Source organism: Rhizobium sp. CFBP 8752 (assembly GCF_014842035.1).
In the GTDB taxonomy this organism is placed as follows: Bacteria; Pseudomonadota; Alphaproteobacteria; order Rhizobiales; family Rhizobiaceae; genus Neorhizobium; species Neorhizobium soli.
In genome coordinates, this window is record NZ_JACYUZ010000003.1 from 227,781 (window position 1) to 283,421 (window position 55,641).

57 protein-coding genes and 1 pseudogene (2 of these 58 running past the window's edge) are annotated in these 55,641 nt (G+C 61.2%); 41 read left to right on the top strand and 17 right to left on the bottom strand.

Annotated features, from left to right (window positions below; genetic code table 11):
* From lptC to IFT59_RS17080, 7 genes are all read left to right on the top strand, one after another.
* On the top strand, positions 1–542 hold the 3' portion of the coding sequence (lptC, locus tag IFT59_RS17050; protein ID WP_062578831.1) for an LPS export ABC transporter periplasmic protein LptC. The gene continues 136 nt to the left of window position 1, outside the view; only the last 542 of its 678 coding nucleotides appear in the window; its start codon lies beyond the left edge, outside the window; its stop codon occupies positions 540–542.
* A gap of 12 nt (positions 543–554) precedes the next feature.
* Positions 555–1,103: an LptA/OstA family protein gene (locus tag IFT59_RS17055; protein ID WP_062454026.1), complete on the top strand. Its 549-nt coding sequence runs from the start codon at positions 555–557 to the stop codon at positions 1,101–1,103.
* A gap of 18 nt (positions 1,104–1,121) precedes the next feature.
* A complete protein-coding gene (gene lptB / locus IFT59_RS17060) occupies positions 1,122–1,922 on the top strand; it encodes an LPS export ABC transporter ATP-binding protein (protein WP_371816128.1) in 801 nt (266 codons plus the stop codon).
* A 167-nt stretch (positions 1,923–2,089) separates the two neighbouring features.
* Positions 2,090–3,673 (top strand): RNA polymerase factor sigma-54, encoded by a 1,584-nt coding sequence (gene rpoN / locus IFT59_RS17065; protein ID WP_192087614.1) that lies wholly within the window; start codon positions 2,090–2,092, stop codon positions 3,671–3,673.
* A gap of 228 nt (positions 3,674–3,901) precedes the next feature.
* On the top strand, positions 3,902–4,474 hold the full coding sequence (gene hpf, locus IFT59_RS17070) for a ribosome hibernation-promoting factor, HPF/YfiA family (RefSeq protein ID WP_062454028.1): 573 nt from the start codon (positions 3,902–3,904) through the stop codon (positions 4,472–4,474).
* 61 nt (positions 4,475–4,535) lie between these two features.
* Positions 4,536–5,000: a PTS IIA-like nitrogen regulatory protein PtsN gene (gene ptsN, locus IFT59_RS17075; protein ID WP_062454029.1), complete on the top strand. Its 465-nt coding sequence runs from the start codon at positions 4,536–4,538 to the stop codon at positions 4,998–5,000.
* Between the two features lie 139 nt (positions 5,001–5,139).
* Complete coding sequence (locus IFT59_RS17080; RefSeq protein WP_062454030.1) at positions 5,140–5,376, top strand: hypothetical protein; 237 nt, start codon at positions 5,140–5,142, stop codon at positions 5,374–5,376.
* Positions 5,377–5,448: 72 nt separating this feature from the next.
* Here the strand turns inward: IFT59_RS17080 and grpE are convergent, their stop codons facing one another.
* The gene (grpE, locus tag IFT59_RS17085) at positions 5,449–6,087 is read right to left on the bottom strand and encodes a nucleotide exchange factor GrpE (protein ID WP_062454031.1); all 639 of its coding nucleotides are present in this window, start codon (positions 6,085–6,087) and stop codon (positions 5,449–5,451) included.
* An 89-nt stretch (positions 6,088–6,176) separates the two neighbouring features.
* Positions 6,177–7,256, bottom strand: a complete 1,080-nt coding sequence (gene hrcA, locus IFT59_RS17090; protein ID WP_062454032.1) for a heat-inducible transcriptional repressor HrcA — start codon at positions 7,254–7,256, stop codon at positions 6,177–6,179.
* A gap of 133 nt (positions 7,257–7,389) precedes the next feature.
* Between hrcA and rph the strand changes: the two genes are divergently transcribed.
* The 4 genes from rph (at position 7,390) to hemW (ending at position 10,490) form a co-directional block, all read left to right on the top strand.
* Positions 7,390–8,109 carry a ribonuclease PH gene (gene rph, locus IFT59_RS17095; RefSeq protein ID WP_092663772.1) on the top strand — a complete coding sequence of 240 codons (720 nt, stop codon included), beginning with the start codon at positions 7,390–7,392 and terminating at the stop codon, positions 8,107–8,109.
* A 123-nt stretch (positions 8,110–8,232) separates the two neighbouring features.
* Complete coding sequence (locus IFT59_RS17100) at positions 8,233–8,637, top strand: VOC family protein (protein ID WP_192087615.1); 405 nt, start codon at positions 8,233–8,235, stop codon at positions 8,635–8,637.
* Between the two features lie 8 nt (positions 8,638–8,645).
* The gene (gene rdgB, locus IFT59_RS17105; protein WP_062578821.1) at positions 8,646–9,290 is read left to right on the top strand and encodes an RdgB/HAM1 family non-canonical purine NTP pyrophosphatase; all 645 of its coding nucleotides are present in this window, start codon (positions 8,646–8,648) and stop codon (positions 9,288–9,290) included.
* Positions 9,291–9,326: 36 nt separating this feature from the next.
* On the top strand, positions 9,327–10,490 hold the full coding sequence (hemW, locus tag IFT59_RS17110; RefSeq protein ID WP_062454924.1) for a radical SAM family heme chaperone HemW: 1,164 nt from the start codon (positions 9,327–9,329) through the stop codon (positions 10,488–10,490).
* Here the strand turns inward: hemW and IFT59_RS17115 are convergent, their stop codons facing one another.
* From IFT59_RS17115 to mutM, 5 genes are all read right to left on the bottom strand, one after another.
* Positions 10,491–11,087 carry a class I SAM-dependent methyltransferase gene (locus tag IFT59_RS17115; protein WP_446737842.1) on the bottom strand — a complete coding sequence of 199 codons (597 nt, stop codon included), beginning with the start codon at positions 11,085–11,087 and terminating at the stop codon, positions 10,491–10,493.
* A 2-nt stretch (positions 11,088–11,089) separates the two neighbouring features.
* Positions 11,090–11,707, bottom strand: a complete 618-nt coding sequence (locus IFT59_RS17120) for a LysE family translocator (protein WP_113167010.1) — start codon at positions 11,705–11,707, stop codon at positions 11,090–11,092.
* Between the two features lie 125 nt (positions 11,708–11,832).
* On the bottom strand, positions 11,833–13,401 hold the full coding sequence (gene dnaA / locus IFT59_RS17125; protein ID WP_062454037.1) for a chromosomal replication initiator protein DnaA: 1,569 nt from the start codon (positions 13,399–13,401) through the stop codon (positions 11,833–11,835).
* An 847-nt stretch (positions 13,402–14,248) separates the two neighbouring features.
* On the bottom strand, positions 14,249–14,515 hold the full coding sequence (gene rpsT / locus IFT59_RS17130) for a 30S ribosomal protein S20 (protein ID WP_062454038.1): 267 nt from the start codon (positions 14,513–14,515) through the stop codon (positions 14,249–14,251).
* Between the two features lie 280 nt (positions 14,516–14,795).
* Positions 14,796–15,674 (bottom strand): bifunctional DNA-formamidopyrimidine glycosylase/DNA-(apurinic or apyrimidinic site) lyase, encoded by an 879-nt coding sequence (mutM, locus tag IFT59_RS17135; protein WP_113109382.1) that lies wholly within the window; start codon positions 15,672–15,674, stop codon positions 14,796–14,798.
* Between the two features lie 127 nt (positions 15,675–15,801).
* Here mutM and ubiE point away from each other — a divergent pair, with 127 nt between their 5' ends.
* From ubiE to IFT59_RS17160, 5 genes are all read left to right on the top strand, one after another.
* Entirely contained in the window at positions 15,802–16,578 is a 777-nt protein-coding gene (gene ubiE, locus IFT59_RS17140; RefSeq protein WP_062454932.1) for a bifunctional demethylmenaquinone methyltransferase/2-methoxy-6-polyprenyl-1,4-benzoquinol methylase UbiE, read from the top strand.
* A gap of 4 nt (positions 16,579–16,582) precedes the next feature.
* Positions 16,583–18,145, top strand: coding sequence for a 2-polyprenylphenol 6-hydroxylase (ubiB, locus tag IFT59_RS17145; RefSeq protein WP_192087617.1), 1,563 nt, complete (start codon positions 16,583–16,585; stop codon positions 18,143–18,145).
* A gap of 87 nt (positions 18,146–18,232) precedes the next feature.
* Positions 18,233–19,819 (top strand): aromatic amino acid lyase, encoded by a 1,587-nt coding sequence (locus IFT59_RS17150; RefSeq protein WP_192087618.1) that lies wholly within the window; start codon positions 18,233–18,235, stop codon positions 19,817–19,819.
* Between the two features lie 93 nt (positions 19,820–19,912).
* Entirely contained in the window at positions 19,913–21,280 is a 1,368-nt protein-coding gene (locus tag IFT59_RS17155) for a hypothetical protein (RefSeq protein ID WP_174195503.1), read from the top strand.
* Positions 21,267–22,052: an ATP-dependent Clp protease proteolytic subunit gene (locus tag IFT59_RS17160; RefSeq protein WP_192087619.1), complete on the top strand. Its 786-nt coding sequence runs from the start codon at positions 21,267–21,269 to the stop codon at positions 22,050–22,052. The genes IFT59_RS17155 and IFT59_RS17160 overlap by 14 nt, the downstream gene beginning before the upstream one ends.
* Here IFT59_RS17160 and IFT59_RS17165 read toward each other — a convergent pair.
* Positions 22,049–23,317: an MFS transporter gene (locus IFT59_RS17165; RefSeq protein WP_192087620.1), complete on the bottom strand. Its 1,269-nt coding sequence runs from the start codon at positions 23,315–23,317 to the stop codon at positions 22,049–22,051. The two genes, IFT59_RS17160 and IFT59_RS17165, sit on opposite strands and share 4 nt — an antisense overlap.
* A gap of 97 nt (positions 23,318–23,414) precedes the next feature.
* Between IFT59_RS17165 and IFT59_RS17170 the strand changes: the two genes are divergently transcribed.
* On the top strand, positions 23,415–24,287 hold the full coding sequence (locus tag IFT59_RS17170) for a LysR family transcriptional regulator (RefSeq protein WP_062578806.1): 873 nt from the start codon (positions 23,415–23,417) through the stop codon (positions 24,285–24,287).
* 9 nt (positions 24,288–24,296) lie between these two features.
* On the opposite strand, the pseudogene IFT59_RS17175 reads toward IFT59_RS17170, so the two are convergent.
* Positions 24,297–24,659, bottom strand: a pseudogene (locus IFT59_RS17175) (glyoxalase superfamily protein); the annotation flags it as partial.
* 146 nt (positions 24,660–24,805) lie between these two features.
* Between IFT59_RS17175 and coaBC the strand changes: the two are divergent.
* The gene (gene coaBC, locus IFT59_RS17180; RefSeq protein ID WP_062454046.1) at positions 24,806–26,011 is read left to right on the top strand and encodes a bifunctional phosphopantothenoylcysteine decarboxylase/phosphopantothenate--cysteine ligase CoaBC; all 1,206 of its coding nucleotides are present in this window, start codon (positions 24,806–24,808) and stop codon (positions 26,009–26,011) included.
* A gap of 3 nt (positions 26,012–26,014) precedes the next feature.
* Here the strand turns inward: coaBC and IFT59_RS17185 are convergent, their stop codons facing one another.
* Positions 26,015–26,833: a class II glutamine amidotransferase gene (locus IFT59_RS17185; RefSeq protein ID WP_062578804.1), complete on the bottom strand. Its 819-nt coding sequence runs from the start codon at positions 26,831–26,833 to the stop codon at positions 26,015–26,017.
* Positions 26,834–27,025: 192 nt separating this feature from the next.
* On the opposite strand from IFT59_RS17185, the gene otsB reads away from it, so the two are divergent.
* The 4 genes from otsB (at position 27,026) to IFT59_RS17205 (ending at position 30,963) form a co-directional block, all read left to right on the top strand.
* Positions 27,026–27,823: a trehalose-phosphatase gene (otsB, locus tag IFT59_RS17190; protein ID WP_062578801.1), complete on the top strand. Its 798-nt coding sequence runs from the start codon at positions 27,026–27,028 to the stop codon at positions 27,821–27,823.
* Between the two features lie 35 nt (positions 27,824–27,858).
* The gene (gene otsA, locus IFT59_RS17195) at positions 27,859–29,238 is read left to right on the top strand and encodes an alpha,alpha-trehalose-phosphate synthase (UDP-forming) (protein WP_062454049.1); all 1,380 of its coding nucleotides are present in this window, start codon (positions 27,859–27,861) and stop codon (positions 29,236–29,238) included.
* Positions 29,239–29,390: 152 nt separating this feature from the next.
* Entirely contained in the window at positions 29,391–30,329 is a 939-nt protein-coding gene (locus IFT59_RS17200; RefSeq protein WP_192078135.1) for a threonine/serine dehydratase, read from the top strand.
* Between the two features lie 49 nt (positions 30,330–30,378).
* Positions 30,379–30,963: an IMPACT family protein gene (locus IFT59_RS17205; protein ID WP_192078134.1), complete on the top strand. Its 585-nt coding sequence runs from the start codon at positions 30,379–30,381 to the stop codon at positions 30,961–30,963.
* Between the two features lie 2 nt (positions 30,964–30,965).
* Here the strand turns inward: IFT59_RS17205 and IFT59_RS17210 are convergent, their stop codons facing one another.
* Positions 30,966–32,546 (bottom strand): peptide chain release factor 3, encoded by a 1,581-nt coding sequence (locus tag IFT59_RS17210; RefSeq protein ID WP_192087621.1) that lies wholly within the window; start codon positions 32,544–32,546, stop codon positions 30,966–30,968.
* A gap of 90 nt (positions 32,547–32,636) precedes the next feature.
* Here IFT59_RS17210 and dut point away from each other — a divergent pair, with 90 nt between their 5' ends.
* Positions 32,637–33,107 carry a dUTP diphosphatase gene (gene dut / locus IFT59_RS17215; RefSeq protein WP_192087622.1) on the top strand — a complete coding sequence of 157 codons (471 nt, stop codon included), beginning with the start codon at positions 32,637–32,639 and terminating at the stop codon, positions 33,105–33,107.
* A 33-nt stretch (positions 33,108–33,140) separates the two neighbouring features.
* Here the strand turns inward: dut and IFT59_RS17220 are convergent, their stop codons facing one another.
* From IFT59_RS17220 to rsmI, 4 genes are all read right to left on the bottom strand, one after another.
* Complete coding sequence (locus tag IFT59_RS17220) at positions 33,141–34,673, bottom strand: YifB family Mg chelatase-like AAA ATPase (RefSeq protein WP_192087623.1); 1,533 nt, start codon at positions 34,671–34,673, stop codon at positions 33,141–33,143.
* 173 nt (positions 34,674–34,846) lie between these two features.
* Positions 34,847–35,797, bottom strand: a complete 951-nt coding sequence (gene gshB, locus IFT59_RS17225) for a glutathione synthase (RefSeq protein WP_192087624.1) — start codon at positions 35,795–35,797, stop codon at positions 34,847–34,849.
* A gap of 112 nt (positions 35,798–35,909) precedes the next feature.
* The gene (locus IFT59_RS17230; protein ID WP_062454055.1) at positions 35,910–36,281 is read right to left on the bottom strand and encodes a YraN family protein; all 372 of its coding nucleotides are present in this window, start codon (positions 36,279–36,281) and stop codon (positions 35,910–35,912) included.
* A 9-nt stretch (positions 36,282–36,290) separates the two neighbouring features.
* On the bottom strand, positions 36,291–37,232 hold the full coding sequence (rsmI, locus tag IFT59_RS17235; RefSeq protein ID WP_192087625.1) for a 16S rRNA (cytidine(1402)-2'-O)-methyltransferase: 942 nt from the start codon (positions 37,230–37,232) through the stop codon (positions 36,291–36,293).
* Between the two features lie 262 nt (positions 37,233–37,494).
* On the opposite strand from rsmI, the gene dnaN reads away from it, so the two are divergent.
* From dnaN to pyrF, 4 genes are all read left to right on the top strand, one after another.
* A complete protein-coding gene (gene dnaN / locus IFT59_RS17240) occupies positions 37,495–38,613 on the top strand; it encodes a DNA polymerase III subunit beta (RefSeq protein ID WP_062454057.1) in 1,119 nt (372 codons plus the stop codon).
* A gap of 123 nt (positions 38,614–38,736) precedes the next feature.
* The gene (gene pmtA, locus IFT59_RS17245; RefSeq protein WP_062454058.1) at positions 38,737–39,330 is read left to right on the top strand and encodes a phospholipid N-methyltransferase PmtA; all 594 of its coding nucleotides are present in this window, start codon (positions 38,737–38,739) and stop codon (positions 39,328–39,330) included.
* Positions 39,331–39,349: 19 nt separating this feature from the next.
* Positions 39,350–39,937: a histidine phosphatase family protein gene (locus tag IFT59_RS17250; protein WP_062454059.1), complete on the top strand. Its 588-nt coding sequence runs from the start codon at positions 39,350–39,352 to the stop codon at positions 39,935–39,937.
* Positions 39,938–39,942: 5 nt separating this feature from the next.
* A complete protein-coding gene (gene pyrF, locus IFT59_RS17255; protein WP_192087626.1) occupies positions 39,943–40,635 on the top strand; it encodes an orotidine-5'-phosphate decarboxylase in 693 nt (230 codons plus the stop codon).
* 24 nt (positions 40,636–40,659) lie between these two features.
* On the opposite strand, the gene IFT59_RS17260 is transcribed toward pyrF, so the two are convergent.
* The gene (locus IFT59_RS17260; RefSeq protein WP_249407638.1) at positions 40,660–41,730 is read right to left on the bottom strand and encodes a NosD domain-containing protein; all 1,071 of its coding nucleotides are present in this window, start codon (positions 41,728–41,730) and stop codon (positions 40,660–40,662) included.
* Positions 41,731–41,787: 57 nt separating this feature from the next.
* Between IFT59_RS17260 and IFT59_RS17265 the strand changes: the two genes are divergently transcribed.
* The 3 genes from IFT59_RS17265 (at position 41,788) to IFT59_RS17275 (ending at position 43,537) form a co-directional block, all read left to right on the top strand.
* Positions 41,788–42,075, top strand: coding sequence for a DUF1330 domain-containing protein (locus tag IFT59_RS17265; protein ID WP_092663808.1), 288 nt, complete (start codon positions 41,788–41,790; stop codon positions 42,073–42,075).
* A gap of 113 nt (positions 42,076–42,188) precedes the next feature.
* Positions 42,189–43,169, top strand: a complete 981-nt coding sequence (locus IFT59_RS17270; protein ID WP_062454063.1) for a complex I NDUFA9 subunit family protein — start codon at positions 42,189–42,191, stop codon at positions 43,167–43,169.
* A 215-nt stretch (positions 43,170–43,384) separates the two neighbouring features.
* Positions 43,385–43,537: a hypothetical protein gene (locus IFT59_RS17275; protein WP_092663810.1), complete on the top strand. Its 153-nt coding sequence runs from the start codon at positions 43,385–43,387 to the stop codon at positions 43,535–43,537.
* A gap of 70 nt (positions 43,538–43,607) precedes the next feature.
* Here IFT59_RS17275 and IFT59_RS17280 read toward each other — a convergent pair whose 3' ends face one another.
* Positions 43,608–44,414, bottom strand: a complete 807-nt coding sequence (locus IFT59_RS17280; RefSeq protein ID WP_092663812.1) for an undecaprenyl-diphosphate phosphatase — start codon at positions 44,412–44,414, stop codon at positions 43,608–43,610.
* Between the two features lie 162 nt (positions 44,415–44,576).
* Here IFT59_RS17280 and IFT59_RS17285 point away from each other — a divergent pair, with 162 nt between their 5' ends.
* The 11 genes from IFT59_RS17285 to IFT59_RS17335 form a co-directional block, all read left to right on the top strand.
* Complete coding sequence (locus IFT59_RS17285; protein WP_062454065.1) at positions 44,577–45,269, top strand: glutathione S-transferase family protein; 693 nt, start codon at positions 44,577–44,579, stop codon at positions 45,267–45,269.
* Positions 45,262–46,440 carry a tRNA epoxyqueuosine(34) reductase QueG gene (gene queG / locus IFT59_RS17290; RefSeq protein ID WP_192087765.1) on the top strand — a complete coding sequence of 393 codons (1,179 nt, stop codon included), beginning with the start codon at positions 45,262–45,264 and terminating at the stop codon, positions 46,438–46,440. The genes IFT59_RS17285 and queG overlap by 8 nt, the downstream gene beginning before the upstream one ends.
* Positions 46,440–47,312, top strand: coding sequence for an SDR family oxidoreductase (locus IFT59_RS17295; RefSeq protein WP_062578773.1), 873 nt, complete (start codon positions 46,440–46,442; stop codon positions 47,310–47,312). Before queG ends, IFT59_RS17295 begins: the two co-directional genes overlap by 1 nt.
* A gap of 381 nt (positions 47,313–47,693) precedes the next feature.
* Entirely contained in the window at positions 47,694–48,110 is a 417-nt protein-coding gene (locus IFT59_RS17300) for a septal ring lytic transglycosylase RlpA family protein (protein ID WP_062454067.1), read from the top strand.
* A gap of 99 nt (positions 48,111–48,209) precedes the next feature.
* Positions 48,210–49,499, top strand: a complete 1,290-nt coding sequence (locus IFT59_RS17305; RefSeq protein WP_113109365.1) for an RsmB/NOP family class I SAM-dependent RNA methyltransferase — start codon at positions 48,210–48,212, stop codon at positions 49,497–49,499.
* Between the two features lie 126 nt (positions 49,500–49,625).
* A complete protein-coding gene (locus IFT59_RS17310; protein WP_192087627.1) occupies positions 49,626–50,897 on the top strand; it encodes an imelysin family protein in 1,272 nt (423 codons plus the stop codon).
* A 28-nt stretch (positions 50,898–50,925) separates the two neighbouring features.
* Positions 50,926–52,593 (top strand): di-heme oxidoreductase family protein, encoded by a 1,668-nt coding sequence (locus IFT59_RS17315; RefSeq protein WP_192087628.1) that lies wholly within the window; start codon positions 50,926–50,928, stop codon positions 52,591–52,593.
* Complete coding sequence (locus IFT59_RS17320) at positions 52,593–53,699, top strand: imelysin family protein (RefSeq protein WP_192087629.1); 1,107 nt, start codon at positions 52,593–52,595, stop codon at positions 53,697–53,699. Before IFT59_RS17315 ends, IFT59_RS17320 begins: the two co-directional genes overlap by 1 nt.
* A gap of 3 nt (positions 53,700–53,702) precedes the next feature.
* Complete coding sequence (locus tag IFT59_RS17325; protein WP_192087630.1) at positions 53,703–54,788, top strand: DUF1513 domain-containing protein; 1,086 nt, start codon at positions 53,703–53,705, stop codon at positions 54,786–54,788.
* Between the two features lie 37 nt (positions 54,789–54,825).
* Positions 54,826–55,278 (top strand): TspO/MBR family protein, encoded by a 453-nt coding sequence (locus tag IFT59_RS17330; protein WP_192087631.1) that lies wholly within the window; start codon positions 54,826–54,828, stop codon positions 55,276–55,278.
* A gap of 70 nt (positions 55,279–55,348) precedes the next feature.
* A protein-coding gene (locus IFT59_RS17335) for a PaaI family thioesterase (RefSeq protein ID WP_192087632.1) crosses the window boundary here: on the top strand, positions 55,349–55,641 show its 5' portion. Its footprint extends 157 nt past the window's final position; 293 of the gene's 450 nt are visible here — the first part of the coding sequence; the start codon lies at positions 55,349–55,351; its stop codon lies off the right edge, out of view.

Here is a 55,641-nt window from a genome sequence, read left to right on the forward strand (position 1 = left end):
CAGCCATCATCTCCGCCGCCTTTATCGGGGTGGCGATCGTGCGCGCCTATCTGCCGGAAAACCTGTCGATCGAAAGCGCGCGCATCGAAAATGGCAAGATCGTCATGGAACGGCCCGCGATTTCCGGCCGCAACAGCGACGGCATCAGCTATTCGATGATTGCCAACCGCGCATTGCAGGATATCCAGAACCCGAACATGATCAGCCTCGAAAACGTCAAGGCGGCCGTGCCGATCAATGACGAGGTCGTTGCGCGTGTCACGGCCGCCGGAGCCGACTTCGATCGTGGCGCCGACAAGCTGGATCTTACCAAACCATTCGACGTTAATTTGTCCAACGGGATTACTGCGCGCTTCCAATCCGCCCGCCTCGATATACCGGGTGGATTGATGGATACGCCGGACCCGGTCAAAATCTCCATGGACGCGGGTTCCATTGTTGCGAACTCCCTGAAGATAACGGATAAGGGACACACAATCACCCTGATCGGCAAGGTTCAGGTCGACCTCGACCCTGCCCGCATCCGCAACCAAGGCAAATAGGGCACGGCCGCAATGACGAATCGACTCTTTCGTATCTCTTCCGCCGTGATGGCCACCGGACTCGTGTTCGGCCTTGCCTTCAGCGCGACCGCCCAGACCACCAGCAGCAAGATGGAAGGCTTGAAGCTTTCCAACGATGCGCCGATCCAGATCCAGAGCGACCAGCTGGAAATCAAGGATCAGGAAAAACGTGCCTTCTTCACCGGCAATGTGCAGGTGGTGCAGGGTACGACCACGATGAAGGCCGGCAAGATGACCGTGCTTTACAAAGGTGAAGGCGCTTCGGTGACCTCCGGCAGCACCGACATCGACAAGATCTTTCTCGACGACACCGTTTTCCTCACCTCGGGCACTCAGCAGGCGACCGCCGAAAAGGGCGAGTTCGACATGACCTCGCAGACCTTCGTGCTTTCCGGCAAGCAAGTCGTGCTTTCCGAAGGCGCCAACGTGTTTCGCGGCTGCAAGCTGACCGTGCAGATGGCGACCGGACAGGCGAAGCTCGATTCCTGCGGTGGCCGCGTGGAAATCATGCTCGACCCGAAGTCGCGACCTAAGCAATAGAAATCCAAGCCCTTGAAAATACCTTTCCTCTCCAACCGGTCTGCCGACCGGTCGCCCGTGACCGAACCTTTCATTGCACGCGACAAGGCGCGCTATGAGGGTACGCTGGTGGCGCATGGTCTTTCCAAGACCTATGACACGCGGCGCGTGGTGAATGGCGTATCGCTGGTCGTGCGCAAGGGCGAGGCTGTCGGCCTGCTCGGACCGAACGGCGCCGGCAAGACGACGTGTTTCTACATGATCACCGGGCTTGTGCCTGTCGATGAGGGCATGATTGCCATCAATGGCAACGAGGTGACGCATATGCCGATGTATCGGCGCGCGCGTCTCGGCGTCGGCTACCTGCCCCAGGAAGCCTCGATCTTTCGCGGACTGTCCGTCGAAGACAACATTCGCGCCGTTCTGGAAGTGCACGAACCGAACCGCGACAAGCGCGAAGCGAAGCTCGACGAGTTGCTGGAAGAATTCCACATCAGCCAGTTGCGCAAGTCCGCGGCTGTCGCGTTGTCGGGTGGCGAACGGCGTCGCCTCGAGATCGCCCGCGCGCTGGCGACCGACCCTGCCTTCATGCTGTTGGACGAGCCGTTTGCCGGTGTCGACCCGATTTCCGTTTCCGACATCCAGAACCTGGTTCGCCACTTGACGGCGCGCGGTATCGGGGTACTGATAACGGATCACAACGTCCGCGAAACGCTTGGTCTCATCGATCGCGCCTACATTATTCACGCAGGCGAAGTCCTGACGCATGGCAGGGCCGACGATATCGTCAACAATCCGGATGTTCGTCGTCTTTACCTTGGCGACAAGTTCAGCCTCTGAGGCCAGAAAGAATCTACTTTCCCGCTTCGTGCCGCTTGACCAAATCTATCAAAAAAGCAATTCTTGTGCCAGTTGAAGGATGGCACCGATAATCTCGGTGTCTTCCTCTCGACTATCGTGCGATGACCGCATGATTTTAAGGAGATCACGGGAGTTTCGGGTCCGCCATGGGGTTATCTGCCAGTCTTTTTCTGCGACAGAGCCAATCGCTGGTGATGACACCGCAGCTGATGCAGTCCATTCAGCTGCTGCAGATGACGCATTTTGAACTCAACCAGTTCATCGCCCAGGAAGTCGAGAAAAATCCGCTGCTCGAAATAGCGGCAGGCGACGGCGATGGTGATGCGGATTTAGGCGCGCTTGATCCCCGCGATCTGGAATTTTCCGGTTCGCGCGAGGATGACGGACAGTTCGAAGGCCAATCGGCGGCGCAAGCCGATGTCGGCTCCCTCGACTGGTATGAGAGCGCAACCCGCGACGGCACGGCCAAGCTTGGCGATCACCTCGATGCCAGCCTTGAAAACGTGTTTCCCGACGACGCACCGGCACAGCGGCCGGACGCGCCCGAACTTCTCGGCCAGTGGAAATCGATGCCCGGCGGCGATGCCGGCGAGGACTACGACCTCGACGATTTCGTTGCGGGTCAGGTGACCCTGCGCGATCATCTCGGACAACAGCTGCCTTTCGTGGTGACCACCCCGGGCGACCGGTTGATCGCCCAGGACCTGCTCGACCAGTTGGACGATGCCGGCTATTTCCAGGGCGACATCGAAGAGGTCGCGGCCCGTATCGGCAAGGCGCCGGAGGCGGTAGAGGCCGTTCTCATTCAGCTGCAAACCTTCGATCCACCCGGGGTATTTTGCCGTAGCCTGAGCGAATGCCTGGCGATCCAGCTGCGCCAGAACGACCGGCTGGACCCGGCCATGGCAGCGCTGATCGATCACCTCGATCTTCTCGCCAAGCGTGACTTTGCGTCTCTGCGCAAGATCTGCGGCGTGGACGACGAAGATCTGATCGACATGATGGCTGAAATCCGCAAGCTCAACCCGAAGCCGGGTGCAGGCTTCGAGGGCGGGTTCTCGCAGTCTATCTCACCTGATGTCGTGGTCCGGCCATCGCTTGATGGTGGATGGAACGTCGAACTCAATCCCGATACCCTGCCGCGCGTTCTGGTCAACCAGACCTATTTCAACACGGTCTCCAAACACTGCCCGAAGAACGGCGAAGATCACAATTTTCTGTCGGACTGCATGCAGACGGCGAACTGGCTCGCCCGCAGCCTCGACCAGCGCGCCAAGACGATCATGAAAGTGGCAAGCGAGATCGTACGCCAGCAGGATGCCTTCCTGCTGCACGGCGTCGATCACCTGCGACCGCTCAACCTGAAGACGGTGGCAGAGGCCATCAAGATGCACGAATCCACCGTCAGCCGCGTCACCTCCAACAAGTATGTGCTGACGCCACGCGGCCTGTTCGAACTGAAATACTTCTTCACAGTGTCGATCGGCTCGGCGGAAGAAGGTGGAGACACCCATTCGGCCGAATCGGTGCGGCATCGCATCCGGTTGTTGATTTCTCAGGAGCTGCCGAGTGCCGTCCTGTCGGATGACGACATTGTCATCAGCCTCAAACAGGGCGGTGTCGAACTTGCGCGCCGGACGGTGGCGAAATATCGCGAGGCGATGAACATTCCGTCATCGGTGCAACGCAGGCGGGAAAAGCGCGCCATCGCGAGACTGGCAGCGTTCTAGCCTCACATATCGAGGGCAGTCATAGGCGACCCGGTATTCGCCACACGTGCCGCACAGATTGACATTCCGTTAATGGCAGTTTAGAGACCCGCCGCACCCTGACCGGGCGACACGGGATCTAAACCAATTCCCAAACCAATTTGGCCCTGCCATTCGTGAACCGCTTGGATCAAGAGGCCGGTTGGCGTAGACTGGAACATGCAAGTCACGACAATAAGGAGTAACTCCATGAGTGTGCGTGTATCCGGTAAACATATGGAAATCGGCGACTCGTTTCGACAGAAGATCGAGGACCACATCGGCGGTGCAGTGACCAAATACTTCGACGGGGGGTATTCGGGTCAGGTGATCGTCGAGAAGTCCGGCTCGCGTTTTTCGGCAGATTGCAAGGTGCATCTCGATACCGGGATCGTCCTGCATGCGGCCGGAGAAGCGAATGATCCACAGGCAAGTTTCGATGCTGCAGCGGAGCGGATCGAAAAACGCCTTCGTCGCTACAAGCGTCGACTGAAGGACCATCACGCCGGCAATCACGCGAACGGTTTTTCCGAAGTGGCTTACACGGTCATGGACCGTGTACCGGATGAAGAAGACGACGTGCCGGACGATTTCGCACCGACCATCGTTGCGGAAAGCACGAAGCAGTTGATGACGATGTCCGTTGCGACCGCCGTGATGGCGCTCGACATGACGGACGAACCGGTCCTGTTGTTCCGCAGCCCTGGAAAGGAGCTGAACATCGTGTACCGGCGCAATGACGGAAATATCGGTTGGATCGATTCCACCGGTATGAAGAACTAAAAACTCTCGGGAGAGCGCCTTTGGCGCTCTCTTCGCCCTTCGCGGCAAAAGGATGATAAGAATGGCTTTGGCGGATTTGCTGCAGCAAGATGCGATTGTTCCTGCCCTTAAAGTGACCTCCAAGAAGCAGCTTCTTCAGGAACTTGCTGTGAAAGCGGCCAAGCTGACGGGTGTTCCCGAGCGGGAGATCTTCGACGTCATCCTGCAACGGGAGCGGCTGGGGTCGACGGGCGTTGGCCACGGCATTGCCATCCCACATGGCAAGCTCAGCAGCATATCGTCCATCAAGGGCGTGTTCGCCCGCCTGGAATCGCCGATCGACTTCGAAGCGCTTGATGACGAGCCGGTCGATCTTGTCTTCCTGCTGCTCGCACCAGAGGGCGCCGGGGCCGACCACCTGAAGGCGCTTTCGCGTATTGCCCGCGTATTGCGCGATCAAGATCTCGTTGCCAAGCTTCGCAAGACCGATTCCGCGTCGGCAATCTACGCCTTTCTGAATGCAGAACAGGCAAACCACGCCGCCTGAAGCGGCTCTATACTCCTTTTCTATAGAGTAAAGCCGCCCGTTCGCCCTCGAATGGAGCGGCTAATCTTGTTTTCGAGCCCTCTTTAGAATTGCCTTTTGTCAAATACGCCACATGTCTTTCCCGTTGAAGGAGATAGACATGAATGACGACATACGTGCCAGGATCGCTGCGAATGACAGACTGCTCAAGGCGGTCATCATCCTGCTGGCGATCAAGGATCCCCATCTTCTCGATGAGCTCGATGCAATCTTCAAAATTGCCGATGGTCAGGAGGGACTGATCGGCGATGCGGACAAGAAGACCCGAGCCCATCTCAATTCGGAACTGGCCCTGATCCGTTCCCTGGCGCATGTTTCGCTGGATACGACGCACTGATCCTTACCCGCGGTCGCCAAACGCAAATGGGCGCCCGAGGCGCCCATTTTTCTTGGAAAGGCTCTAAGGAGCTCAGTCTTTCTTGTCTTCAGCCGCCGCTGCTTCAACCTTCGGGCCGCCCTTGGCGACGCCGACCATGGCCGGGCGCAAGACGCGTTCGCCAATGATGAAGCCGGCCTGGACGACCTGCATGACAGTGTTGTTGGGTACGTCCGCATTCGGGATCTCGAACATGGCCTGATGGAAGTTCGGATCGAACTTCTCGCCTTCGGCATCGATCTTCTTGACGCCATGCCGCTCGAGTGTCGACAGCATGCCACGCTCGGTCATTTCGACGCCTTCAAGCAGGCTCGTCAGCGTCGCATCGGCTCCGGCACGCTTGTCTGCCGGGACAGTGTCGAGCGCGCGGCGCAGATTGTCCGAGACGGCCAGCATGTCGCGGGCAAAGCCCGAGACGGCGTAGGACTTGGCATCCTTTACTTCACGCTCGGTGCGTCGGCGAAGGTTGTCCATTTCAGCGGCAAGCCGCATGAAGCGATCGCGCAGATCGGAATTTTCAGCCTTGAGCACATCGATCGGATCGGGCTCCTGCGCGAAGAAGGCTTCCCCTGCGCTCTGATCGGCGGCGTCTTCGAGAGCGGACGCCACGGCTTCCGCCGTGTTTTCGACAGCAGCTGCGTCAGGTCCGTTCTTCTTGGTTTCGTCGGTCATGACGGTCTCCGGTGCGTATTGGAATCTGGAAGGGTGGTTGCGCCCGATATCGAGGTTCGGGGCGAAAAAATCAAGGGCTTGGGAACATCCTAGCGGGATAGCCTTGCAAGCAGCTGCGCCGTGTAATCCACCATGGGCACGATGCGCGAGTAATTCAGCCGGGTTGGGCCGATCACGCCGACCGCGCCGACGATGCGTTCCTCGCCGTCACGATAGGGCGCAACGATGAGCGAGGAGCCGGACAGGGAGAACAGTTTGTTTTCCGAACCGATAAAGATCCGCACGCCCGGTCCCTTTTCGGCAAGGTCGAGGATCTCGATCAGGCTGTCCTTCTTTTCGAGATCGTCAAACAGCAGACGCAGCCGATCGAGATCGCTGACGTCAGCCAGACCTTCGAGAAGGTTTGCCCGGCCGCGCACGATGAGCTGGCCCGGCTTTCCATCTTCCTGATCACCCGACCAGAAGGCGAGGCCTCGCTCCACCAGATCATGCGACAGCGTGTGAAGCTCGCTTGCGACCTGTTCCTTCAGCATTTTCATCTGGCCGCGGAATTCCGGCAGCGTCTGGCCGGCGAGATGCGCGTTGAGGAAATTTGCGGCCTCGCCGAGCTGCGACGAGGTCACGCCTGCGGGCAGGTCGATAATCCGGTTCTCCACCTGATTATGATCGCCAACAAGGACGGCCAGCGCCTTGGTGGGCTCCAGGCGGATGAACTCGACATGTTTGAGGACCGGATCGTTCTTGGCGGTGATGACGATGCCGGCGCCGCGCGAGACGCCAGACAGCATAAGGCTCGCATCGGCCATCAGGTTTTCGAGCGTCTGATCGCGATCGGGCGGACGGATCTGCCGGTCGATGCTGGCGCGGTCTTCTTCCGAGAGATTGCCGACCTGCATGAAGGCATCGACAAAGAACCGCAGCCCTGTCTGGGTCGGCATGCGGCCTGCACTGATATGCGGCGAGTAGATGAGGCCGAGCTCTTCCAGATCGCTCATGACATTGCGCACGGAGGCTGGCGACAGCGACATGGGCAGAAGTCGCGACAGATTGCGCGAACCGACCGGCTCGCCGGATTCCAGATAGCTTTCCACGATGCGGCGAAAGATTTCCCGCGAACGATCATCAAGCACGGAGCCGTTGTCGCGACCCGTCAGTCCCGGAAATACCATTGGCCCCTTTACCATCCTGCTGATCTCATCTCCCAGATATAGTCGCTCACTTGCGCATCCGCAAAAGGGAAATTCTTTGCAAATGCCGGCTCCGAGCCTTAGAAGGCGGAAACAATAATCCAGGGAGTGACGGATGCGGCCTTCAGGCAGACAGACAAATCAGATGCGCAAGATTTCGTTCGAGCGCAATTTCTCCAAGCATGCCGAGGGCTCCTGTCTCGTCAAGTTCGGCGATACCCATGTTCTGTGCACCGCAAGCCTTGAAGAAAAGACGCCGCCGTGGCTGCGCAATTCCGGCAAGGGCTGGGTCACCGCCGAATACGGAATGCTGCCGCGCGCCACCGGCGACCGGATGAAGCGCGAGGCTGCGACCGGCAAGCAGGGCGGCCGCACCCAGGAAATCCAGCGCCTGATCGGCCGTTCGCTGCGTGCCGTGGTCGATCTTTCCGCGCTTGGCGAAAAGCAGATCACCATCGACTGCGACGTGATCCAGGCCGATGGCGGCACCCGTACGGCGGCCATCACCGGCGGCTGGCTGGCGCTGTATGATTGCCTGAAATGGATGGATACCCGCTCGATGATCAAACTCGACAAGGTTCTGAAAGACCATGTCGCGGCGATCTCGTGCGGCATCTTTGCAAGCCAGCCGGTCATCGATCTCGACTATCTCGAAGATTCGGCCGCCGAGACAGACGCGAATTTCGTCATGACGGGTAGCGGCGGCATCGTCGAGATTCAGGGCACGGCCGAGGGTGCTCCCTTCAGCCAGGAGGAATTCCTCAACCTGCTGTCGCTGGCACAGGACGGCACCCGGGAACTGGTAGCTCTGCAGAAGCAGGCGATCGGCGGCTGATTTCAACGCTGGCTGATCCAAGAGTTGCGAGGGGCAGTCTTCCTTTCCAGAGAGACTACCTCTCGATCGAACCTCCTCCCCCGCCTTCATGGCGGGGCAGCATCAGACAAGGGAGCCACTGTTTTGATCGACGGCATTCTCGAAACAGCGCTCTATGTCGATGATCTCGATGCGGCGGAAGCCTTTTACGGTGAACTGCTCGGGCTTGAGCGGGTGCTGCGGGCCGGCGATCGCCACGTGTTTTACCGATGCGGACCCGGCATCCTGTTGATCTTCAATCGCGCCGAGACGCTGAAGTCGCCGCCTGATGATGCGCTGCCGGTTCCGCCGCATGGCACGACAGGACCGGGGCATGTGTGCTTTCGTATGGACGGCCCGGCGATTGACAGAATGGTCGAAAAGCTCAACAAGGCGGGCATCGTGATTGAAAGCGATTTTCGCTGGCCAACCGGCGCCCGATCCCTCTATTTCCGCGACCCGGCCGGCAACAGTCTGGAATGCGCAGAGCCGAGGCTCTGGAATCTATAGGAACCTTCATGCGCAAGCTTGAGACGAAAACGATCGTCGTTGCCAGCCACAATGCCGGCAAGATCCGTGAGATTGCCGAATTGATCGGTCCGTTCGGCTTTTCGGCAAAGTCCGCAGCCGAACTGAAGTTCGAGGAACCGGACGAGACCGGCACGACATTCGAGGAAAATGCGGCGATCAAGGCGCTTGCGTCTGCCAAGGCGTCCGGCCTGCCCGCCCTTTCCGACGATAGCGGCATCGTCATCGATGCGCTGGACGGTGCTCCCGGTGTCTATACCGCCAACTGGGCCGAGCGCGAGGATGGCAGCCGTGATTTCGCGATGGCGATGCAGAAGGTGGAAGACGCGCTGCAGGAAAAGGGTGCGACCACGCCCGACAAGCGCAGCTGCCGTTTTGTGAGCGTTCTCTGCCTTGCCTGGCCGGATGGCCACACCGAACTCTTCCGCGGCGATGTCGAGGGCGTTGTCGCCTGGCCGCCGCGGGGTGATGCCGGGTTCGGTTACGACCCGATCTTCCAGCCGGAAGGCCATAAGACCACGTTTGGTGAAATGACCAGCGAGGAAAAGCACGGCTGGAAGCCCGGCGATGAAGATGCGCTTTCGCACCGGGCGCGTGCCTTCAAGCTGTTCGTTGAAACCTGCCTGGAGGCCTGATCCCCATTGAACGCCGTCGCTCCCCTTTTTCCCGGCATGCTGCTACCCGACACGGGTGAGCCGGGCTTCGGCGTTTACGTGCACTGGCCGTTTTGCGCGGCCAAATGCCCCTATTGCGATTTCAACAGCCATGTCCGCCACCAGCCCGTGGATCAGCTCCGCTACACCGCCGCGTTTCTGAAAGAGATGGAAACGATGCGGAAGATGAGCGGGCCGAAGACGGTCACGAGCATTTTTCTGGGCGGCGGCACGCCTTCGCTGATGGATCCTTCAACCGTCGGGGCGATCCTCAATGGGATCGCGCAGCACTGGCATGTGCCTGACGGCATCGAGATCACCATGGAGGCGAACCCTTCAAGCGTCGAGGCGGAACGCTTCCGCGGCTACCGGGCTGCCGGCATCAACCGGGTCTCGATGGGCGTGCAGGCGCTCAATGATACGGATCTCAAATTCCTCGGCCGACTGCATGACGTGGCAGACGCGCTGAAGGCGATCAAGCTGGCACGCGAGATCTTTCCGCGCATGTCGTTCGACCTGATCTACGCCCGTCCCAAGCAGACGGTGGAGGCCTGGGAAGCGGAGCTGAAGCAGGCCATTTCCTATGCCGTCGATCACCTTTCCCTCTATCAGCTGACGATCGAGGAAGGCACGCCGTTCTACGGCCTGCACAAGGCCGGCAAGCTGATCGTTCCAGATGATGAGCAGTCGGCGCTGCTCTACGAGGCGACGCAGGAGATCACGGCCGCGCATGGCATGCCGGCCTACGAGGTTTCCAACCACGCCAAGCCGGGTGCTGAAAGCCGGCACAACCTGACCTACTGGCGCTATGGCGACTATGCCGGCATCGGCCCTGGTGCGCATGGTCGCCTGACGCGGGGACGCGACAAGATCGCCACCGCCACCGAGCGACGTCCGGAAACCTGGCTGGACCAGGTCGAGACACAAGGCCACGGCATGGTCGACCAGGAACTGCTAGGCTTCGACGAGCAGGCGGACGAGTTGCTTCTGATGGGACTGCGCCTGACCGAAGGCGTCGACCTGGCGCGCTGGCAGGAGCTTTCCGGCCGCGATCCGGACCCGGTCCGCGAAGAGCGGCTTCTGGAACACGGCTTTATCGAGCGGCTGGGAAATTCCAGGCTGCGCTGCACGCCGTCCGGCATGCTGATCCTCGATGCTGTCGTTGCCGACCTCGCCTGCTGACTAGGCCTTTACCGCCGTCACATGCAGCCATTCGGTCGGCCGGTCATCATAGCCGCTGCCGTCGTTCGTGCTTATCTCGAGCGATGACCACGTGACGGTCCTGTAGGCCTGTTCGAGCCAGGGCCGCGACGGGTTGTTGTAATAGCGACCTATCGCATCCGTCATCTCTTCGCCGCCAGTCTTATAGCTTGCGTAGAAAATGCCGCCAGGGCGCAGCGCCCGATGGATGCGGGCAAGGATATCGGCAAGATCGTTTATCGGCGTGTGGAGAAGGCAGGCATTGGCCCAGACGCCGTCATAGGCCGCCACGCTGGCGATATCCCCGAAGCGCAGTACCGCAACCGTGCGCCCCAGACGGCGCGAGGCTTGCTCTGCCATTTCCGCAACGCCATCCGTCGGGGTGACGTCAAAGCCGCGTTCAATCATGAAACCGCTGTCGCGGCCATTGCCGCAGCCAAGTTCCAGAACTCGGGCACCCGGAGAGAGGCGGGAGAGAAATGCTTCCAGCCGGATCTCGTTCGCCTTTTCCCGATAACCGGCATAGGCCTTCGCATTGTCGGCGTAGAAGCGGAGGGTCTGATCGTGTTCCGCCATCACTCTTACTTCTGTGACAGGAGAAGCTTGGTGCCGAAGCCGACGAAGACGGTGGCAACGCCGAGGTCGATCTTCTGCTTGGCCTTGAGATAGGCGCTCGCTACCCGCGGATGGGTGATCAGGCCGACCAGAAACGTATAGTAACAGGCCGAAACCGCGACCATGACAGCGATTGCCGCTAGCCCGTAGAGAAACGGCGTGCCCGCCGGCATGGTAGCGGCAAACAGCGAGGCAACGAAGAGAGCCGATTTCGGGTTGGCGAGGTTGGTCGCAAGCCCCAGTCGGTAAGCCTTCCTCAGCGGTATCTCGCGTTCTGTGGGGGCAAATTCGGGTGTTGTCCGGGCCTTCCGGACATCCATGAAGACGCGCAGGCCAAGCCATACGAGATAAAGACCGCCGACGATCTTCAGCGCGACATAGGCGAAGGGAGCTGCCTGAAACAGGGCATTGATCCCGAGCCAGCCCGCAAAGCCCCACAGGCATGTTCCGGTAATCGTTCCCATGGCTGCCGTAATGGCAACCTTGCGCGGTGCTGTGAGGCAATAGCGGATCACCAGCAGCGTATTTGGCCCGGGGGTAATGCAGGCGACAGCCCAGATGGTCGCCACGGATAAAAGAAACACGACACGCTCCTCGCACACCAGAAAGATTGGTGTGCGCCAGAAGCCAAATCCCGTCAACGCCCGGACAAACAAAAACCGGCTCTCATCCGATGGGTAAGAGCCGGCTTCGGTCGGTCAGTCGATGATCACAGATTGTTTTCGTTGATCAGGCGCTTCAGAAGCTCGACCTCGTGGCTGAGCTTGCTGTCGCCCGAGATCAGGTCCTCGATCTTGCGAACCGCATGCAGCACGGTCGTATGGTCGCGGCCACCAAACCGACGGCCGATTTCCGGGAAGGAGCGCGGCGTCATGGTTTTCGAGAGGTACATGGCGACCTGGCGCGGCTTGACGATGACGCGGGTGCGGCGGTTGGAGACCAGTTCCTGCCGCGAGACGTTGTAATGGCGTGCCACGACGCGCTGGATATCCTCGATCCGGACGCGCCTTGCTTCCCCGGCGCCGACCAGATGGGCGAGAAGCTCGTCGACGCGCTCGATCGAGAGGTTCGGCTCAAACGAGCGACGGAACAGCAGCTGGTTGAACGCGCCTTCCAGTTCGCGACCGGTGCTGACGACGCTGCGTGCGACGTGATCGAGAATTTCGTGCGGGATATCGAGCGATGGATCATCCTGCTGGGCAGCCGCGAGACGACCTTTGAGCATTTCCATGCGCATATCGTAATCCGGCGTCTCGACCTCGATGGCCACGCCGCCCTGCAGACGCGAGCGAACCCGCGGATCGAGCGATTCCAGTTCCCAAGGCGCGCGGTCGGCAGCAACCACGACCTGCTTGGCGCTGTCGAGCAGCATGTTGAGCAGATGGCAGAATTCGTTCTGGATCATCTTGCCCTGCAGGAACTGCATGTCGTCGATGATCAACAGATCGATATGGCGCAGGCTGTCCTTGAGCGTCAGGGCATCATTGTCGCGGATCGCGGTTGCGAAACGCCACATGAAATATTCGGCGGTGAGATAGACCACGCGCGGCATGCGGGGGCTGCCGACGGCGGCGTTGGCGATGGCCTGCAGAAGGTGGGTCTTGCCGAGACCGACACCGGAATGAATAAACAGCGGGTTGAAACGCACGGCACCGGCACCGGCTTCCGCAATCGTCTTGGCAGCGGCAAGCGCCACGCGGTTCGAGGCGCCTTCAACGAACGTGTCGAACGTATAACGGCTGTCGAGTGGCGAACCGAACAACGGGCCGGGCTGCGAGGACTGGCGAACCGGGGTGGACGCGGCAGTCGGGAACGTGGCGATCTTGCCGATCTCACGCGGTGCAGATGGGCGTTGCGACGCGACAGGTGCCGGAGCATCCGAGCCAATGACGCCGTCCTGGACATCCGATACCGGCTTTGCAGCGCGGGTTGCCGTGCGGACCAGGATCTCCACCTTGAGGATCTCGGCATCTTCCGCCTGGAAGATCGACGTGATCAGATCGAGATAACGGTTGTTGATCCAAGACTTCAGAAACGTCGTGGGCACCGTGAGCCTGACGACACTCTTCGAGACGGTGTGAAGCTTAAGTCTTGCAAACCAGCTTGCGTAAACATCCTGGCCGACCTGTGCTTTAAGACGCACACTGAACCGCTCGAAAAGAGCATCATGCTTCATAACTGGTGTTTCCCCTGCCGCCTGTGCGCAAACGGAATCAAACGCCTGTCGTGCATTGCCCCCGTTGCCGGTTGCACGAGCCGATACGTTATTCATTTGCATTATTCGCCGCCTTTTCCATAGGAGCCCGGCGGTTCTGTTTCCCGCCAGGACACATTCTTTTTAACTACGTCCGACAGCCCGTCTCCGCGAGGAAACGATGACTGCCCTTCCCCATCGATCAAAGTTCCAGGCCAACCGCCCGGACCATCAAAGATCGATCCGGATCACCTCGTCTGATCCAGACCTGCGGGAGCCAACCCGCAACTCAGCGCACGCTCCATCCTCGTTATGAAGAGCCGCTGACTTCCCACTGCCTTCTTCCGACTCCCCAGTCGGCCCCGTCACGCATAAGTTCAGCTGTTGCCGGAAAAGCCAATTTCCGGCTTGCAACCATCGGTTAAATAAGGAAACGAGAAAAACATCTCGCCGCAAGCTGCTTAAAGTCCCCGGGCCGCTCGGTGTCGGGCGGTTGTCGGCAGGCTCTAGGAGTGATCTCCATGCCTCTCGCTAAAAGCCATTTAGGCAGGATCAAATGGCAAGATCAATGATGAATTTTACGCAAAATCCGAGCGCGACCGTTGACTCTCCGGGTGCGATTTGAATGGCCGGAGGGTTGCGGAGAAGAATCCCAGTTGAATCAATGGGATTCAAAATCCATCTATTTCTGATGGTACGATTCAGAGAAAAAATAAAAAAAACCTTGACTCAAAAAGCAGGCGGCGGGTTGGCGGAATTGCCGCCAGACTTGGGCAGACCTCTCATAAGCCTTTGTAATTCATCGGGAAAATCTGTCACGCACCTGACACGTAACCGTTACTGAGCCGGTTAACGAAGTACAAAGGGCCGAGAATCACAAAAAGCCCGGTCGACCGACCAGGCTTTTGATGCATGCACGCTAAAGGTGATATTAGGCGGAGAGTGCCTTGACGCGAGCTGCCAGGCGCGAGACCTTGCGGGACGCCGTGTTGCTGTGAAGGACGCCCTTTGTTGCAGCGCGTGCGATTTCCGGCTGAGCTGCCTTCAGAGCAGCAGCAGCGACGGATACGTCACCCGTTGCGATCGCTTCTTCAACCTTGCGGATAAAGCCACGAACGCGCGAGCGGCGGGACTTGTTGACTGCGGTACGGCTAGCGATCTTGCGGGTCGCTTTTTTCGCCGAAGTTGTATTGGCCATATCATGCCTCTCTACGAATTCGAACCAAAACTCCGCCGTTGCCGCGTAGGTCCTGCGACCATCAATCCAGCAATTCGGGAGCAATAGAGGAAGCCGTCGATCAGGCTTTCCCAACTGTGGGCGGGCATATAACCGGTATAGCGCGCCTCGTCAACGCGGATTCGCATGAAGGGTGCCGCTGAATTTGCCGTTTGGCGAAGTCCCGCGTCCTTTTCGCGACCATAACCCCTCCCACTCTCCTTATAGGGATGCGTGTTCAAACATCGCCTGCAACGGCTGATCACTTCTGGCAGCGCGGGCAGTAGAAGGTGGAGCGGCCGGCTTGGGTGATACGAGCAACGGTGCCGCCGCAGCCCGGCGTGCGGCAGGGCTTATCCTCCTGGTCATAGACAGAGAAGGAATGCTGGAAATAGCCAAGCGAGCCGTCCGTCTGGATATGGTCGCGCAGAGACGAGCCGCCGGCTGCAATCGCATCGGCAATGACAGCGCGGATCGCTTCCGTCAGCAGCACCAGCTCCTTCTTCGGCCGGCCCGTGGGCGTGACGATGCTGCCCGCTGCCCTCTTCGGCGACAGGTGCGCGCGCCACAGCGCTTCGCAGACATAGATATTGCCGAGACCGGCGATCACGGTCTGATCGAGCAGCGTGCTCTTCAATGGCTGCGCCTTGCCGGAAAACCGCTTGCCGAGATACTCCGCATCGAGCGCGTTGCCGGTCGGCTCCGGACCGAGTTGCGCAAATGCCGGGTAGAGATCGAGCTCGCTGCGCTTTGCCAGATGCAGGAAGCCGAAACGGCGCGGATCATTATAGATGACCTTTAATGTCTCGTTGCCACGCTCCAGATGAAAGACGACGTGGTCATGCTTCTCGTCCTTGGAGCGCGGATGATGAAATGTGCCAAGCGCCTCTTCCTCGACCCTGAACGAGCCGGACATGCCGAGATGGGCAATGATGGTGAGATCGTCTTCGAGGTCGATCAGCAGGTATTTGGCGCGTCTTCCCAGCGCGATGATCTGCCGGCCTTCGACTGCGGCGACAAGATTTTCCGGGAACGGAAAGCGTAGATCGGTGCGGTTCAGCTGCAGCCTTGCAAGCTTTGCTCCCTCCATGGCCGGAGAAAGGCCGCGACGAACGGTTTCGACCTCTGGCAATTCGGGCATGGTCTACCTAACTTCCTGTTTCAACGATGCCGCCGGTGCTCTATAGACCGGGCGGTAATCCACCACATAGCGTCCGGAAAACGGTTTCGCTATGGTCCGCCTGGATAGAGACACCGAGGAGCTGCCCATGACCGAAGCCCGCACCCGCGCCGAAGGCGGAATGGAAACCTCCTACGGCTTCCGCCAAGTGGCCGACGGGGAAAAGCAGGGCCTCGTCAACGACGTCTTCCACAAGGTTGCCAAGCGCTATGATGTGATGAACGACGTCATGTCGGCGGGCATGCACCGGGTGTGGAAGGACGCGATGATTACCGCGCTCAATCCGCGCAAGGATGCGAGCTACCGGACGCTGGATGTGGCGGGCGGCACCGGCGACGTCGCATTCCGCATCGTCGAGGCATCGGGCCTGAAAGCCCATACGACGGTTCTCGATATCAATGGCTCGATGCTGGCCGTGGGTGCCGAGCGGGCGCAAAAGAAGAAGCTGTCCGGCAATCTCGATTTCATCGAGGCGAATGCAGAATCCCTGCCCTTCGAGGACAATTCCTTCGACGCCTATACGGTCGCCTTCGGGATCCGCAACGTGCCGCGCATCGACGTGGCGCTGTCTGAAGCGTTTCGCGTGCTGAAGCGTGGCGGACGGTTGCTGGTTCTGGAATTTTCGGAAGTCGAACTTCCGCTGCTCGACAAGTTTTACGACGAATGGTCGTTCCGGGCGATCCCGCGCTTCGGCAAAATGATCACCGGTGATTCCGAGCCCTACCAGTATCTGGTGGAATCGATCCGCAAATTCCCCAACCAGGAAAATTTCGCAGCGATGATCCGGACTGCCGGTTTTTCGCGCGTGAGCTACACCAATTATACCGGCGGGATAGCCGCGCTGCATTCCGGCTGGAAGCTCTGAGCGCATGAGCACGATCGGCGCTTATTTCCGGCTCGCCCGTGTCGGCTGGGTTCTTGTCCGCGAAGGCGTGGTTTCGGCCCTGCCGACACAGGACCTGCCGCCGGCCGTCGGCATTCTGAAATCCATGCTCGAGCCGCTCACCCGTTTCAGGGCGAAGAAGCAGCCCCGCAGCGAAAGGCTGACCCGCGCCGTGGGAAGGCTTGGTCCTTCCTATGTGAAGATCGGCCAATTTCTCGCCACCCGCCCGGATGTCGTCGGCGTCGACTGGGCCGTCGATCTTGCCATGCTGCAGGACCGGATGGCCTTCTTCCCCACGGATGCTGCCAAAACCGCCGTCGAGACCTCGCTTGGCCGCCCGATCAGTGATCTCTACACATCTTTCGAAGAGCCGATTGCGGCCGCCTCGATCGCGCAGGTGCACCCGGCCGAAGTGAACGGCAAAAAGATGGCCGTGAAAGTGGTGCGCCCCGGTGTGCGCCAGCGTTTCGCAAACGACATCGAAGGCATGTATGTGGTTGCCCGCATGCAGGAACGCCTGATGCCCTCCAGTCGAAGACTTCGCCCGATCGAGGTGACGAAGACGCTGGAACAGACCACCAAGATGGAAATGGACCTGCGCCTCGAGGCTGCAGCCCTTTCCGAGATCGCCGAAAACACGAGGGACGATCCCGGTTTCCGCGTGCCCGAGGTGGACTGGGAACGGACCGGCCGCGACGTCATCACCATGGAGTGGATCGACGGCGCCAAGATGAACGACGTCCCGGCGCTGAGGGCTGCCGGCCACGATCTGGAAAAGCTCGCAGAAGTGCTGATCCAGTCCTTCCTGCGTCACACGCTTCGCGACGGCTTCTTCCATGCCGACATGCATCCCGGCAACCTCTTCGTCGAGCGGGACGGTACGATCGTCGCCGTCGACATGGGGATCACCGGACGGCTGGGCAAAAAGGAACGACGCTTCCTCGCCGAAATCCTCTACGGCTTTATTACCCGCGACTATATGCGTGTCGCCGAGGTGCATTTCGAAGCGGGCTATGTGCCTGCGCATCACGACGTTGCAGCCTTCGCGCAGGCGATCCGGGCGATCGGCGAGCCGATCCACGGTCAGCCCGCCGAAACCATCTCCATGGCCCGGCTGCTGGCGCTGCTGTTCGAAGTGACCGACCTGTTCGAGATGCAGACCCAGCCGCAGTTGATCCTCTTGCAGAAGACCATGGTCGTCGTCGAAGGCGTTTCGCGTATCCTCGACCCGCGTTTCAACATGTGGAAGGCCGCAGAGCCGGTCGTCGGCCAGTGGATCCGCGACAATCTTGGCCCCAAGCGCATCGCATCCGACCTTAAGGACGGGATAAAGGCAGGGCTGAAGCTCGCCGAAGCCTTGCCGGAGATTGCCGCCAAGACGGAAACCCTGCACCGGGAACTCGTTCACATGAGCGAACACGGCCTGCGTTTCGATCCCGAAACGGCAGACGCGATCGGCAAGGCGGAAGCCCGGCACAGCCGCTCCGGCCGCTGGGCACTGTGGATCATCGCGATCTCGCTCGTCGTCATCGCCTTCGCCGTCGTCTGAAAAGGCGCGTTGCGACATCAGATGTCCAGGTTCTGGGATATACCTTGGACGACAGGATGAATTAGTGTGCGGGCAAAAAGGAATGCCATGTCCGCCGCACCCAAAAACCCAGACCGCATCACAATCGAACTCACCGGCCAGCCGATCGGCTTTGCCGAGCTGATCAAGATCGGCCGTGGCGAAGTAACCGTGACAGCCAGTGCCGAAGGGCTTGCCCGTGTCGCTGCGGCGCGGTTGGTGCTGGAAAGCACGATTGCCGAGGGCACGCCCGTCTATGGCGCGACGACCGGCGTTGGTGCGATGAAGGACGTCGCGTGGTCGACGGAAGAGCTGGACGCTTTCAATATCGGGCTCGTCCGGGCCCATCACTTCGGCACCGGCGAACCGTTTCCGATCTGCGTCGTGCGCAATGCGATGGCGTTGCGCGTCAACACGGCGCTGACGGGCTATGTGGGTTGCTCGACCGAACTGGTTCAGGCCTATCTCGATCTGCTGCAGGCCGACGTCATTCCGGTCGTGCGGCGCACCGGCTCGATCGGCTGCGCCGATATCGGTCTGATGGGGCAGATCGGTGCTGTCCTGACCGGCGTCGGCGAGGCAATGTTCGAGGGACGCCGCCTGCCCGCAGCGGAAGCCTTTGCGGCGGCAGGCATCGCGCCGATGAAAATGGCGCCGCGCGACAGCCTTGCCTCGCTCAGCGTCAATTCCGTCAGCTTTGCGGCCGCCGCCGACGCGACGCGCACGGCCGCCTGCGCCATCCGAACGCTGCTTGCCACAGGCATGGCCGCTTCCGGTGCGATGGGCGGATCCCGCGACCCGTGGATTGCCGTCACCCATGTGGGCACGCCACGCGAGGCGATGATCGGCAAATGGCTGTGCAACGCGTCCGAAGGCTGGGACTGGCCGAAGGCAACGCAAATCCAGGACCCGTTGAGCCTGCGTATGATCGCGCAGGTGTTCGGCACGGTGTTTGAAAGCGTGCTGACCGCCGGCCACAAGATCCTCGCGGCAACGGGCCGCTCCGACGACAACCCCGTGATCGTCGACGGCCGGGTTCTGACATCAGGCGGTTCACTGCCGCTCGACGTTACGGTGCTCCTGGAATCGGCGTCGCTGACGATGGCGCATGCGGCGCGCAACGCCTTCAACCGCTGCGTTCTTCTTGGAAACGGCCAGCGCCGCGATCTGCCGGTCAATCTGGTTCCGCATGGTGTGATTGCGACGGGCTTCGGGCCGATCATCAAGCTGGCCGGCGAGATCTTTTCGCGCGTGCTGTCGATGACCAACCCGGTTTCGGCGCAGTCGCTGGTGGTGGCCGGCGGCATGGAGGACGAGGCAGCGTTTCTGCCGCTGGTGATCGAGCGGTTCGAGCGACAGGTGCAGGCCCTGCAGAGACTGGCGGCGCTTGAAGCGCTGCTGGCAGCGCAGGCGATGGATATCCACGGCGACGAGCCGGGCGGTGCGGTCAAGCTGATCTACGATGCCGTACGCCGCCACGCAGCCTTCTACACGGTCGATCGGCCGCTTTCGGCGGAGGTTGAGGCGATCGAGGCGGAACTCGCGTCCGAGGCCTTCCTGACAGAGCTGATCGCCATCTCGCCGATCCATGCGATCGACGGTTTCTTTGCGCTTGGTGGCTTCGGCATGCAGGGCGTACAACCCACGCAAGCGTGAGCGTAATGCGCCTTTATTCCGCCGGGTTCTTCAGACTTTCTTGAAGGAATATAGTCCTTTCGCGTGCCCCAGGTGGCCATTTGGAGTTTGCCCATGGCGCTTGGCGCTTCCCGACGGCTGCAGGACGGCGTCGTTGCCGTCGAAACGATGACGCGATTTGCGCTGGCAGTGCTGGCGCTGGCATCGGGCGTCTATACCTATCTCGGTGCCCGCACCATTCTCGACGGGTCGCCGACGGCGGTGTTCTTTGCCGCGATCATCTATTCCGTGTCGGTGTCGGTCGGCATCTATGCCTTCTGGTCCTACATGGCGCGGTTCTATCCGCATATCACATCGCGGACCGGGCGCACGGCAATGCTGGCAGTGATGGCCGCAGGTGCCGTGATGATCATGGCGATGTCGAGCTGGCTGAACGCTGCGGCACTTGCCGGTTCGTCCGCCGTCGAACAGCACCTTTCCGAAACCGTGGAAGCCTATACGGCCGATCTCGACCGCGCGCACCAGAACGCGATCGCCGCGCAGAGCCTGCTGCCGGATATCCAGCGCGCCGGTGAGCGGTTCTCGCAGCTTGCCGGTGTCGAGCGCCAGTCCGGCTCGCTGACCGGCACCACCGGCTCCGGCAGCGTGGTGCAGTTGCTCACCCAGATGTCGGCCCAGATGAAATCGCTGGAAGGCAATATCAACGGGTCGCGCGAACAGGTGGCCGATCTTTTCGAACAGGGCCAGAAGCGGCTTGAGGCGATGCGCGGGCTGGTCTCGGCGCCGGGCGATATCGGACCTCGCGCCGACCAGTTCTCAACCGAAGCCGTGGCGCTGACGGGGGTCGTGTCCTCGCTCTCGCAGACCTCGATCGCGCCGTCGATCCGTCGTGCGGCAGACGATCTGGCGATCGGCTTTATTGCGCCGGTGCCGGATGGCGCCGCGCCCGACCTCGTCAACCGCCAGAACCAAGTAATGGAGACGGTGAAGGCTTCGGTGAGCGCGCAATCCAAGGCGCTGGCCAAGGCTGCCGACGAGATCCTGTCGCGTCCGACTGTCGGAGAACGGCGCTTCGTGCCGCTTTCGCCGGCCGGCGCCGTTCTGGAATATGCCGGCGACTTTATTCCCGCCTGGGCCGGCGCGATCTCCATCGACCTTCTGCCGGGTGTGATGGTGTTCATCCTGGCCGTCGTGCATGGCGCGATCCGGAGACAGGAGGACCCGCTTCCGTTTGCCGAGCGCATTACCGCTGCCGAGCTTTTGCAGGCGCTCGAAGTCCAGCGCGCCGTCAGCGCCAGCGGCATGAGCGTGGAACAGGCGACCGCTGCCATGGAAAAGCCCGTGACATCCGAGGAGGACGCCCGATTGGCCGAGCGGAAGGCGGACGAGGTGAAGGCCGAAGAGGCAAAGGCCGACGAGAATACCAATATCACCAGTCTCGATCCGAAAACGCGCCGGGACCGCAGCCATGAGGATCGGTGAGGCAATCCGCCGGCTCGACGACGGTGTCATCCTGCGCGGCGTGTTTTATTTGATGCTCGGCATTTCCGGCATTTTCCTCGTGACCGACATTCGCGAGATCGCGACTGCAAAGCCCGAGAGCCCGGGTTACGATCCGATGCGCGAGACGGATCCCGTGCTGCCACCAGCGCTGACCGAGGGGCGACCGGCAGCGCCGCCCGTCGAGCCTTCAAGCCCGGCGGACGTGCTGCGCAAGGCGATGACCTTCAACCTGACGACGGGTGGCATTCTGAAGGCTGAAGGAGCGATCGAGCCGGGTGCCGCCGAGCGCTTTGCGACCGAGATCGAAGCCCGCGGCGAATATGTGAAGACGGTGTCGCTCAACTCCCCCGGCGGCTCGGTGGGCGACGCAATCGCCATGTCGAAGCTGATCCGCGAGAAGAAGCTGGCCACGCTTGTGGTGACCAAGGGGCTCTGTGCTTCCTCCTGCCCGATCGTGTTTGCCGGTGGTGTCACGCGGGTGGCCCAAAAGGATGCGGTGATCGGCGTGCACCAGGTGTTCAACGGCGGCCGCAACAGGCCGAGCGCCGACGAGGCGATGTCCGGCGCACAGGCGACGACCGCACGCGTGACGCGACATCTGGAGGAGATGGGGATCGGCTCCGGCCTCTGGCTGCGCGCACTGGAGACCCCGCCGGACCGGCTGTACTATCTGACGCCGAAGGAAATGACGGATTTCAAACTGACGACGTCGCCGGCTCCCGCCGTCAACGCGTCCGCCAAGAAGAGCTAGCTTCGCTGCGTGATACTGCGCGACAGCAGTGCTGCCGCGAGCGCGAGCGCCAGCATCGTGCCGGTAAAGGCCGATACGGCCCACCAGCCATCGGCGCTCCAGAAGTGGCCGCCCACCGAGCCGGCGACGCTCGAGCCCAGATAATATCCCAGAAGATAGAGCGAGGAGGCGTGTCCCTTGGTGCCTTTCGCCATCCGGCCGACCAAAGCACTTGCCACAGAATGGGCGATGAAGAAGCCGGAGGTGAGCAGGACGATGCCGAGAATGATCAGCGGCAGCGGCGTGGCGAGTGTGATGACGACACCAGCAAAAGCCAGGACGATGCCCGTGAGCATGACGGCGAAATGGCCGAAGCGATCCCCAAGAATACCCGCGGCCCAGGACGCGACGATACCGAACAGATAGACCGTGAAGATGAGGCCGAGCTCCGTCTGATCGAGACTGTAGGGTGCGTCCACCAGCCGGAAGCCGATGTAATTGTAGATGGTGACGAATGCACCCATCAGCAGGAAACCGATGGCGAACAGGAGTGCCAGGGCCGGATGGTTCAGGTGACCGAGCCAGGCATCGACATGATAGCGCAGGCTGGATTTGCGCGGCACGAAGTTGCGCGATGGCGGCAGGAGAACGAGAAAGCCGATGGCGGCGACGATGCCGAGCGCGCCCATGCCGACAAGCGCCAGACGCCAGGAGAAATATTCCGCCAGAACCCCGGTGACGACACGCCCAGCCATGCCGCCAAAGGCGTTGCCGGCGATATAGAGACCCATCGCGGCGCCGAGACCTTTCGGATCGACTTCCTCCGACAGATAGGCCATCGCGACCGCCGGAACGCCTCCGAGCAACAGGCCTTCCAGCGCACGAATGATCAGAAGCAGGTTCCAGTTGGGCATGGCGGCGCAGGCGATGGTGCAGATCGAGGCGCCGAGCAGGGACACGAACATCAGGCTGCGGCGGCCGAACCGCTCCGAAACGGCGGCGGCGCAAAAGATGGCGACCGCCAGAAAGCCCGTCGAGAGCGACAGGGACAGCGAGCTTGCAGCCGGACTGACGCCGAAATCACGCGCGAAGATCGGCATCAGCGGCTGGACGCAGTAGAGCAGTGCAAAGGTCGAAAAGCCGGACATGAAGAAGGCCAGACTTGCCCTCCGATAGGCCGGCGTGCCGCGGACGAGATAGAGCTTCTCCCCCTCCCCCTCTTCTGCAAGAGCTTGACCGTTCAATGCCGCGGACAAATCGGCGTTCAGGGATGCGGAGGCGGGCATGGGGTATTCGACCTTTCAGGTCTATCAAAGGTAGCCAGTCGGTTCCCATTAATCCAATATATGGCGCAGGCGTTCTCGATAGGTTTTACAGATACCGATGGAACTGAGGCATATCCGCTATTTCCTCGCTGTCGCCGAGGAGCAGAATTTCACGCGGGCTGCGGCACGGCTTGGTATTGGCCAGCCACCGCTCAGCCAGCAGATCCGCGATCTGGAAACCGAGATCGGGGCAGCGCTTTTTCACCGGGTGCCGCATGGTGCCGAACTGACTGCGGCCGGCGCAGCGTTTCTGCCCGAAGCGCGGGCCTCGCTTGCGGCCGCAGAGGCTGCGAAACTTTCTGCCCGGCGTGCCGCGCGCGGCGAGACAGGAAAGCTGGCGCTGGGATTTACCGCGTCTGCCGCCTTCAACCCGGTCGTGACGGGCGCTATCCGGCGTTTCCGGAGCGAGTGGCCGGGCGTTGCGCTGTCGCTGGCGGAAATGAACAGCAACTGGCTGATCGAGAAACTGGAACGCGGCGAGATCGACGCCGCCTTTATCCGTCCAGGGTTGGAAGACCCGAAGGCGGTGCGGCTGAAACGTCTGGCGGACGAGCCGATGCTGATCGCACTGCCGGCGAACCATGAGCTGGCGACCTTACGGACCGTGCCGATCGCAGCGCTTGCAGGAGAGCCCTTCGTGCTGTTTCCGCGCACGGTGGGTCTCAGCCTGTTCGACGATATCCTCAGCGCCTGCCGCGATGCGGGGTTCGAGCTCAACGTCACGCAGGAAGCGCCGCAGATCCCGTCCGTGGTCAATCTGGTTGCCGCAGGGCTGGGCGTCTCGATCGTCCCGGGCTCCATCACGAAGATCGCCATCGAGGGCGTCGTGTACCGGCCGATCGAGGGGCCGGGACCGGTGGCGCGACTGGGGATCGCCGTCATGAAGGCACAGCGTTCCCCGATCGCGCTCAACCTGTTCGAACTGGTCTAGGCTGACCGGTTAGCCCTTGATCTCGCGTTCGCAGAAGGTGATGCGGTTGCTGAACGGATCCGTCACCGAAACCTCCAGACCCCAGGGCGCCTGGTGCAGCCCCGGCCGCATATGGGCGTAGTCCTTGGCATTGAGTTCCCTGTGGAGCGCTGCAGCACCGGTGATGGGGACAAACACGCGGGCACCCGGCGAGGCATCGCCCGCATGTTCGGACAGATGCATCAGCATGCCGCTGCGCGATATCTGGCAATAGAGCGGTGCGTCGGGAGCGAACCGATGCTCCCAGTCGACGGTGAAGCTTAAGAACCCGCAATAGAACTCCATCGCCTTGCCGACGTCGAAAATGCGGAAGATCGGGATGGCCGGCTGGATCAGGGTCTGGCTTGAGGCAGGTTCGACCGACTTGAAATCATTCATTGCGACCGCCGTTCATCGGAGTTTCACCACTCTTGCTGCAGGACGATTGCATGTTCAAGAACAAAACCCTAGCTTCCGGTCACTTCGAAAGCGGGCGGGCTATGGAACTCAAAGACAAGCGTATCCTTCTCATCATCTCCGGCGGGATCGCGGCTTACAAGAGCCTCGACCTGATCCGGCGGCTGCGCGAACGCGGCGCCTCGGTGCGGCCGGTCATGACCAGGGCTGCCCAGGAGTTCGTGACGCCGCTTGCCGTCGGGGCATTGTCGGGCGGGCATGTCTATACGGAGATTTTTTCGCGCGAGGACGAGCAGGATGTCGGCCATATCCGGCTGGCGCGCGACGCGGACCTCGTGATCGTCGCACCCGCAAGTGCCGACCTGATGGCAAAGATGGCCCACGGAATGGCGGACGACCTGGCAAGCGCCGTGCTTCTGGCGACCGATCTGCCCGTGCTGGTGGCGCCTGCCATGAACCCGAAAATGTGGGCGGCTCCTCCGACGAAACGCAATGCCGAGACACTGAAGGCTGATGGCATCCATGTGATCGGGCCGATGGTTGGCGAGATGGCTGAGAGCAACGAGGCCGGCGCCGGCCGGATGGCAGAACCGTTGCAAATCGCTGCCGCGGCGATTGCGCTGCTTGATGCTTCGCCGAAACCGCTGGCCGGCAAGACCGCCATCGTGACCTCCGGCCCCACCCATGAGCCGATCGATCCGGTGCGCTACATCGCCAACCGCTCATCCGGCCGTCAGGGCCATGCGATTGCTGCGGCGCTGGCGAAACTCGGTGCCGATGTGACACTCGTTTCAGGCCCGGTGACAATCCCCGATCCCGATGGCGTCACGACGCTGCATGTGGAAACGGCGGCCGAGATGCTCGAGGCCGTGACAAGCCGTCTCCCCGCCGATATCGCCGTCATGGTGGCGGCCGTCGCCGACTGGCGGGTCGCTTCCTCCGCCGACCAGAAGATCAAGAAAATGCCGGGCGAAGCACCGGCTCCGCTGATGCTGACCGAAAACCCCGACATCCTCAAGACCGTTGGGCATCACGACAAGCGCCCCAGACTTGTCGTCGGTTTCGCCGCCGAGACGCAGAATGTGGACGAAAACGGGCGATCGAAGCTTCAGCGCAAGGGTGCAGACCTGATTGTTGCAAACGACGTCTCGCCTGAGACCGGCGTCATGGGCGGCATGCGCAATCAGGTGAAGATCATCAGCGAGACCGCGATCGATGCGTGGCCCGATCTCGGCAAGGACGAGGTTGCGATGCGGCTCGCCGAGCTGATAGCGGCCCGGCTCGCATGAGGATCACGCGGCCTTCGACAGCGCCTGCGGCTGGAAGAGCAGTGCCTGCATGCCATCCGGGCAGACCTTGACGGCGCTGCCGTCTGGAATTTCTACCCAGGTATCGGCCTCGTCGTTCAAAGGTTCCGACACCAGGCAGTAACCGGTCTTTGATCCATCCGCATCCGACCCCTTGCCCGTCATCGGTGCGGCGTAGAGGGTCGGTGGCTTGTGATCCGTGGCATAGCGCACCGCATAAAGCTGGCGGCCGTTGGAAAAGCATGCGGTGAAGCGCACGAGTGCCGTGCCGAGCCGTTCCATCGAGATGTCTTCGACGGCGGCGATCGCCTTTTCCATCGCACCCAAGGGATCGGTATCCATGCCGAATTGCAGCGCCAGCAGGAAGAGAAGCTCGGAATCGGTCGATCCGGTCCGGGCCGAGAACAGTTCGTCCGATAACAGGCTTTCGAGCGGCCGGCGGATCGCTTCGAAGCTCGTGACCTGGCCATTGTGCATGAAGGACCAGTGGCCATGCACGAAGGGGTGACAGTTGTCGCGCCGTGTTGCGCCCGTCGTTGCGGCGCGGACATGGGCAAGAAACAGTGGTGAGCGAATCTGCCGTGCGATACTGCGCAGATTGCAGTCGGACCAGGCCGGAAGGATGTCCCTGTAGCGGCCGGGCTCTGGCCTGTCGCCATACCAGGCGATGCCGAAACCATCGCCATTGGTGGCGGTCTTTGCGCGTGTGGCACAGTGGGATTGCTCGATCAGGGAATGGGCGGGCGAAGAGACCAGTTCTTCCAGATAAAGCGGTTCGCCCCGATAAGCTGCCCAACGACACATTTGTCTTTCTGCTCCACTCTGTCTGCTTGCAACGCACACAACCGCCGAAAATCAAGCGTCTCGAAATAGGGTTAATGAAACATGAATTACCGGCCGAGATGACAGTTTTGTGGCCCCTTCCCCATCACGTTTTGCAACGCAATGTTGCCTCAGCCTGTTGTCGCGGCGGCTTCAAAGCCTAAATGAAGCTGCATGGTTGATGATACAAAATCGAGCGCGGACGCGCATGCCGGCACATCTGACGGCACCGACATTCTGCACGAAGTGCTGAACCAGCCCGCCAAATGGGCGGTTTTCTTCGATATCGACGGCACGCTGATCGACATCGCGGATACGCCTGATGGTATCGTCGTGCCTGACGATCTGGCCGAGAATCTGACCCGGCTTTCCGCGAAACTGAGCGGTGCCATGGCGCTGGTGACGGGTCGGGCTCTGCCCTACGCCGATCAGCTGTTCAAGCCGCATATCTTTCCGATTGCCGGCCTGCACGGGGCGGAAAGACGATCGATGTCGGGAGCGATCGAGCGGGTAACGCCAGGTCCTGATTTCGAGGCGCTGAAAGCAAGCCTTGCCGAGGAAGCAGCAGCCTGGCCGGGCGTTCTTGTCGAGGACAAGGGTCTCGCCGTGGCTGCCCACTACCGACAGGCGCCGACATTCCAGGGGCAAGTCGAGGCGGCGATGGAACGCTATCGCGAGCGGGCAGGATCCGACTTCACTCTGCAGCGAGGGAAGATGGTGGTGGAAATCCGCCCTGCCCGCGCCAGCAAGGGCGATGCGCTACGGGCTTTTCTCAGCGAAGAGCCATTTGCCGGCCGGTTGCCGATCGCGATCGGTGACGATGTAACTGATGAAGCGATGTTCAGGGTTGCCAACAAGCTGGGCGGCCACTCGATCCGGATTTCCGATATCGCGGCCGACACCGTCGCGTCGGCAACATTGGGATCGGCGGCCGAACTGCGCGCGCTGATCGCCAAGCTTGCCGCCGCCTGAACTGATTTGAGAATGCATTTTCGAAAGGAAATATCGTGAGCCGTCTAGTGGTCGTATCGAACCGCGTCACCGTTCCGGACAAGACCGGTGCGGCACCTGCCGGCGGCCTTGCCGTGGCCCTGCAGGCAGCCCTTGAGGAACGCGGCGGCATCTGGATGGGTTGGTCTGGCAATTCCAGCGGCAACGAGGAACCCGGCCCGCTTGAGATGCAGGAGCATGGCGCGATCACCTATGCGCTGACCGATCTCACCGACACCGACGTCGAGGAATATTACCACGGCTTTGCCAACCGGGTGCTCTGGCCGATCTGCCACTACCGGATGGACTTGGCCGAATACGGTCGCAAGGAAATGGCCGGCTATTTCCGGGTGAACCGCTTCTTTGCGCAGAAGCTTGCGCCGCTTCTGAAGGAAGACGACATCATCTGGGTGCATGACTACCACCTGATCCCGCTGGCAGCCGAACTTCGCCAGATGGGCTTCAAGAACAAGATCGGCTTCTTCCTGCATATCCCGTGGCCGCCGGCAGATGTTCTGTTCACCATGCCGGTTCACGAGCAGATCATGCGCGGCCTTTCACAGTATGACCTCGTCGGTTTCCAGACGGATTTCGATCTCGACAATTTCGGCGGCGGGCTGGTGCGCGAAGGGATCGGCGAGCGGATCGACGGCGGCAAGAAGTTTTCGACCTTCGGGCGCACCTTCAAGGGCGGCGCTTATTCGATTTCGATCGAGACCGAGATCTTTTCCAAATTCGCGATCAAGGCCGAAAAGAACGCGATGGTGCGCAAGGCCCGCCAGAGCGTCGAGGGCAAGGATCTTATCATCGGCGTCGACCGCCTGGATTATTCAAAGGGCATCACGCAGCGTATCGACGCCTTCGAGCAGTTTGTCGCCACCAACCCGGATCACCACAACAAGGTGACCTATCTGCAGATCACGCCGAAATCGCGCTCCGAAGTGCCGGAGTACGAGCAGATGCAGCGCATGGTCGCCGAACAGGCTGGCCGCGTGAACGGGGCGATCGGCACAGTGGACTGGGTGCCAATCCGCTACATCAACAGATCGGTACCGCGCCCGGTTCTTGCCGGGCTCTACCGGCTGGCGAAGATCGGCCTCGTGACGCCGCTGCGCGACGGGATGAACCTTGTCGCCAAGGAATATGTGGCGGCGCAGGATCCGGAAGATCCGGGCGTGCTGGTGCTGTCCCGCTTTGCCGGAGCGGCCCGCGAGCTGCGCGGCGCGCTTCTGGTCAATCCATACGACATCGAGGGAACGGCGCATGCCATCGCCCGCGGGCTCAGCATGCCGCTCGACGAGCGCAAGCAGCGCTGGCAGATGATGATGGACCACCTGCTGACCTACGACATCAATCGCTGGTGCGACGACTTCCTCAAGGACCTCATCGAGGACTGAGTATCCGCTGGAGCCGCCCCGCAATGACGGGCGGCTTCAACTCCCTTGAGTGAGGCGGATTGACCGGCCGCCGTCGATGCGCTGAATAGATCCCATTGCCTTTTCATCATTTCGCGACCTGCGGATTGATGCCAATTCATTTCGAGGTCTCCATGCCGGTCGCAGTCACAGCCGAACATATTGCAGAAGCCGAAACCCTGATCCGTCCGCATATCCGCCGCACGCCGACGATGCGGGTGGACATGCAGGACTTTGGGGCCGAACCATGCCAAGTCGATCTCAAGCTCGAGCAGTTGCAGCATTCCGGTTCGTTCAAGGTCCGCGGCGCCTTTACCAATCTTCTTGGCCGCGAGGTGCAGGCAGCAGGCGTGGTTGCGGCGTCCGGCGGCAATCACGGAGCAGCGGTTGCCTATGCGGCCCACAAGCTCGGTGTGCCCGCGCATATCTTTGTGCCAAGCGTCGCCTCCAAGGCGAAGATAGATCTCATCCGCTCCTACGGGGCAGAGCTCGTGATCGGCGGCGACCGCTATGCGGATGCGCTCGCTGCCAGCGAGGCTTATGTCGCGCAGTCCGGGGCGATGGCCGTGCATGCCTTCGACCAGGCGGAAACGCTGGCGGGACAAGGTACGCTCGGCAAGGAAATCGAGGAAGACCTGCCGCATATCACGACGTTGCTGGTGGCCGTCGGCGGCGGCGGACTGATCGGCGGTATCGCATCCTGGATGCGCGGCCGGGTGAAGATCGTCGCCGTGGAATCCGACCGCGCGCCGACGCTTTACGAAGCCTTCAAGGCCGGCCGGCCCGTGGATGCACCGGCCGGCGGTATCGCGGCCGACTCGCTTGCGCCACGGCAGGTGGGGCAGCTCATGTTTCCGGTGGCCCAGGCATTCATCGAGCCGCCGGTCCTGGTGACCGACGAGGACATTCTGAACGCGCAGAAGGTGCTCTGGTCTGGCGCGCGGCTGGTGACCGAGCCGGGTGGTGCGGCGGCGTTTGCGGCTGTCTTGTCCGGCAAATACCGTCCACATCCGGGTGAGCGCGTCTGCGTGCTGGTCTGCGGATCGAACACGACGGCCGTCGATTTCGGTTGAGCGTGCGCCACACTTCCCTTCGGGATGCGGCAGCGATAATGCTGAGACCATGTTTCAGCTAGAACAGCCGGCCACATTCGAGCAGGTCATCAAGAAAAGCCGCTTTCTGGCGATCGCGCTTCCCGTGGTAAGCGAGGGGGAAGCGAAAGACGCCATTGCTGGGCATAGCGTTGCCGATGCCACTCACAACTGCTGGGCCTGGCGGATTGGATCAGCCTATCGCTTTTCCGATGACGGCGAGCCGAGCGGTACGGCGGGCAAGCCGATCCTTGCCGCCATGGACGGCCAGTCGCTGGACAAGGCTGTCGTCATCGTGACCCGCTGGTTTGGCGGCATTCTGCTCGGTAGCGGTGGTCTGGTGCGCGCCTATGGCGGCACGGCTGCCGCCTGCCTGAGAGCGGGCCCGCTCATCGAATTCAAGCCGTCGGTGCAGGGTGGCGTCAGCATCGAGTTTTCCGACCTCGCAAGAACTAAGGCCAAGCTGCAGTCGATCGAGGATGTGAAGATCACCGAGGAAGTGTTCACGGATACGGGTGCCGAGCTGCGGATCCAGATACCGGAAGCCGAGCAGAACATCATTTCAAGGCTGATCTCCGACCTTACCAGCGGCAGGTCGGAGCTATCGCTGGATTGAAATCACGCCGCCTTGGCGACGTGATATTCCTTGATGGCCACCATCTTGATGGCGGGGAAGCGTTCGGACTCGTAGCGCAGCGAAAACGAGTCCTGCGCCAGGAAGACCGGATCGCCATCGAGGTCGCGGGCGATATCGCCGCGCTTGACGGTCAGGAACTTGTCGAGCTCGGCTGGCTGATCCGACGAGATCCAGCGGCAGACAGAGAAGCGCGACATTTCGAACGAGACCGGCAGCGTATATTCTCCCAACAGCCGCTCTTTGAGAACGTCGAGCTGCAGCGCGCCGACGACGCCGACGATGGCAGGCGATCCGTCTTCCGGGGAAAACAGCTGCACGACGCCTTCTTCTGCCATCTGCTGCAAGGCTTCCTTCAGCTTCTTCGCCTTCATCGCATCTTCCAGACGCACGCGGCGCAGGATTTCCGGCGAGAAGTTCGGAACGCCCTGGAAGACGAGATTTTCGCCTTCCGTCAGCGTATCGCCGATACGAAGCGTGCCGTGGTTGGGGATGCCGACGACATCACCGGCAAAGGCGGTATCGGCGATGTGACGCTGCGAGGCGAAGAAGAACTGCGGCGCCGTGAGGCCCATCTGCTTGCCGGTCCGCGCCAGCCTTGCCTTCATGCCACGCTCCAGCTTGCCTGAGCAGATACGCGCAAAGGCGATACGGTCGCGATGGTTCGGATCCATGTTGGCCTGGATCTTGAAGACGAAGGCCGTCATCTTGTCTTCGCTTGCATGCACGGTGCGGATATCGGCGACCTGGTCACGCGGCGGCGGCGCGAAATCGGCCAGTGCGGTGATCAGATCCCGGACGCCGAGATTGCGCAGCGCCGAGCCGAAGAAAACCGGCGTCATGTGACCTTCGAGAAAGGCCTTCCTGTCAAACGGGCGGCAGGCTTCCCGCGCCAGTTCGACTTCCTCGACGAAGGCCGCGCGTTCGTTTTCCGGCAGGCGGTCGGCGACGGCCTGCGGTCCGTTGACCGAGATCGCGTCCTCGCTGTCTGGACCACGCACCCGGTTATCGGCCAGGTGGTAGGTTCCGCAGAAGCTCTTGGAACGACCGATCGGCCAGGTGATAGGAGCCGTATCCAGCGCCAGCTTTTCCTCGACCTCGTCGAGCACTTCGAAAATGTCGCGGCTTTCGCGGTCCATCTTGTTGATGAAGGTGATGATCGGAATGTCGCGCATGCGGCAGACTTCAAACAGCTTCAGCGTGCGCGGCTCGATGCCCTTGGCGGCATCGATGACCATGATCGCCGCATCCACAGCCGTCAGCGTGCGATAGGTATCGTCCGCGAAGTCTTCGTGGCCGGGCGTATCGAGAATGTTGAAGACCTTGTCGGCATATTCGAACGTCATCACCGACGTCACGACCGAGATGCCGCGTTCGCGTTCGATCTTCATCCAGTCGGACCGCGTCTGGATGCGATCCTTCTTGGCCTTGACCTCACCGGCGAGCTGGATGGCGCCCCCGAACAGAAGCAGCTTTTCCGTCAGCGTTGTCTTGCCCGCGTCCGGATGCGCAATAATCGCGAATGTGCGGCGGCGGGAGACCGCCTCTGCAATGGTTTCGGCCATCTTTTATATCCTGTGAATTGCCGCGGTATCTAGCGACTAAAGCCCGCCATTGCAATTGACCTGCCGCGCTGCGGCGCAAAGTAATGGGCAATGACCATTCAAGCCCCCTCCTCACCCGTGCTCAATGTCCTGCGTCTGCCGCACGGGCAGAACCTGGATCTTCCCGCCTACGAGACATCAGGTGCTGCCGGCATGGACCTGCGCGCCGCCGTGACCGATGGCGAGCCGTTGACGATCGCACCCGGCAAGCGCGCCCTTGTGCCGACCGGCCTCGTGTTCGAGATCCCCTCCGGGTTCGAGGTCCAGATCCGCCCGCGTTCGGGGCTGGCGTTTAAGAACGGCATCACCTGCCTCAACACGCCCGGCACGATCGACAGCGATTACCGGGGCGAAGTGAAGGTTTTGCTGATCAATCTGGGCGACGAGGACTTCGTCATTACCCGCGGCATGCGGATCGCGCAGATGGTGATCGCGCCCGTGACCCAGGCGCGGATCGTCGAAGTTTCCGAGGCAAGTGAGACAGCACGTGGCGCCGGCGGGTTCGGATCCACCGGCGTCTAAAGTTCGTCAGAACCCCGTGACGTCTAAGGTCAATCAGGCGGATACGGTGGGCCGCTCCCCGGCCATCCGATACGAGATCGCCTCGGCGAGGTGAATTCTCCCGATACTATCCTTCGCGTCGAGATCGGCAAGCGTCCGCGCTACCCGCAGCACCCGATGGTAGCCGCGGGCGGAGAATTTGAGCTTCTCCGCCGCATCGCGCAACAATTGCAGCCCGCCCGGATCGAGTTCGGCGAATTTCTCGATCATGGCGGTGGAGCAACGCGCGTTGGTCAAAACCGTGTACTGGCCCTCGCCTTCGAAACGCTCTCTCTGCCTGTCTCGTGCGGCCGCCACCCGCCTTGCCACGCCGGCGCTTGGCTCCGCCGGAGCCGGGCGGATGAGATCGCTTGCCGAGACAGCGGGCACATCGATGCGGATATCGATGCGGTCCATCAGCGGGCCGGAGATACGTGCCTGATAATCCGAAGCACAGCGCGGGCCACGAGCGCAGCTATGCCCCGGTTGTCCCGCCATACCGCAGCGACACGGGTTCATCGCGGCGACGAGCTGGATGCTCGCCGGATAGGAGACCCGATGATTGGCCCGGGCGATGACGCATTCGCCTGTCTCCAGAGGCTGGCGAAGCGCATCGAGAACCTGGGGCGAGAATTCCGGAAACTCGTCGAGAAAAAGAATGCCGTGATGCGCGAGCGATGCTTCTCCGGGCCTCGCGCGCAGACCGCCGCCGACCAGTGCCGCCATCGTGGCGGAATGGTGCGGCATGCGATAGGGCCGCCGATCCGACAGCTTTCCGCCCGAAAGCTGGCCGGCGATGGAGTGGATCATCGAGACTTCGAGCAGTTCGGTGGCCGATAGCGGCGGCAAGATCGACGGAAGGCGGGCGGCAAGCATCGATTTGCCCGAACCGGGCGGACCGACCATCAGGAGGTTATGGCCGCCGGCAGCTGCCACTTCGAGCGCGCGTTTGGCGCTTTCCTGGCCCTTGATATCGACGAGGTCAGGCAGATTGGCAGGTGGTGCACGGACGGCCGGTTGAGGCCGCGACATGACCTGCGTACCGCGGAAATGGTTGGCGAGCGCGATCAGGCTGCGTGGTGCGAGAATATCGACGCCGGGGCCTGCCCAGGCCGCTTCAGCGCCACTCTCTGCCGGGCAGATCAGGCCCTTTCCGATTGCGTTGGCGCTGATCGCTGCCGGAAGCGCACCGGCGACGGCTGCAAGCGTTCCATCGAGGTTCAGTTCGCCGATCACCACATAGTCAGCCAGCATGTCGCCTGGAACAGCACCGAGCGCCGCCATCAGGCCCAATGCGATCGCGAGGTCGAAATGGCTGCCTTCCTTGGGCAGGTCCGCCGGGGCGAGATTGACCGTGATCTTCTTCGGCGGCATGGCGAGACCCGAGGCATGCAGTGCTGCCTGCACCCGCTCGCGGCTTTCGGCCACCGCCTTATCGGGCAGGCCGACGATATGCATGCCGATCTTTCCAGGTCCGATCATGACCTGCACATCGACCGGAATGCCTTCGATTCCCTGAAATGCTACCGTTCTGATACGCGCGACCATTCCGACCCGCCCACATGCGCAAGCTAAGGTGGGGATATTCCCGCCTACCGTGCTACAGGTTGAAAGCTTGCACGATTGCTGGCGGATTTCAAGAACAGGCAGTGAACAATTTCGCGCATGAGACGAAGACAGCGTGCATCAGGTTGCATAACAAGAACAGATGTGAACGGTTGTCAGCTCTGCTTGGCGTCGATTGCATCCCACATGAGGCTCGCGACGTCAGCACCGCCGAACTTCTTCACTTCGCGGATGCCTGTCGGAGACGTGACGTTGATCTCGGTCATGTAATCGCCGATCACGTCGATACCGACGAAGATGAAGCCGCGTTCACGCAGAGCCGGCCCGATACGGGCGCAGATTTCCTTTTCGCGCGGCGTGATATCGGTCGCCTCGGCACGTCCGCCGACATGCATGTTGGAGCGGCTGTCGGTTTCCGCGGGCACGCGGTTGATCGCGCCGACCGGTTCGCCGTCAACGAGAAGAATGCGCTTGTCGCCCTTGCGCACGGCCGGCAGGTAGGCCTGCGCGATATAGGGTTCGCCGCGATACATCTGGCCGAACATTTCGAGTAGCGAGGTAAAGTTGCGATCATCGCGGGCGGAATGAAACACGCCGGCGCCGCCATTGCCGTAAAGCGGCTTCAGGATGATATCGCCGAGCTCTTCGCGGAACTTGGCAATTTCAGCCGGGTCACGGGAGATCAGTGTCGGCGGCATCAGGTCGGCGAATTCGGTGACGAAGATCTTTTCCGGCGAGTTGCGCACCCAGGCCGGATCATTGACCACGAGCGTCTTTGGATGAATGCGCTCCAGAAGATGGGTCGATGTAATGTAGCCCATATCGAAGGGCGGATCCTGGCGAAGCTGCACGACATCCATCGTCGACAGATCGGTCGGCTGCTTTTCGCCAAGGGTAAAGTGATCGCCCTTGATGTCACGCACCTGCAGCGGCTCGAGGGCTGCAAAGATGCGGCCGTCGCGCATCGTCAGGCGGTCGGGCGTATAGTGGAACAGCTCGTAACCGCGCGATTGCGCTTCGAGCGCCATGGCGAATGTGGAATCGCCGGCAATGTTGATGCCGGAAATGTGGTCCATCTGAAATGCGACCGTGCGAATTTTCGCCATGACTTCAGCCCCCTAGGATTGGCCCGCCTGATGTAGGACGACGAACCCCGAAAGGCAACCGTGGCCGGGATATTCCGACAGGGCCGCGGCAAGGCCTATGCTGAGGACGGCCCTAGAACGCATCCTGGAAATGGCGAGGAAACCTTCCCGGCAAGACGGCGATGATGTCGTATCGCTGCGATAACCCGGATACGTCCTTGCGTTTCTGCAGCCAGAGATCGCTCGCGGCCCGGATCCGTTTCTGAGATGCGAAGGAGACGGCGTCGAGCGCCTGCATCTCGGATCGTCTAGCCTTCACCTCGACAAAGACCACGAGATCGCGCTTGCGGGCGATGAGATCGATCTCGCCCAGTTTCGTGCGGTGGCGAAGGGCGAGGATGCGATAGCCTTTCAGCAGGAGATAGGCAGCAGCGACATATTCCGAGACATGGCCGCGGCGCTCTGCCTTGCGACGTCTGGCGCCGATCTCATCCCGTTGTGCCATCGCGATCCATCAGGTCCCGTTCTTCATGGCGATCAGGCGCTGATAGAGATCCTTGCGCGGCAGGCCGGTGATCCTTGCCGCTTCAGTCGCAGCCTTTGCGGTCGGATGCGTTTTGGAAAGGTCCTGCAGGATGGCATCGACCTCCACCTCGCCCGGCGCCTCTTCAGGTGCTGGAGGTTCGATCAGAAGGACGATCTCGCCCTTGACGTTGTGGCCGTCACCGTAATGGGCGGCAAGCTCGGCCAGCGTGCCCCGGCGAAACTCCTCGTAGGTCTTGGTGAGTTCCCGGCAGACGCAGGCAAGCCGGCTGCCGCCGAGCACATCGGCTGCAGAAACGAGCGTGTGGGCAATGCGATGGGGAGATTCAAACAGGATCAGCGTTGCCGGGATCTTTGAAAGTTCCGCAAGCCGGTCGCGGCGGGCTTTATCCTTGGAAGACAGAAAACCGACGAACAGGAAAGCATCCGACGGCATGCCGGAACCGACGAGGGCCGCAAGCGGGGCAGATGCGCCGGGGATGGGCACGACACGATAACCCGCATCGATCGCCATCTGGCCGAGCCGATAGCCGGGATCCGACACCAGCGGCGTGCCCGCATCGGAAACCAGCGCCACGGACTTGCCGGCTTCGAGTGCCGCAATCAGCTTCGGCCCGGCTTCGTTGGCATTGTGCTCGTGGTAGGAATAAGGGCGATTGACGATGCCGTAACGATCGAGCAGCACGCGGGTCACCCTTGTGTCCTCGCAGGCCAAAACATCGGCGCCGGACAGGGTTTCGAGCGCGCGCAGCGTGATATCGCCGAGATTGCCGATCGGGGTGGCGACAAGATAGAGCGCCGGTTCGATGGGGCGGGACGCGATGAACGTGTTGCCGACGCGATAGCCGCGCTGTCCCTTGACGGGTTCGGCAGCGATTTCGGTGGATTGCTCTGAAGTTTGGTCGAGGGTCATCGCCTGTTATGGTCGAGGCCGCAGGCTTCGGCAAGCAGAGGCGGGCGATGTTTTGCGCGTCCGGTTTCGCCGCGTTGCGTTTTCTGTGTGCAAGTGCGGTATGAACAAGCAATTCAAATGGCGGGCAGACGGTTCTGCTCTTGCTTTCGCATCCGAATGTCTGCCATTTTGCCCGTCCACATGTTCCGGCTGCGCAATGGCCGGCAGAGAATATCAGGTGGTCCGGCCAGCCGGATCGCCACGGTCGAAAGCGATAGTGTCCATGCGTATTACTCTTGAGCGCTCCAATCTCTTGAAGTCGCTGAATCACGTGCACCGCGTCGTGGAACGGCGCAACACGATTCCGATCCTGTCCAACATCCTGCTGCGCGCGTCCGACGCGAGCCTGGATATGAAAGCGACGGACCTTGATCTGGAAGTGACGGAATCGACACCGGCCATGGTGGAACAGTCCGGCGCCACGACCGTGCCAGCGCATCTGCTTTATGAAATCGTCCGCAAGCTGCCGGACGGATCGGAAGTGCTGCTTGCCACCAGCGCCGACGGCGCGACGATGACCGTGCAGTCCGGCCGTTCGAAATTCTCGCTGCAGTGCCTGCCGGAAACGGACTTCCCGGATCTCACCGCCGGCAGCTTCAGCCATACATTCAAGATGAAGGCGACCGATCTCAAGATGCTGATCGATCGCACGCAGTTTGCGATCTCGACCGAAGAGACCCGCTATTATCTGAACGGCATCTTCTTTCACACGATCGAGGCCGGTGGCGACCTGAAGCTGCGTGCCGTCGCAACCGACGGCCATCGCCTTGCCCGTGCAGATCTCAAGGCGCCATCCGGCTCTGAAGGCATGCCTGGCATCATCGTGCCGCGCAAGACCGTGGGCGAGTTGCAGAAGCTGGTCGATGATCCGGAAGCCTTCGTGACGGTGGAAGTTTCGGATGCCAAAATCCGCCTCTCGATCGGCGGCATCGTCATGACATCGAAGCTAATCGACGGCACATTCCCCGATTACCAGCGCGTCATCCCGACCGGCAACGACAAGGAAATGCGCGTCGATTGCCAGAGCTTCACCAAGGCCGTGGACCGCGTCTCGACCATCTCTTCGGAGCGCGGACGTGCCGTGAAGCTGTCGCTGTCCGAAGGGCAGCTGATGCTGACGGTCAACAATCCGGATTCCGGCAGCGCCACGGAAGAAGTGGCCGTCGGCTACGAATATGACGCGATGGAAATCGGCTTCAACGCCAAATATCTGCTCGACATCACCGCCCAGCTTTCCGGCGACGACGCGATCTTCATGTTGGCGGATGCGGGGTCACCGACGCTGGTTCGTGATACGGCGGGCGACGATGCGCTCTATGTGCTGATGCCGATGCGCGTATAGCATCTTACCAGGCGGCTCGGTTAACCCCAGCCGCCTTTTTTGTGCCGTATTCCGCTTGCGACATTTCATCTTGTGTTTGCGGCAAAACGGTTCACATTGGATGAAACTGGAGGGGACGACCTGATGGAACTGCGTTTGAAGGAACGGCTCGGCCGGAAGTTTGACGAGGAGATCCGTTTCTTCAAGGGATGGATCGACGGTCCAAAACAGGTCGGAGCCATCATCCCCACATCCTCAGTCACTGCCAAGCGGATGGCGAGCATCATCGACACAAGTTCTGGCCTGCCGGTTCTCGAGCTCGGACCAGGCACCGGCGTCATCACCAAGGCGATCCTGAAAACCGGCATCGAGCCTCAGAACCTTGTTTCGATCGAGTATTCGACCGATTTCTACCAGCATCTGATGAAGACATTCGAAGGCGTGCATTTCATCAATGGCGACGCGTTCGATCTGGATCGCACGCTCGACACGTTGAAACACCAGAAATTCGACTGCGTGATCTGCGCCATTCCGATGCTGAGCTTTCCGATGGAACGCCGCATCGAACTTCTGGAAGATCTTCTCGACCGCGTCCCGCCGGGACGCCCGGTGATGCAGATCACCTACAGCCCGGTTTCGCCTATTATCGCCAAGCCAGAGCGCTACAAGATCAAGCACTATGACTTCGTGGTGCGCAACATTCCGCCGGCGCAGCTATGGACATATACGCGAGCTTAGCGTCCGGACCTTCTCCGACATGACATTTGGGATTTACATCACGCATCCGCAGGTCCGGATCGACCCCAACGTGCCGGTGCCGCAATGGGGCCTGTCCGACACGGGTCGCCTGCGCGCCGAACAGGCGGCGACATCCGGCTGGGTATCCAAGCTCGGGCGCATCGTCTCGAGCGACGAGACAAAGGCAATCGAGACCGCCGACATCCTGGCTGCGGCCGTCGGTCTCAAGACGGAAATCATCGGGGAACTGCACGAGAACGATCGCTCGGCGACAGGCTTTCTGGCGCCGCCTGATTTCGAGGCGGCAGCCGACTGGTTTTTCGCCAACCCGACCGAGAGCTTCAAAGGCTGGGAGCGCGCCGCGGATGCGCAGGCGCGGATCGTGTCTTTGGTCGAATCCATTCTGGCGGGCCACGATCCCGCGGTGCCGATCGCCTTTGTCGGTCATGGCGGCGTCGGCACGCTCCTGAAATGTCACCTGAAACGATCGGCCATATCCCGCACGGAAGATCAGCCGGGTGGCGGTGGCAATCTGTTCCGCTTCACCCTTGCGGATCGCGCCGTCACATGCGACTGGACCCCGATCGAAACATGGAAGGGAGACTGACAGACATGCAAGCGCGTGACAGGCTGATCGTGGGCCTTGATATCCCGACCGTGTCCGAAGCGGAAAAGATGGTGGCAACGCTTGGCGACACCGTTTCCTTCTACAAGATCGGCTACCAGCTGGCCTTTGCCGGTGGGTTGGAGTTTGCCCGCGAGCTTGCAGAGGATGGCAAGCAGATCTTTCTCGACATGAAACTGCTCGATATCGACAACACGGTCGCCAAAGCTGTCGAGAACATCGCCAAGATGGGCATGACCATGTTGACGCTGCATGCCTATCCGAAGGCAATGCGCGCCGCGGTCGAAGCAGCAAAGGGCTCCGATCTCTGCCTGCTCGGCGTTACCGTGCTGACCTCGATGGATGCGGCCGATATGATCGAAGCCGGCTATGCGCAGACACCGGGCGAGCTGGTGGCACGCCGCGCCGAACAGGCGCGTGCGGCCGGCATGGGCGGCATCGTCTGCTCGGCCGAGGAATCGGCCGCCGTCAGGGCGATCGTCGGAGCCGACATGGCGGTGGTCACCCCCGGCATCCGTCCGACCGGCTCCGATGCCGGCGACCAGAAACGTGTCGTGACACCTTTCGATGCCCTGAAGTCAGGCTCCAGCCACCTTGTCGTTGCCCGCCCGATCGTCCAAGCAGCCGACCCGAAGGCGGCCGCGCAGGCTATCCTCGCGGCGATGCAGGCGGCGCTCTGACCTGCAGACGACGCTTGATCCGGATCAGCGGTTGTCCGAGACGACATTGTTCGCGTCGCTGTTGAGGACGAAGGTGGCGACGCCGCCCGACAGGCGGTTGCCGGTGACCCGGTTGTTCTGCGCGTAATCGAGCGGGCTGGCTCCGCTGCCAAACGACGCCGTTGGCCGTGTCATGCAATATTTGCGCACCCCTTGCCGGCTGCCGAGCCAGACCGCCGGCATGGCAAGCCAGTCCTTGTAGCGGAAGCTGTTGTCGGAGATGACGTTGCGCTGCGGCGCCTGGTGGCGGATCGTGCCGCCCTCGCCGCAATTGCGGTACAGAAACACGCCGCCCTTGACCGGGTTCACGAACGTGTTTTTCTCGATGAGATTTTCCGCAGATCCGTCGATGGCGATGATCTCGCGCTGGCTGGCTGATGTTTCAAACGTATTGCCGATGACGCGGTTTCTGGCCGATTCCGCATCCAGGTAAATAACGGCCGAGACCGTCTTGCCGGTAAAGCGCGAGTTTTCGACAATGACGTTGGTGACGCCAGGCGCGAGATAGACCGGCGTGCCGACATTGGCGATGAAGCGGTTTTGTGACAGCACGATATCGCTTGGCGCAATCGACTGCGCTCGCTGTGTATGGCCCGGCGTGAGTGAGGATTCCCTGACCTTCTCGGCCTCTCCGTTGTGACCGAGGCCTTCGATGCGGATATCACCCTTGATTGTGCAGTTGCGGATATGGATGTCGCGGGGCGTATCCCAGCTGCCGTCCTTGCGTTGAACCGAACGGATCACGATCGTGCGGGCCTTGGGCTTGGTGCCATCAAGCGTCGCGCCGTTGCAGTCCATCGTCGTCCCAGACGCGCGACTGCCGGAAAACGCGATCGGCACGGTGATGACGGCATTCTTCTGAAGGGTGAGATCGCAATCGATTTCGATCGGGCGCGTGGCCGCTTCGGCGGGCGAGCGGAGCTGTTCCAGCGTATCGGCGCTGCAGGATGCCGCGCTTGCCGTAGGCGCGCCAAGAAGCATGAACGGCACGAGATAAGGGAGCGCCCAATAGGCGTTGCGCGCTGCAATCCGGCCGCGTTGTCCGGTCTTTATCATGTTGACTCCCCGCCAGATTTGCTCGAATCGAATATGCCCAATCGAGGAGAGGTTATTATGGCAAAAGGTTACTGGATTGCTCGGGTCGATGTTCGCGACGCCGAGCGATACAAGGACTACGTCGCTGCGGCAAAACCGGCGTTTGAGGAATACGGCGCCAATTTCCTTGCACGTGGCGGCGCGATGACCGAACTGGAGGGCACAGCCCGTGGTCGCAATGTGGTGATCGAGTTCCCGTCGATGCAGGCTGCAGTCGATTGCTACAACTCGCCGGCATACCAGATCGCTGCAAAAATCCGCCAGGAAGCGGCCGATGCCGAAATGGTTGTGGTCGAGGGTGTCTGATATCGCTCGCTGACAGCGACAACCGGCTGCGGAAACACTTCCACCGTCGCCCCGATTCGGCTAAACAGCATTCCATATTGCGTCGTCCCTTCTTCAGGCTCCCGGAGCTTATCATGACCATCAACAATCTACCGCCTCTCGTCACCGTCTTCGGGGGATCCGGCTTCGTCGGCCGACAGGTGGTGCGCACGCTTGCCAAGCGCGGCTACCGTGTTCGCGTCGCGGTGCGACGCCCGGATCTCGCCGGCTTCCTTCTGCCCGCCGGCTATGTCGGCCAGATCTCGCTGGTGCAGGCGAACCTGCGCTATCGCGATTCCGTGCTGCGAGCCGTCGAAGGCTCCGCGCATGTGGTCAACTGCATCGGCATCCTGTTTGAAAGCGGCCGCAACACGTTCGACGGCGTGCAGGATATCGGCGTGAAGACGCTGGTCGAAGCCGTCAAGGCTGCCGGCGCGAAGCTGACCCATGTTTCGGCCATCGGTGCCGATGTCAATTCCGCTTCGAGCTATGCCCGCAGCAAGGGCCGCGCCGAAGCGACGATCCAGGCCGCACTTCCGGATGCGGTGATCCTGCGTCCTTCGGTGGTTTTCGGTGCCGACGACAGTTTCTTCAACCGGTTCGCCTCGATGGCACGGACGTTCCCGTTCCTGCCCCTGATCGGTGGCGGCCATACCAAGCTGCAGCCGGTCTTCGTGGAAGACGTGGCGGAAACCGTGGGACGCTCCGTCGACGGCTCCATTCCGTCCGGCAAGATCTACGAGCTGGGTGGCGGCGAAGTGATGACGATGCGCGACTGCATGGAAACGGTTATGCGTGTGACCGCCCGGAAGAAACCGCTTCTCTCGCTGCCTTTCGGCGTGGCCTCCATGATCGGCAGCGTTGCCTCGATGGTGCCCCTGATCACCCCGCCGATCACGGCGGACCAGGTGGAACTCCTGAAACGGGACAATGTGGTTTCGGACGCTGCGGAAAAAGAAGGCCGCACGCTTGCCGGTATCGGCATCACGCCGACGCTGGCTACCTCCGTTCTTGCGTCCTACCTCGTGCGGTACCGGCCGCAGGGCCAGTACACGGGCTCCGGCAAGGCCGCCTGATTTCAATATCCTAGATCCTTACCGGATCCTTGACGACGTGCTCTCCGGGGCGCGTCGTTTTTTTGGGCGCAGGTGCCGAAAGCTCTGTGGCGCAAAGGTCGCAGTTATTGGCCGTCTTGCGTTAACGGGCAGTTTAGCAAAAACGTTTATTGAATATCAGCCACACGGCCCGTAGACCCACACACAGATATTTCCCTTCTGAAAGGCGCATTTGCATGGGCAAACCCATCGCCCTCTTTTTCGTATGTGCAGCACTTGTGATCCTTGCAGGATCGTTCATGGCTCCTGAAACCGGAGCCGCCGGCAAGCTCGATTGCGCGCCTGCTTATGGCGTCGATCCCTGCAGCACTGCATCCATCCGTTACTGAAGCAGTGATTGAACGACCCATATGACAAAGGCGGCCGGTGGCCGCCTTTTCTGTTTTCAGCTTCGGGCCATCAGGCCCCGAGCAGCAGCGCTGTGAGGCCGATGGCGCCGACTGCGATACGCCAGTAGGCGAAAGGCGCGTAGCCGCGGCTCGATATGAAATTGAGAAGCGAGCGCACGACAAACACTGCCGTCACGAAGGCTGCCAGAAAGCCGACCACGATCACGGCGCTGTCGTCGAAGGAGAGCAGCGCACGGTTCTTGACGAGATCGAGCGTGAAGGCGCCGACCATTGTCGGCATCGCGAGGAAGAACGAGAACTCCGCGGCCGAACGCTTGTCCGCGCCAAGCAGAAGCGCGCCGACGATGGTGGCGCCGGAGCGCGACGTACCTGGGATCATCGCGAGGCACTGGCAGAAGCCGATCTTGATCGCCAGCGACAGTGGATAATCCATCACGTCATGGTATTTCGGCTCGAACTTCATGCGATCGACGGCAAGCAGGATAAAGCCACCGACGATCAGCATGACGCAGATCAACATCGGCGTTTCGAACAGGACCGTCTTGATGAAATCATGCGCAATTGCGCCGATCACGGCGGCCGGGAGAAAACCCGCAAGGATGGTCAGAACGAAACGGCGCGACTGGACACTGGTCGGCAGCGAGACGGCGATCGAGATCAGCCTTTGCGCATAGACCAGGAGAATGGCCAGTATGGCGCCGAGCTGGATCAGGACCGCAAACGTATTCCCCGGAGAATTGAAACCGAGAAAATGGCCGGCGAGCAGCACATGTGCGGTGGATGAAACGGGCAAAAATTCCGTGAGCCCCTCGATAATACCGAGTACGAGGGCGCTGATAATGGGCTGATCCACCATTCTTAGTCCTTTGCTATGCGATAGAGGTGGTTTTTAATCGTTTCTTAGCGGTTTGTGGCCCCTGCTTGTACTGGCCCTACCAAATCCATATAGCTGGCATATGTCAGGCGGGCGCCCGAAGCAGCCGCTTTCCTATACATTATAACTGAAGTTTTCTTATCGATGCCCACCCTGTATCATCATCAAATGTCGTCTTCCTCTCGCTTCGTCCGTCTGATCCTCGCCGAATACGGCTTCCAGACGGATCTTGTCGAGGAGCAGCCCTGGGAGAAGCGCCGCGAGTTTCTCACGCTCAACCCGGCGGCGACCCTGCCCGTCTATGTTGACGACAATATGCGCGTTCTGTGCGGTCCGTCGGTTCTGATGGAATTTCTCGACGAGACCCATGGCGTGCTGAAGCGCGACCGCCGGCTGCTTGCCGAAGACCCGTGGCAACGCGCTGAAATACGCCGGCTGACGGAATGGTTCCTGATCAAGATGGAGCAGGACGTGACCCGGCCGCTGACGCGCGAACGGGTCTACAAGCTGCAGATGACCGCGGCTCAGGGCGGCGGTGCACCTGATTCGAAAGTGCTGCGGACATCTCGCGCCAATATTCGCCAGCACATGAAATATCTTGCCTGGCTTGCCGGCTCGCGCCAGTGGCTGGCCGGCGAGCGCCTGAGCTATGCGGACCTTGCTGCCGCCGCCTCGATTTCCGTGCTCGATTATCTCGGCGAAATCGACTGGTCGGAAATCCCGATCGCCAAGGACTGGTACCAGCGGATCAAATCCCGCCCCTCCTTCCGTCCGCTGCTGTCCGAGCGCATTCGCGGCCTCACTCCGGTATCGCATTATGCGGACCTTGATTTCTGAGCCGGACCACGACCTGAGCCAGGAGAAGGTCGACCTTCGGGCCGACCGGCGTCGGCAGAAGCTGGCTGCCTTCATTCGCGAGGAAGCCGCAGCCCAGGGCTTTGATCTCTGTCGCATCACAAGGCCCGACAGCATTCCGAAAGCACCGGAACGGCTAACGACATTTCTATCTGACGAGCATCACGGCACGATGGACTGGATGGCGGAGACGCGCGAGCGTCGCGGCGATCCCAAGGCGCTCTGGTCCGAAGTCAGGTCGATCGTGATGTTTGCGATGAATTACGGGCCGGACGAGGATCCGCGCGGCATTCTGGAGAAGCCCGACAAGGCCGCGATTTCCGTCTATGCCCGCAACCGCGACTATCACGACGTGATCAAGGGTCGGCTGAAGGAGATCGCCACACGGTTTGCCGCCCGTGCCGGCGAGGATGTCAAAGTATTCGTCGATACGGCACCGGTGATGGAAAAGCCGCTTGGCGAAGCCGCCGGCATCGGATGGCAGGGCAAGCACACCAATCTGGTCAGCCGCACGCACGGGTCCTGGCTTTTTCTCGGCAGCCTGTTCACGACAGCGGATCTGGCCTTCGACGAGGCTGAGCGGGACTATTGCGGCTCCTGCCGCGCCTGTCTCGACGCCTGCCCGACGGCGGCGTTTCCGGCGCCCTACCGGCTGGATGCGCGGCGCTGCATCTCCTACCTGACGATAGAGCACAAGGGACCGATCGCGCCCGAATTCCGGCCGATGATCGGCAACCGTATCTATGGCTGCGACGATTGCCTGGCGGCATGCCCGTGGAACAAGTTCGCGGCCAGCGCGTCTGAAATGAAGCTGAAGGCGCGCGAGGACCTCAAGGAACCGTCGATTGCGTTTCTTCTCACCTTGGACGATCCGGCGTTTCGCACCTTCTTCAGCGGATCGCCGGTGAAAAGGATCGGCCGAGACCGTTTCGTGCGCAACGTGCTGATCGCTGCCGGCAATTCCGGCGACCGCAGTTTCGTCGATCAGTGTCGCAGGTTATCAGTGGATGCGTCCCCTACCGTGCGCGGAATGGCGATCTGGGCGCTGAAGCGGCTGATGTCGGAGGCGGAGTTCGCTATGTTTGCGGCGGCACGGGCTCCGGACGATGATGCCGAGGTCGAAAACGAATGGACGATGGCAGGAGTGGTTTGATGCGGGTGATGATCTTCGGATGCGGCTATTCCGGCCAGGCGATTGCGGAGGCCTTCATCGCCGACGGCGCTACGGTTTCCGGCACGGTTCGCAGCGAGGAGAAGGCCGTGGCTCTTCGCGCAAAGGGCATTCGGCCCTTCATCTTCGACGGCAGCGAGTTCGATGGAGCGCTGCCGGGCGAGATGGCCGAGGTGACGCATCTGGTTCAGTCCATCCCACCCGGTCATGAAGGCGATCCGCTCCTGAAGCTGATCGACGGCAAGCTCTCGGCCTTGTTTCCGAAGCTCGAATGGATCGGCTATCTCTCGACCGTCGGTGTCTATGGTGACCATGGCGGTGACTGGGTGACCGAGGAGACGCCGGGAAGCCCCATTCTTGGGCGCTCCATCGAGCGCGTCGATACGGAGGATGCCTGGAGCGAGCAGGCGACCAGTGTCGGCGTGCCATGCGCAGTGCTGCGTCTTTCGGGCATCTACGGGCCCGGCCGCAATGCGTTCGTCAATCTCTCCCGCGGCAGCGCGCGACGCATCATCAAGAAGGGTCAGGTGTTCAACCGGATACGGGTGGAGGATATCGGGGGCGCCTCGCTGTTTCTCGGGAGCCAGCGGATGGGTGGCCTCTATAATGTCACCGACGACGAGCCATGCCCGCCCCAGGACGTGATCGTCGAGGCTGCCCGGATGATGGGCGTCGAACCGCCGCCCGAACAGGATTTCGACACCGCCGACATGTCGCCGATGGCGCGGTCCTTCTATGGCGCCAACAAGCGCGTCTCGAATGAGAAGATCAGGGCCGCCGGCTTCCAATTCCGCTTTCCGAACTACCATGTTTCACTCTCGGAATTGTGGTCTTCCGACCGCTGGAGAGCGTGAAATCTCCTCTACTCATCGGTGGGAATTTTCATCCTGAGCCATTATCCCGGTCATAAATTCTTAATGCCTGGGGCGCGGCGCCCCAAAACCGGTCCAAATAAGACAACAGACCGACTTTAAGAGAAAAAAATTTTGCCTGTTTTCGTGAACACGAGTCGTCCGTGGGGAACAGTGGAATGACGTTTCGCTTGGAGACTGATTCTAAAGCTTTTCTTCCGAAAAAGCTTAGCCGGGTGTATTAACAACATCGATCGCAATGTAATCACGAATGTTACAATGCGTAACACTCCGTGATAACGAATCCCACTTTTTCGCCATTTTTGGCCCCGCTTAAGCCGGCTGCACGCAACGTGCAGGGACAAACGGACGGGGACGACCGACTTGACAACAATTCGACGCTCGACACTCGCGGTTGCCATTGCTGCTTTTGCACTACTCGGCACCGCGCAGGCCAATGCTGCGCCCGGATGCGGCCATGCATCCTGGTATGCTCTTTCATCAAAGACCGCTTCCGGCGAGCGGATGAACGCCGCCAAGCTGACCGCCGCACATCGCTCGCTGCCATTCGGCACCAGGGTTCTCGTGACCAACAAGCGCAACGGCAAAAGCGTCGTCGTGCGCATCAACGATCGCGGTCCGTTCATTCGCGGCCGGGTGATCGACGTTTCGAAAGCCGCAGCCAAGGATATCGGCATGGTCTCTTCGGGCACTGCGCAGGTCTGCTACCAGATCGTTGCCGACACCCGCGCTTCCAGCCAGAAGATCTCCGGCAAGGGCATCAAGGACGTCGACGGCTGAGGCACCAGAGCTTTGAACGCCTGACGTGCTGCACTTGCCCTTTCGACCGTTCGCGGTTACGACCCACCCCACACGGGTTCAACCGAGACGGAGAATGACATGCGACTGGGCGGACGAGTAGCCGGAGCAATCGACGTACTGGCGGATATCGAGGCACGCAGACGCCCCGTCGCCGACGCGCTGAAGGACTGGGGCCTCGCGCACCGCTTTGCCGGATCCGGCGACCGCGCCGCAATCGGTAACATCGTTTACGACGCATTGCGCATGCGGCTCAGCCACGCATTCATCATGGATGACGACAGTGCTGTCGCACTGGCCTATGCGGTTCTCCTTCGCCAGTGGGGATATTCTCCGGAAACCCTGGCTGCCGATTTTGCCGACGACCGTTTCGCGCCGCCGGTTTTGACCGAAGCGCATATCGCCGCCTTTTCCTCCCGCAAGCTGGAAGACGCGCCGCTTCACATCCAGGGCGACATTCCGGACTGGGTTCAGCCTTCCTTCGAAGCAAATTTCGGCGACGACTGGCTGGCCGAGGCAAAGGCACTTGCCACCCGACCGACGCTTGATCTGCGCGCCAACACGCTGAAGGCGTCGCGCGACAAGGTGGTCAAGGCGCTGGACCGCGCCGGTGCCAAGCCTGCGCGCATTGCCCGCAACGGCATCCGGATCGCTGCCGGCGAAGGTGCTTCCCGGCTTCCCAATATCACCGCCGAGCTTTCCTTCCAGAAGGGCTGGTTCGAGGTGCAGGACGAGGGCTCGCAGATCGTGGCCGAGCTCGTACAGCCTGCCGAGAACCATCAGGTGCTGGACTATTGCGCCGGTGGCGGCGGCAAGACGCTGGCGATGTCGGCTGCGATGAACAACAAGGGCCAGGTTCACGCCTACGATACCGACCGCAAGCGGCTGGCGCCGATCATCGAGCGCCTGCGTCGGGCCGGCACCCGCAATGTTCAGGTTCACGACGATGCACGCCAGCTTGAAGGTCTCCGGAACAAGCTTGACGCAGTTCTGGTCGATGCGCCCTGCACCGGCACGGGAACGTGGCGCCGTCGCCCCGACACGAAATGGCGGCTGACGCAGAAGAACCTCGACGAGCGCATTGCGCAGCAGCAGGACGCACTTTCCGAAGCATCCGCTTTCGTGAAGCCGGGCGGCGCGCTTCTTTATGTGACCTGTTCGATCCTGCCGGAAGAAAACGACCAGCAGGCTGTCCGTTTCTGCGAGCAAAACCCCGAATTCTCCATTGTGCCGGCAGCCGACCAGTGGGCGAAGATTTTCGGCAACGACGCGGCCACGCCTCGCGCCAAGGATGCAGCGACGGTGACACTGTCTCCCGCAAGTACCGATACGGACGGATTCTTTTTCTGCCGCATGCAACGCAAGGTTTGAGCGGGACTTGTCTTGCGGATTTACCCTGAAAGCATTCTAAACTAGATCATTTGACACAAGTTTAGATTTGCGCGATGAGCCTTTGAGGCAGCCTCGTTCTCAAACGACGCCGCAATGGAGAGGGACATGATCCGCAAATTCGCTTTCAGCGCCGCACTGGCGCTTCTCGCCGCATCGACTACATTAACGGCAGCGCGCGCCGACACGAAGCCGGCCGCCGTGCTCAAGCATTATTCCGAGCTGGCACATGCCAAGTTCGAGGACTCGCTGATATCAGCGCAGAGCCTCGAAAAGGCGGTCGACGCACTGATTGCAAATCCGAGCGAGGAAACCCTGAAGGCAGCAAAAGCGGCCTGGATCGCGGCCCGTGTTCCCTACCAGCAGACCGAAGTCTATCGTTTCGGCAATTCTGCCGTCGATGACTGGGAGGGCAAGGTCAATGCCTGGCCGCTGGATGAAGGCCTGATCGATTACGTCGATCCCTCCTATGGCACCGAAAGCGACGAGAACGCGCTCTATACGGCCAACATCATTGCCAACCCCAAGATCAAGGTGAACGGCAAGACGCTGGACACGACCAAGATCACCACAAAGACCCTTCGCAGCCTGCATGAGGCCGGCGAGATCGAGGCGAATGTGGCGACCGGGTACCATGCGATCGAGTTTCTGCTGTGGGGCCAGGATACGAACGGCACCGGACCAGGCGCCGGTGCGCGTCCCTACACGGATTACAGCAAGACCGAATGCACCAACGGCAGTTGCGACCGTCGCGCCGCCTACCTGAAAGCTGTGACCGCATTGCTGGTTGCCGATCTGAAGGACATGGTCGTGGCGTGGGGCCCCAAGGGCAAGGCCGCCAGGACCGTCGAGGCCAATGGCAAGAAGGGACTGAGCGCCATCCTGACCGGCATGGGCTCACTCTCCTATGGCGAGCTTGCCGGCGAGCGGATGAAGCTTGGCCTGCTGCTGCACGATCCGGAAGAAGAGCATGACTGCTTCTCCGACAACACCTATGCCTCGCACCTGAACGACGCGATCGGCATCAAGTCGGCCTATACGGGAGAATATACCCGTATCGACGGCACCAAGATGACCGGCGCTTCGCTGTCAGATCTCGTCTTGGCCAAGGACAAGGCGCTGGACGACGAGATGAAGGGCAAGCTGGATGCGACGCTTGCGGCCATGAACGCGATGGCCGACCGTGCCCAGAAGGTCGAGGCCTATGACCAGATGATCGGCGAGAACAATGCCGACGGTAACGTCGTCGTCCAGAAGGCGATCGACGGACTGATCGACCAGACCAAGACCATCGAGCGCGTCGTCGCGTCGCTCGACCTCGGCAAGGTTGAGCTCGAGGGTTCCGACAGCCTCGACAATCCCGACGCGGTGTTCCAGTAGCCGCTGAAGCGGTTGCCAAGCGATTGCGATGAAGAACGTTATCATCCCCACCCCTTCCCGAAAGCGGACGGGGCATAACCACACACCGGGTTGTCGCCAGCATCCGCTGGACGACGGGCTCGCGCGTGGCCACCTTGTCCATCGTGGGAACGGAGCTGCGAGAAGCGGATACTGGTATCGTCTGGTTTTGCCGCTGCTTTCCGGCGCTCTGTTTCTGATCCCGCTGATTGCAACCGGTGGCGACAACATTTTTCCGACGTCGCGCACCGATCTCAACCCGAAAGACCAGAAGCGGGTGGAGAGCGTGACGCGTTCCACGACGGACTTTTCCAAGCCGGAGCAGTTCGAGCTGATGGCCGGCGGCGGCGCGACGACCAAAGCCAGCGTCAACGGGAATATCTTCTCGCATTTTTCCGCCAACATCACGTTCGAGGAAGAGCAGGACTTCAAGCTCGGCAATGCGCTGTTCACCAAGCTGTGGGTCTCGTCTCCCTCGTCGACCCAGGCGTCCGATGGCTTGGGGCCGCTGTTTAACGCACGCGCCTGCCAGAGCTGTCACCTGAAGGACGGCCGCGGGCATCCGCCCGAAGGTGGCGCCGACGCGACATCGATGTTCCTGCGGCTGGCGCGGCCGGCACGGACCGACGAAGAACGCGCGGCAATCGCCGATTATCGCAAGCTCAATTTTCCGGATGCGGTCTATGGCGAGCAGTTGCAGGATCTGGCGGTCCCCGGGCTGCAGGCCGAGGGTAGACTGCAGATTGCCTATCAGGACCTGCCGGTGACACTTGCCGATGGCGAGGTGGTCACTTTGCGCAAGCCGAGCTATTCGGTGTCCGACCTAGGGTTTGGCCCGATGGAGGGCGATGTCACGCTTTCGCCGCGCGTGGCTCCGCCGATGATCGGAATGGGTCTCATCCAGGCGATCCACGAGGCTGACCTGCTAGATAACGCCGATCCCGACGATCGGGACGGCGATGGTATTTCCGGAAAGGCCGCACTGGTGCGCGACCACAAGAGCGGCGAGCTGAAGATCGGCCGTTTCGGCTTCAAGGCGCAGAACGCGTCCATCCGCGACCAGAGTTCATCGGCCTTCGTCGGCGACATCGGTATCTCGACGCCGGACGATCCGTTCGATCACGGCGACTGCCGGAAGGCGCAAAGCGACTGTCTGGCCCTGCCGACCGGTGTGCAGCCAAGGCTCGGTCCGGTGGAAGCGCCGGATCCGGTGCTGCCGCTCGTCACTTTCTATTCGGAAAACCTCGCCGTGCCGGCGCGGCGCGATATCGGCGATGCCGGTGTGCTGAAGGGTAAGCAACTGTTTTATCAGGCGGGCTGTGCATCCTGTCACATGCCGAAATTCGTGACCCGCCGCGATGCGGGAAACAAGGCGCATGCGTTCCAGCTGATCTGGCCCTATTCCGACTTCCTGTTGCACGACATGGGTGAAGGTCTTGCCGATGGCCAGCAGGTGGGCGTGGCGAACGGGCAGGAATGGCGCACCCAACCGCTCTGGGGTATCGGCTTGACGCAGACCGTCAATGGGCACACGTTCTTCCTGCATGACGGGCGGGCGCGAAACCTGACCGAGGCAATTCTCTGGCATGGCGGCGAGGCGCAGAAGGCACGTGATGCCTTTGCATCGCTTTCCAAGGATGATCGCGCTTCTCTTCTCACCTTCCTGGAGTCACTCTGATGCGCATGATTTTCGCGGCCGGCCTGGCTCTGCTGCTGTCCACAACGGCGCAGGCGCAGGATGCCGACAGCGTGCCGGCAGTCGAGCTTCCGGCAGCCTCCGTCACGAAAGTGATGACTGCGGCGGTCAACGGCTTTATCCGGCCGGGCTATGATGCCTTCGAGACGTCTGCGCAGGATGTGGCCGACAAGAGTGCTGCGCTCTGCAAGGCGCCTTCTGTCGCCAATCTCAATGTCGTCAAGACCGCATTCCGCGCGCTCGTCGTGAGCTGGGGGTCGATCGAGATCGTCCGCACCGGACCGATCATCGAGCAGAACCGGTTCGAGCGGGTTCTGTTTTATCCCGACCGCAAGAGCACCGGGCTGAAACAGGTGCAGGCTGTGCTTGCCAAGAAGGACGAGACAGCGACGGACCCTGCGACGCTTGCCACGAAAAGTGTGGCCACGCAGGGGCTCGGCGCACTCGAATATCTGCTTTACGGCACCAATGCCGATCGCGATCTGCTGCAGGCAGAGAATGCGTTTCGCTGCCGTTATGCAGCCGCGGCAGCCCAGAACGTCGCTAATGTCGCCAAGGAAGTCGCCGGCATATGGGACGCGCCGGATGGCATCGCCAAGACCTGGGAACAGCCGGGACCCGACAACCCGGCCTTTCGCACCGGCGGCGAGGCGATAACCGCTCTGCTGGGCATTCTGGTCCACGGCGCGGAGGCCGTGCGCGACCAGCGGATCGAGACATTCTACAAGGGTGCCGGCAAGGCGACGTTTCCGAAACAGGCGCTATTCTGGCGTTCGCAAAACACCTGGGACAGCCTGCACGGCAATCTTGATGGATTGTCAAAGCTGCTCGCCACGTCGGGCATGGTCGAGCTGTTGCAGGAAAAGGGTCAGCCGGTCGTCGCGGCAACGCAGGCGAGATTGCAGTCCATGATCGCCACGGCCCGCACCGTGATGCCCAATATCGAAGTGGCGGTCGAAAACCCCGGCGAACAGGCGAAGCTCCAATCGCTTCTCGACGGCGGCAAGGACGTGATCGCAAAGCTGAACGACGGTTATGGCGGCGCGATCGGGCTTTCCTCCGGCTTCTCGTTTGCAGATGGCGACTAGGCCATGAGCTGGCGCGGCGAAACGATCGATCGACGCGGCTTCCTGAAGGCGGCAGGCGTTGCCTTTACCGCAGCCCTTCAACCGGGCGCGCTGATGGCGCTGGAACGGGCTGACGCGGTCTATGCCTCGGGTTTTCGTGCGCCCGACGGTTCATTCGGCATTGCCACCGTGTCGGAGCGCGGCGAGATCATCGACCGTGTGGCGCTTCCCGCGCGGGCGCACGGCATGGCATTCAGTGCTGCGACCGGTCGAACCGTCGCCTTTGCCAGGCGGCCCGGCACGTTCGCCATGGTGTTCGATGCGGCACGCCGGGCAGAGCCTGTCATGATCACCGCGCCGGAGGGGCGACATTTCTACGGCCACGGGCATTTCTCGCCGGACGGCACCAGGCTCTACGCGAGTGAAAACGATTTCGACGGCAATCGCGGTATGATCGGCGTTTACGATGGAAGCGAAGGCTTCCGCCGCATCGGCGAATTCGATGCCCACGGCGTCGGCACCCACGACATGACCGTCTCCGACGACGGGTCGATGCTGGTCATTGCCAATGGCGGTATCGAGACGCATCCGGATTTCGGCCGCACCAAGCTCAATCTCGATCGTATGGAGCCATCGCTGGTGCTGCTGGATGCACGATCCGGCGCGCTGATCCAGAAACACCTGGTGCCGCCGTCGCTATCCCAGCTTTCCACCCGGCATCTGGATATTGCCGACAGTGGCCGGATCTGGTTCGCCTGCCAGTGGGAAGGTGCGCGCAACGCATTGCCGCCGCTTGCCGGCTGGTTTTCGAAGGGCGAGGACATCGCATTCCTAGACCTGCCCGAACAGACAACCGTCCGGCTCGGCAATTATGTGGGCGCGATTGCCGTTAATCGCCGTGAGGGGCTGGTCGGCCTGACATCGCCGGTCGGCGGTGCGGCGGTGACGCTGGATGCAAGGACCGGCAAGGTGCTGAGGGAAGAGACCGTGCGGGACGCTGCAGGGGTGGCCCCGGCCGCGCACGGCATCGCGGTCTCGACCTATGACGGGCGTTTCAACGAGACCGAAAGCCGGATTGCCTGGGACCAGCATATCGTTCGCATCGGATGATCTTTCCGGCAGCTCCAACCGCTCTATCTGAGGGCTCATGCGCAAACCTATCGTCTACGGTCTCTTCATCATCGCGTCGGTTGCCGTCGGCGTGATCAGCGGCGTCAGCAACATTCCCGGCGAATGGTACCAACAGCTGAACAAGCCGTTCTTCAATCCACCGAACTGGATCTTCGGACCGGTCTGGACGGTTCTCTACGGCATGATCGGCGCAGCGCTTGCCTCCACCTGGTACGACCAGAACAACACTCGAAGGCTGGTCGTGTTTGCGGTGCAGGCCGTGTTGAACCTGCTCTGGTCTCCGGCATTTTTCGGAATGCAGAACCCGGTTCTCGGCCTTACCATCATCATTCCGATGCTGGCTTTCATCCTGCTCTTCATCGCCATGAGCTGGCGGCCAAACCGCACCGCCGCGCTGCTATTCGTGCCCTATGCGCTGTGGGTCGCGTTTGCGACGATGCTCAACCTCTCGATCGTCATGCTCAACTGACGAGCTGAGACCAAACCGGCTTGCCGATACCGGCCCGGCGTGGCACGTTGCCTCGATCAAAGGGGCAGGCATGAGCATTCTCGAAAAAGGCGATTTTCGCGAGCGTATTCGCCAGAGTTTTGACCGGCAGGGCGCAATGGCAATGCTCGATGCGGAGCTCACCCGGGTCGAGCAGGCGATGATCGAGATCGAGCTGCCCTATAGCGAGAAGCTGACCCAACAGCATGGCTTTCTGCATGCCGGCGTGATTTCCGCGGCCCTCGACACAGCCTGCACCTATGCCGCCTACACGACGATTGCGCCTGACGCCTCGATCCTCACCATCGAGTTCAAGGTGAACCTGTTGTCGCCGGGACGTGGAGA

Coding starts and splice junctions, on each gene's coding strand:
- IFT59_RS17305 (WP_113109365.1), top strand. CDS start 48,210: ATGCGACTGGGCGGACGAGTAGCCGGAGCAATCGACGTACTGGCGGAT.
- ubiB (WP_192087617.1), top strand. CDS start 16,583: ATGAGCACGATCGGCGCTTATTTCCGGCTCGCCCGTGTCGGCTGGGTT.
- IFT59_RS17250 (WP_062454059.1), top strand. CDS start 39,350: ATGACATTTGGGATTTACATCACGCATCCGCAGGTCCGGATCGACCCC.
- IFT59_RS17165 (WP_192087620.1), bottom strand. CDS start 23,317: ATGCCCGCCTCCGCATCCCTGAACGCCGATTTGTCCGCGGCATTGAAC.
- ubiE (WP_062454932.1), top strand. CDS start 15,802: ATGACCGAAGCCCGCACCCGCGCCGAAGGCGGAATGGAAACCTCCTAC.
- IFT59_RS17155 (WP_174195503.1), top strand. CDS start 19,913: ATGGCGCTTGGCGCTTCCCGACGGCTGCAGGACGGCGTCGTTGCCGTC.
- IFT59_RS17325 (WP_192087630.1), top strand. CDS start 53,703: ATGAGCTGGCGCGGCGAAACGATCGATCGACGCGGCTTCCTGAAGGCG.
- IFT59_RS17230 (WP_062454055.1), bottom strand. CDS start 36,281: ATGGCACAACGGGATGAGATCGGCGCCAGACGTCGCAAGGCAGAGCGC.
- hrcA (WP_062454032.1), bottom strand. CDS start 7,256: ATGGTATTTCCGGGACTGACGGGTCGCGACAACGGCTCCGTGCTTGAT.
- IFT59_RS17280 (WP_092663812.1), bottom strand. CDS start 44,414: ATGGTGGATCAGCCCATTATCAGCGCCCTCGTACTCGGTATTATCGAG.
- IFT59_RS17295 (WP_062578773.1), top strand. CDS start 46,440: ATGCGGGTGATGATCTTCGGATGCGGCTATTCCGGCCAGGCGATTGCG.
- IFT59_RS17265 (WP_092663808.1), top strand. CDS start 41,788: ATGGCAAAAGGTTACTGGATTGCTCGGGTCGATGTTCGCGACGCCGAG.
- IFT59_RS17205 (WP_192078134.1), top strand. CDS start 30,379: ATGTTTCAGCTAGAACAGCCGGCCACATTCGAGCAGGTCATCAAGAAA.
- IFT59_RS17220 (WP_192087623.1), bottom strand. CDS start 34,673: ATGGTCGCGCGTATCAGAACGGTAGCATTTCAGGGAATCGAAGGCATT.
- IFT59_RS17310 (WP_192087627.1), top strand. CDS start 49,626: ATGATCCGCAAATTCGCTTTCAGCGCCGCACTGGCGCTTCTCGCCGCA.
- IFT59_RS17270 (WP_062454063.1), top strand. CDS start 42,189: ATGACCATCAACAATCTACCGCCTCTCGTCACCGTCTTCGGGGGATCC.
- grpE (WP_062454031.1), bottom strand. CDS start 6,087: ATGACCGACGAAACCAAGAAGAACGGACCTGACGCAGCTGCTGTCGAA.
- IFT59_RS17320 (WP_192087629.1), top strand. CDS start 52,593: ATGCGCATGATTTTCGCGGCCGGCCTGGCTCTGCTGCTGTCCACAACG.
- IFT59_RS17210 (WP_192087621.1), bottom strand. CDS start 32,546: ATGGCCGAAACCATTGCAGAGGCGGTCTCCCGCCGCCGCACATTCGCG.
- rdgB (WP_062578821.1), top strand. CDS start 8,646: ATGCGCAAGCTTGAGACGAAAACGATCGTCGTTGCCAGCCACAATGCC.
- dnaN (WP_062454057.1), top strand. CDS start 37,495: ATGCGTATTACTCTTGAGCGCTCCAATCTCTTGAAGTCGCTGAATCAC.
- IFT59_RS17185 (WP_062578804.1), bottom strand. CDS start 26,833: ATGTGTCGTTGGGCAGCTTATCGGGGCGAACCGCTTTATCTGGAAGAA.
- rph (WP_092663772.1), top strand. CDS start 7,390: ATGCGGCCTTCAGGCAGACAGACAAATCAGATGCGCAAGATTTCGTTC.
- IFT59_RS17275 (WP_092663810.1), top strand. CDS start 43,385: ATGGGCAAACCCATCGCCCTCTTTTTCGTATGTGCAGCACTTGTGATC.
- IFT59_RS17200 (WP_192078135.1), top strand. CDS start 29,391: ATGCCGGTCGCAGTCACAGCCGAACATATTGCAGAAGCCGAAACCCTG.
- rpsT (WP_062454038.1), bottom strand. CDS start 14,515: ATGGCCAATACAACTTCGGCGAAAAAAGCGACCCGCAAGATCGCTAGC.
- IFT59_RS17315 (WP_192087628.1), top strand. CDS start 50,926: ATGAAGAACGTTATCATCCCCACCCCTTCCCGAAAGCGGACGGGGCAT.
- IFT59_RS17080 (WP_062454030.1), top strand. CDS start 5,140: ATGAATGACGACATACGTGCCAGGATCGCTGCGAATGACAGACTGCTC.
- gshB (WP_192087624.1), bottom strand. CDS start 35,797: ATGGCGAAAATTCGCACGGTCGCATTTCAGATGGACCACATTTCCGGC.
- pmtA (WP_062454058.1), top strand. CDS start 38,737: ATGGAACTGCGTTTGAAGGAACGGCTCGGCCGGAAGTTTGACGAGGAG.
- IFT59_RS17170 (WP_062578806.1), top strand. CDS start 23,415: ATGGAACTGAGGCATATCCGCTATTTCCTCGCTGTCGCCGAGGAGCAG.
- IFT59_RS17150 (WP_192087618.1), top strand. CDS start 18,233: ATGTCCGCCGCACCCAAAAACCCAGACCGCATCACAATCGAACTCACC.
- IFT59_RS17260 (WP_249407638.1), bottom strand. CDS start 41,730: ATGATAAAGACCGGACAACGCGGCCGGATTGCAGCGCGCAACGCCTAT.
- dnaA (WP_062454037.1), bottom strand. CDS start 13,401: ATGCAAATGAATAACGTATCGGCTCGTGCAACCGGCAACGGGGGCAAT.
- IFT59_RS17160 (WP_192087619.1), top strand. CDS start 21,267: ATGAGGATCGGTGAGGCAATCCGCCGGCTCGACGACGGTGTCATCCTG.
- rpoN (WP_192087614.1), top strand. CDS start 2,090: ATGGGGTTATCTGCCAGTCTTTTTCTGCGACAGAGCCAATCGCTGGTG.
- hpf (WP_062454028.1), top strand. CDS start 3,902: ATGAGTGTGCGTGTATCCGGTAAACATATGGAAATCGGCGACTCGTTT.
- hemW (WP_062454924.1), top strand. CDS start 9,327: ATGCTGCTACCCGACACGGGTGAGCCGGGCTTCGGCGTTTACGTGCAC.
- mutM (WP_113109382.1), bottom strand. CDS start 15,674: ATGCCCGAATTGCCAGAGGTCGAAACCGTTCGTCGCGGCCTTTCTCCG.
- dut (WP_192087622.1), top strand. CDS start 32,637: ATGACCATTCAAGCCCCCTCCTCACCCGTGCTCAATGTCCTGCGTCTG.
- IFT59_RS17285 (WP_062454065.1), top strand. CDS start 44,577: ATGCCCACCCTGTATCATCATCAAATGTCGTCTTCCTCTCGCTTCGTC.
- IFT59_RS17055 (WP_062454026.1), top strand. CDS start 555: ATGACGAATCGACTCTTTCGTATCTCTTCCGCCGTGATGGCCACCGGA.
- ptsN (WP_062454029.1), top strand. CDS start 4,536: ATGGCTTTGGCGGATTTGCTGCAGCAAGATGCGATTGTTCCTGCCCTT.
- rsmI (WP_192087625.1), bottom strand. CDS start 37,232: ATGACCCTCGACCAAACTTCAGAGCAATCCACCGAAATCGCTGCCGAA.
- otsB (WP_062578801.1), top strand. CDS start 27,026: ATGGTTGATGATACAAAATCGAGCGCGGACGCGCATGCCGGCACATCT.
- IFT59_RS17330 (WP_192087631.1), top strand. CDS start 54,826: ATGCGCAAACCTATCGTCTACGGTCTCTTCATCATCGCGTCGGTTGCC.
- pyrF (WP_192087626.1), top strand. CDS start 39,943: ATGCAAGCGCGTGACAGGCTGATCGTGGGCCTTGATATCCCGACCGTG.
- coaBC (WP_062454046.1), top strand. CDS start 24,806: ATGGAACTCAAAGACAAGCGTATCCTTCTCATCATCTCCGGCGGGATC.